Origin of the sequence: Saccharopolyspora shandongensis (assembly GCF_900106995.1) — a bacterium.
Lineage (GTDB): Bacteria > Actinomycetota > Actinomycetes > Mycobacteriales > Pseudonocardiaceae > Saccharopolyspora > Saccharopolyspora shandongensis.
In genome coordinates this window covers 1-55,587 of sequence record NZ_FNOK01000031.1, presented here as the reverse complement: position 1 = coordinate 55,587, position 55,587 = coordinate 1, and the positions used below count along the sequence as shown (strand labels likewise).

The window sequence follows — 55,587 nt, the reverse complement described above, 5'->3', positions numbered from 1 at the left end:
CGACGCGGTCTTGGAGATGCCACGCGGCAACGAGTTGGCGTCGGCGTCCGGCGTGATCCACAGCATCGTGATCGCGGTCTTGCGGGCCTTCTTGGTGACCTTCAACGCCAGTTCTTTGGCTTCCTTGCCGTGCTTGCTGTGTGTGAACAGCTCGTGGACCTCGTCGAAGACGACCACGCGGGGACGCAGACGCTTGTCCCGCTTCGCCAGGTCGCGGGTCACCTTGGCCTCTTCACCGCCGAGGTCCTCCAAGATCCGGCCACGCTCGGAAACCTCGCTGACCAGCGCACGAAGCGTCTCCATCGCGGCCTCGATGTGCTCTTCGTCGTCGCCCTTGACCAGCGTCCGCAAACGCGGCTTCATCGGGTCGTAGTCGACGTTGTAGGCCAGGACGTGGACGTCGATGTCGGCCAGCGGGTCCAGCATCGCGCCTAGCAACAACGCGATGACCAGCGACGACTTGCCCGATCCCATGATTCCGGCGATCAGGTAGTTAGCGGCCATCAACCGGCCGGTGACCAGGTCGCCGCGTGCGTCGACTGCGACCGGGACACCCTTGAAGTAGTCGACCGTGCCGTCTTCCAGCAGCGGCCACGGGTCCACGGGCTTGGTGAGAATGCCCTGGTCAGCCACCCACAGGTCCAGCACCCCGGCCTGGTCCTTCGGTTCGGTCGGCCACACCTCCACCGGCTTGCGCAGCAGGTTGTGCGCCAGCACGTCCTTGCGCTTGGCGATCTCTTCGACCGTGACTTGTTCCGGCAGCATCAACTGGGTGTGGTAGCCCTTGCCGACTCGGGTCGTCGGGGACACCCAGCGCGGAACCCAGTTGTCCTTGACGATGGCCTTGGTCAACGGCGCGAAGCCGAGGTGCTTCAGCGCGTTGAGGATGGCGCCCTCATCAGGCACAACGTCTCGGTCAGACGGTGTCGTGTTCTCCGGCGCGATCCATGCGGGCGCGTCGGCCAGCGTCCGGCGAGTGTTGTAGCCCTTGACCAGCACCCCCAGCGCCACCGCAAGCCCCACCCACGGCGCCCACGACCCAGCCCACACCACGAAGTCGAACCCGGCGGCCAGTGCGTCGAACAGGCCGATCCAGACGTCTTCGAAGGTCATCCCGTCGGGACGGATGAAGGCCACGACCGAGGTGATCAGCGTGATGGCCAGCACCACCCCGGACAGGCCCGCCAGGATCAGCGGCACGCGGATCAGGAACTTCCCCCACACCTGCAGCCGCTCCAGGAACAGCTTGCGGTTCTCGGTGCGCTGCTGCATCAACACCGCAGCCGTTCCGTACTCGCCAGCGGCCTGAGCAGCGGCGATCTGGGCATCGATGTCCCGCCCGGTCCACCGCCCGTAGACGCTGCTCATGGTGTCGAACGCGCCACCGGCCAGGTAGTAGCCGTGGCGGGCGGTGAACTTGACCGCCTGCTTACCGACCGGCAGCGCCTCCCGAGCGGCCTTCTTAGCCTTCCCTGCCAACGCCGGCGGGACCCGCCTAGGACGCTCGGCCAGCTCGGGCGACGGGCTACCGGACTCCTCCGCGGTGACCTCGTCCGGGTCGATGCGTTCAGCGACCGCCCGCACAACCTGGCCGTCGGACTGTTCGGTGTCGGTGGTGGTGCGGTGAGGGAATCGGATCACCTCACCCATGGCGTGTTCCTCGTGCGGCATCATGTCGGTTCACCTCTCGGCGGTGTCGCCAGGCGGAAGAAGGGATAGGTCGGCCCCGCCCCACCGCCGTGGCGCGGCGGGGCCGTTGCGTGTTTCAGGGGTGGGTCAGGCGGGGACGGGGGTTGCGGAGCTGCCGCCGTCCCCTTCGTCACGCAGGGCTCGGATGACGTCCTGCGCGGTCTCGGCGCGGATGCCGAGGAAGGCTTGGACCTTGCGACGGCTTGGCCGTGCGGGCAGCTGCCCGGCGGTGATGGCCTGGCGAACCCGGGTCAGGTGCGGCAGCAGATCCGGGTGAGTCCCGTTGGTTCCCTCCAGGCCGGGCGCATCTGCCGTTTCTGCTGTTCCCGCCGGTTCCTGTGCCTCGTTCAGGAGGGCGCGAAGCTCGGCGTCGAACTCGGTGTCCACGGCGGCCGGGAGGAGTCCGGGGACCGTGGCGGGAACCAGCCGGGACCGCAACCGCCCGCGCATGGTGACCGTGCCGGGAGCGTGGAGCAGACGCACCGTGCCGTCGGCCGCGAGCTCACCGACCGCGCGCCGCACCGCAGCGCGTTGCATCCGGGTCACCCGACGGGCGGCGATGCGCCCGGTGCGGGCCTCGCGACGTTCGGCCGGACTGCGGCGGGTTCGCGTCGGGGTCGCGGTGATCAGCTGGTGGGCCACCACCCCGCCGATGGCCACCACAGCCATCACCAGCCCGTCACCCACGCCACCGTCGCGCATGGTCAAGCCGTGGATGAAGTTCAGGACCGCCGCCACCGCGGCGAACACCCACACCCCGGCCTGCAGCCACCCGGTCGGCCGCGGGGTCTCGCTCTTGCGGGCGGTGTGGGCGGCGAACGCGAACGCCCACATCGCCGCCTCGGAAAACAGCGGCAGGCCCCAGCCGACCGGCCCGAACACCTCGTTACCGAAGCTCGCCATGGCGGTCCAGGCCATCACCGCCGGTACCACCACGACCACGCTCAACGCCAGCTCGACCACGTGCCCGGCCAGCCACGACTGCGCGGCCTTCACGGCCTGCCCGCGCCGCTTGGCCTTCGCGTCGACGGCCTTCCGCTTGTCCTCGCTGGCCTCGCGCGCTTCCTTGCCCTTGGCCGCGATCAGAATGGCCTGCGCTTCGGCGAGCTTCAGCGCCGCCTCGGCCTTCGTGGCCTGGGCCTGCCCGCCCGCCGCCAGCCGCTCGGCCTTGCGGTCGTAGAACGTCGTCATCACGCCACCCCCAGCGGCCGCGGCCGGCGCGGAGCCGGAACAACATGCCCAGCGGCGTCGGCCACCGCGATCGCGACGTAGCCGAGCGCCACCAGCGGGAACACCGCACACAGCACGGCGGTGCGCACCGCACCCGACACCACCGCCGCCACCACCAGACCCACCGCCGGCACCACCGCGGTGAACAGCCCGAAGAAGAGGAACCGGACCCCGAGCACCAGCAACCCCAGCGTGATCAGCAAAGCCTCCACCACGGTCTTCACAGCGCACCTCCTCGCAGCGATCCGGACTCCGCCAGCCAGGCGGCCAGCACCTCGATGCGGCCCCACTCCTCGACCACCAGCCGCCGCGCCTGCATGCGGGCGTCCCGTTTGGACAGGTCGATTCCCTTTCCGACGCGGCGGAATTCCACGTCGTCGCCGTGCGAGACGGTCTTGCCGCGGTGCCCGGAGATGACGCGCCAGTGCATTTCGGCCTCGGGGCCGGCCATGCACGCCACCAAGTAGCCGGGCAGCAGCTCGTTCGGGAGCCAGGACTCGGCGATGTCGGTCTGGCCCCGGACCGCGCCGGTGAACCAGGTCTTCCAGATCCGCACCTTGCGGACCTTCAGGCCCGCGTGCTGGTGGGCGACGGCGTGCCCGATCTCGTGCACCGCCGCAGCAGCCCACTCCGGCTCGATCGCATCGAGCTGGGGTTGTGCCTTTAGCATGGGATTTCTCCTTGGTTCAGGTGGATCGAGGAGCCCGGCCCAGCAGGTGTTCTTGGCGGAATGGGCTGCTGGGCCGGGGCGGGTCTACTTGGTGTCGCCGTTGATCCGGGGGGCCGGGGTGTCCGGGGTCGCGGTGCAGAACGCCGTGATGAAGGTGCGGCGGACCTCCTCCGCCCAGGACCGGGAGATCGTCGGCGTGGGGCGGCCGATGTTGCTGCTGGTCACGCCATCCGACGGGGTGTCATGCATCACCCACACCGAGCGGTAGCCGAGCGGGCCGGTCTTCAGCACGCTCAAGGCGTTCCACACCTGCACGGCGCGCACCCGCACCGCCCGGCGCTGCGGCCAGCCGCTGATCGCCCCCAGGCGCTTCCGGGCGTCGGCGCCACGCTCAGCGACGACCCGCAGGTGCTCCGTCTTCTCCTCGAAGGTCGCCAACGTCGGCTCGTTCACGGCCACGGTCGTCCTCTCGCTCATCACTTCCCCGTCCTCTTCGCGGCCTGGCAGGCCTGGCAGGTCCCGCCGGTGGCGGGCAGGTGCCAGAAATCGGACTCGTGCTCGCCGCTCTCGAAGCGCAGGCCGCACCAGGTGGTAACCGAGCCGTCCCACATCGACTTCTTTCGGCGCAGGTGCCACTCGTTGCCGTTGGTCATGTCGCGTCCTCCTCGTTCAGCTCTCGCCCAGCCGGCCGCGGTCGACCAGCCGCAGCGCTGGTTGAGCTGATCGCGGACGAGGGTGTGGGCGTCGGTGAGGATCTGGTGATGGTCGAAGGCCAAGACCTTCGGCACGCTCAGCGCTTCGTGCAGCGGCACCCAGAACGCGGCACGCGCGTCGTCTCCGGCCGTGGGCTGCGGCATGGTCGACAGGACGGTCGTGAACGCCTCGCTGACCACTGGGCCGCGTGGGTCACGGCCTGGGGCGTCGTAACGGCCGACACGGGTCAACGTCGGCACCTCCAGGCCGGTTTCCTCCCGCAGCTCCCGGTACGCGGCCTGCACCGAGGTTTCGCCGTCGTCAACGAACCCACCAGGCAGCGCCAAGGCACCGGGGTAGGCGTCGGAGTCCCAGGACCGCTGGACCAACAGCACCTGCGCCCGCGCCCTCGGCCACGCCAGCGCCGCGCCGTCGTCGTGGACGGTGAACAGGACGATGTCGGCGGTGTCCGGCTCGCTGGAGTTGGTGTGCATCTGGTTCATGACGGTCTCCTCCACTGTGGTCACAGCTGCGAGAAATAGTTCTGGACGTGCTCGTGCGCGGTACCCATCGGGCCCTGCACGTGGGCGGCGATGTTCTCCCTGGCCAGGGCGTAGGTCGCCAAGGCCTGCTGGATCTCGGGGTTCTCCGAACCGCTGGTGACGCTGGCGATCGTGCCGGTGATGTGGTCCATCTCTTTCTGGATCTCGACGAGCCGGGCGATCAGCTCGCCGCAGTGCTCACCGGTCTGGATCAACTGGTTGCGGACGTAGTTCACGTCGGACATGACTGGAAAACCTCCACAGTGGTCAGATTCAGAGACGCTGGCCGTACTGCTCGATCTCGCTGACGGCACCGGAAACGAGCTGGTGCAGCTCGTCGATGCGCTGCCCGGAGAGCTCCTGGAACGCGCCGATGGCCTGCTGCACCTGCCCGGAGTCGCTCAGCACGGTGCCCAGCTGCCCGGCGATCTCACCGGCCCACTGCTGGACCTGGTTCAGCGCGGCCTGGATCTGCTGGCTCTTGTCGTTGGTGGTCGAGATCGCGGCGCGGATGTCGTCGAGACCGGCCATGGCAGTACCTCCCGTGTTGGTGGTGGTTGTGGTGGCAAGGCTGGGTTTCGGTGCCGGCGTGGATGCCGGTTTCGTGAGGTGCAGTGCGGTGTATTGCGTCTTGGCGGCGGTCATCGCGGAGCGGGTCTGCCCCTCGTTCAGTCGCCCGGACTCGTTCAGCTCTTTGGCGACTCGCTGCATCTGCCGCCAGGTGACGCGGTCGGAGACCATCTCCTTCGCCAGTTCGAGCGAGCCCTCCGGGACTTCACCGAGCCGATCGGCGAGCATGGCCGTGTCCCCATGTGCCCCATAGGAAAGGTCGACCCGGTCCGCGTCGGTGAGAACCCGCCCCTGCTCCTGCATCCACCGCTGTTGAGCAACCGTTCCGGCCAGGGACATGGCCCCGAACTGGTCGGTGTAGATCCGAGCGGAATCGCCGAATCGCCAGTTGACGATGCCGCCGATGTCACCAGACGTGTCGTCGGGAATCTCGGCCTTCTGCATCGGGTAGTCGAACTCAAGGCCGACAACGGCATGTCCGGCCTCGTGTGCGGAGTTCATCGCGCGGGTCTCCGCCGGCGACTGCCCGAAGTTGGTGTTGATGTCGAACGGGCCGCCGTGCTTGACCATCAGGGAATCGACTCGGCCCCCACAGTCGCCGCAGTCGGACCAGTTGTTGGCGCGCATCCGGCGCCAGCGCTGACCCCACGTCCACGGGGACTCCAGGACATCCGTCGTGCAGGTGCCGCACAGGATGTCGGCCCACCGAACCAGACCCGACATCACACGCCGCCCACGGTGGCGGTCACCAGCGCGGCGACGAACAGCCACAACCAGTGCCAGGACTGATCCAGCGCATACGAGCCGGTGCCGAGGCTGGGGTTGTCGTCCTTACCGGTGCGCGGTGCGCCGAGGCTGTAGAACTCGCCGTTGCCCAGCAGCTCCGCCAGCCGGGACAGGGTGAAACGCCGGTCGGCCCAGTAGTGCGTCACCGCCGACACCAGCTGACCGAGCACGAACCCGGCCGGGGAGATCGGCAGGCCCAAGACCGTCCACACCAGACCCACCGCCAACGCGGTGACCAGCGTGTAGGTGGCCACGTGCTTGGCACACGCCCACCGGCCCGACCAGTCCGGGCGCCCCTTGTTCGCCGCCTGGTGGGAGGTCTGCACCCAGTGATCCGCCACGTTGTGCGCCACCAGCAGAGCCGGCAACACCGACGCGAACGTCACCGCAGAAGCAAGCGTCGAGATCATCGCGCCGCACCCCCCGACGTGCGCTCCGCTGCCGCCGCCTCGAACCTGCGCTTCGACTCGGCGAAACCCCGGTAGTCCTCGGCGAAGGACTCCGCATGCATTTGCGCGGCGAGCATCGCCTTCCACACGACCCGTTCATGGGTGTGCGCGGCCAAAATCCGCCAGCACCGCGCCTGCCGTTCGTACAGCGCCGCCATCCCGTCGAGCCGGTCCGCCGACCGCGGTTGTCCCGTACCGATCAGCTCGCACACCTGGTCATCCAGTCGATCCAGCACCCCGGAAACCGCCGGCCCCAGCCAAGTTGGGGAGAACAACGAGCCGCTCATCACGCAGCCACCTCCTCGGCGATGTCGTCGAGGCCGAGGTACTGCAGTTCGGGGCGCAGCACGATCAGCACCGCTTCGGCGCGGTCCGCGTCGCTGTCACCGTTCTCGTCGGCCCACCGCAACACGTCCTCGACGTGCCGACGCAGACCCGGAACCGAAGCCCCAGAGGCGTCCTCGATCGCCGCCAGCGCCCGCTCGGCCGCCCGCGACACCTCGTCCGCGTTGCCCTGCACCACAACCAACTTCCGGCGGCGGACGATCTGCCGACGCTCGCCCTCGGTCGTGCCGCCCCAGATCCCGCGCGCACCGGACCGGATCGCGTTCTCGCGGCAGGCAGCCTTGATCGGGCACCGCCCGCAGATCGCCTTGGCGACCTTGACCAGGTCTCGGCGGCCCGGCTCTGGGGAGAACACGTCCGGGTCGGTCTCCGCGCACTCCGGGTGCCCGCCGAAGTCCTCGCCGCCCAGGCGAGTCAGCAGCCGGTACAGCCCGTCACCACGCTCGATACGGTCCAGGGCGCTCATGCCGCCGCCCCCTCGGCCGAAACCCGGGTCTTCAGCAGGCGCGCGGTGTCGGCCTTGCGGGCCCGCCGCGCCTGCCGCTCCAACTGCAGCTCGTCCAGGCCGGGGCGGTGACGGCCCTCGGTGGCCGCCCACGCCGCGTCGTAACGCAGCTGTGCCCGCTGCCAGGAGTTCCACGCAAGCCGGGTCCGCTCCACCGCAGCCCCGTACGCGGACATCTCCTTATCCCGTGCCCTGCGATAGTCGAGCCGGTTGGGCCGCTCGGCCACCAACTGGTTCAACGAATCAAGCCGCCGCGCCGACGCGGCCATAGCCTTACGAGCCTCCAAATACCCCGCACAGGCGCGCTCTTCCGCGAGCAGAAAAGCTGCCCAAGTAGCGTTGCCACGGGTGGTGTTCTGCTTTATCACAGTTACTCCTATTTCTGCATGAATAGATAGTCAACTTGACAGTTGTTTGTCAGGGAAAAGGTGGGCGCGGCATCTTCCGACACCGCACCCCACCGCCGCACATGGTCCTCGACCAGCCCAAACGCTGGCTCGTGGCGTGCGGTAACGCCTCCCCTCTCATGGGGAGACATGGGGCGAGGGAGCGTGGGAAAACACGAGACCACGCCGCCCCAGCACACGACACGAATCCACTCTCGTGCCGTGTTTATCCTCCGCCGTACACAGTTACCGCTGTCGACTCCAATGCCGAGTTACCACCACGCTCATATCGTCGCGTGGCTGTGCCGTCACTTCGGATCTCATTCTGTTTCGGATGCCGCACCCTATGCTTCGAGTCCCTTTCGGGCTGCCCTGTGCGTTCTCGGCTCTCCGATTATCCGACGAGGGTTTGAACCCTCACTCGGTGCTGCTCGATGTCGCCAACACTAGCGCGATTCGTCGCGCTATGGAAGCGCATTTTTCGAGGATGGTGGTTGCGTCTGGGGGTTCACCTACGAGGCAGGCGGACTGAAGCGCTACTATTTACGCTGATCGGAGCGGCTTCAAGGGAGGGTGTAGTGGCCAAGGACTGGACCGCCGTAGCAACCGCGATTAACACCCGTTTGGCGGAACTGGACATGACGCAACGGACTCTCGCTGAGCGATCCGGCGTCAGTGCTGCGACGCTTCGCCAGCTGCAGTCCCCCGAGACCTACGAACCGAAGAAGCGCAGCCCCCGCCTGCTGGCTGCCATCTCCGAAGGCTTGAACTGGCCCAAGGACCAGCTCGCTCGAATCCTCGAAGGGGAGGCGTCCACTGATGAGCCCAGCTCGATCCGGGGTGACGTCCAGGAACTGCACCGCGAAGTTGCGGCACTTCGGGACCGGGTCGGAATCCTGGAAAGCTGGCTCGCCAAGGAGTGAGCGGGTCACACCATGAGGCCGCCGAGGAAGCTCGCCACACTGTCCACCGCTGACATCGCGATGGACCACGCGTCCTTGGCCCACTGCGCCGACTCGACCGGGCGCTTGACTATCAGGACCACCAGCGCGGCCAAGAACAACAGCCCCAGCACCTTCTTGGCAGCGCCTCCGCCCTTGGGCATCGGGAACGGCATCATCTGGTTCTTCGTCATTTCGACCTCCATTGGTTCGCCCCCGCGCACCCTCGGCTAGGTGCCTGTGTTCCGGGGTTCCGTCTTGCATGGCAACAAGTTCACGCCAGATCAGCGGACGTTCCAACGGGTCTTTCAAGGTCACTTGAAAACGTCTTTCCAGCTCTATATGGTCCCTAGAACGTCCCAAATTCGTCCTAGAAACGTCCCTGGGGGTGGGGGTGGCTAACGAGCGACTACGTGCCGCGATTCGCGCTGCTGGGCTGACACTGGGAGAAGTCGCACAGCACACCGGAGTTGACGAGAAGACAGCAGAGCGCTGGATCACCAGGGAGCGGGTACCGCACCGCCGGACACGCCAGAAGGTCGCGGAACTGGTCAAAACAGCGGAAGTCCAGCTCTGGCCCTCCCTGGCAAACGACCTGTACACACGGCCGAACGAGGAAACCGAGCTGGTACACCTCTACCAGTCCCGCTCGTCCGTTCCGTATGCACTGTGGAACGAGCTGATCGCTGGCGTCCAGGAACGCATGGAGGTGCTGGTATTCAGCGGACAATTCTTGGTCGAGCAGCACGACATCTTGCCGACCATTAAGCGGAAAGCCGAGGAAGGCGCAGTCTTCCGGTTCGCCGTTGGCGATGAGAAGTCCGCGGCCGTCATTCAGCGAGCCGTCGAGGAGGGAACAACTGGCGGACTCGAAGGGCGAATTCAGATGATGCGTCGCTACCTGAGCAAAGTTGCGGGACTGCCGAACGTCGAGGTACGTACGCACGGCACGATCCTTTACAACTCGCTCTATCGGTTCGATGACCAGCTACTGGTCAACGGCCACGCTTTCGGCGCGCTTGCTGGCGAAAACCCGGTCATGCATCTACGTCGAGTCCCAGGCGGCTCGATGTGGGAGCACTACATGCGTTCGTTCGAGCGGGTCTGGCAAGAGGCCACACCCGACACAATCTGATGGAGAGCCAAAGTGGCCCGTATCGACTACTTCAACGATCCCACCGCCCCGGCAGCGAACTCGGTAGTTCCGTCAGTCACGGCCGCGATCCGCAACAGCGCTGGCGAGATCCTGTTGATTCACAAAATTGACAACGATCGTTGGGCTATTCCAGGCGGAGGACACGACGCTGGGGAGTACATCACCGACACGGTCGTGCGCGAGGTCAAAGAAGAAACCGGCTTGGATGTCGAGGTCTTGCGGCTGACCGGCGTTTACACCAACCCGAACCACGTTATGGCCTATGACGATGGCGAAGTGCGACAGCAGTTCTCGCTCTGCTTCGCGTGCCGCTGGGTCGGCGGTGAGCCACGGGAAGACGGCAGCGAAACGAAAGAGGTCCGCTGGGTTTCCCCTGCGGACCTCGATCAACTGAATATCCACCCGTCGATGCGCCTTCGAATCGACCATGCCTTGGACGAATCGCGCACGGAACCCTATCTGGGCTGAGCCTCCGCAAGTCGTTTTTCAGTCCGGGCGACGGATTCAGCGAGCACAGGGCGCGCCTTGACCCAGGTTCGGTGAACAGGATCATCGGGTGCGTAGCGGCTGAGAATCTCGTCGATTCGCTGGTCGTAGCTCAGCCGCTCGCCACCTGGCCCGGTCGTTAGGTCGGCTGTAACGAGCGCGTCCAGCAACACGGAATCCTCGAACGGGAACTCTGAAAGCTCTTGCGCCATACCGCGTTCAGCAGCCTCGAAACGAGCGCCTGAATGGTGCGCGACAAGGTTCACCACCGCCGCCGGCCACTGCTGGCTCTGCAGCCACCGAGCCCCGTCGAGCGGGTGGAAGCGGGTGTACCCGATCTCGGGCGAGTAGCCGATGTCGTGCAGCCACGCGGCCGCGACGAGCACGTCTCGATCCTGGGATGGAACTGCTGGGCTCAGCTCGGCCGCTCGTGCAGCGACAGCCTGAACATGCAGCCACCTCCGGCCGAGCGGTGCAACGAAGTGTTCGGCGGTCTCGGCTGCTCGCTGGGCTAGCTCCATGCGTGCTCACGCTACCTTTCTCGCTGCCGTCCAGTAACCACGGTGAACCTCGGAAAATCGGGGCCCTCAGAGCGCCACAGACAAGATCGATGGTCGCTCCGAGGGTCTTTCCTCTGCATCGGCGGTTGCGCTCGAATCAGAGCCCAACAGAGTCTGCGGCGTGCAGTTCACGTACAAGATGACCAATCAGACGGGACCAACAGGCCATTGACCTGCTAAAACTCCGGAACCTGACACTGCCCTCCGGAGGCAGGTGTCACAGGTTCGAGTCCTGTCGAGGGCGCACCGAAATCGGGTCCTGGCGAGTTTCACTCGCCAGGACCCGATTTCGTTATGCGGCAAGCAATATCGACGCCGCGCTCACCTGGTGGTGTAAGCGCCGCCGTTCACGTGCAGGGTCTGTCCGGTGATGTGGCCCGCGCCTTCGGACGCCAGGAAGTGCACCGTTTCGGCGATGTCGCCCGGACGCCCCGCACGGCCGTTGTGGGTGGCGCCGATCAGGGCGGTTCGCTTCTGCTCGCCGAGTTGTCCGTGGAAGAACTCGGTTTCCTCGATGTAGCCGGGCGCGATCAGATTTGCCGTCAGCCCCTTCGGTCCCACCTGCGCGGACAGGCCCGCGTTCCAGGCCGCCAGCGCCGCCTTCGCCGCGCCGTATGACGTCGAGGCGTATTCCGCGCCGATGGAACCGATGTTGACGATGGTGCCGCCTGGCCGGAGCTTGTCGAGCACGGCCGTCGTGGTGGCGACGGCGCTGAGCAGGTTGGCGTCCAGGTTCTCCCGCCACGCGGCCATCACCTCCTCGAGGCTTTCCGGTTCCCCGGGCCGCTGCAGGTCGGTGTTGCCGCCGGCCATGTTGACCAGCACGTCGAGATGCTCCCCGAGCTCGGCGGCCAGGTCGGCCACCTGCCCGGGATCGGTCGCGTCGCAGGCGATCGACCGGACGTCGATCTCGGCTGCGGTGGCGGCCAGCCGCTCCGCGTTGCGGCCGGTGATGATCACGGTGTCGCCGTCGGCGCGGAATCTGGCCGCAACCGCCTTGCCGATCCCGGTACTACCTCCGGTTACGAGCACGATGCGCTTCACTGAGAGCTCCTCAACTGCTACGTTTAGCGCTAAACGTAGCTCGGGAGGCGGCAGATGTCCAACACCCCAGGAGCCGGGGACTATCCGCTCGACCAGGCCGCCACGTGGCCCACGGCGGACATCGCAGCGGCATGGCAACGCGAACTTCCCGGCGTGGACACCGATTCCATCGGGGTCATCACGCCGATCTGGCGAATCGCCAAGGTCCTCGCCGACGAACGGCGGCGCACCCTGAGCAGGCTCGGGATCGACCCGTCCACACTCGACCTGCTCAGCGTGATCCGCCGCGCGGGCCCGCCGTACGAGCTCACGACCCGCGAGATCACCCGCCGGACGCTGGTCACCCCGGGCGCGGTCTCCCAGCGAATCGCCCGGGCCGAACAAGCCGGATTGGTCTCGCGATCACCGTCCACGGCCTCGCGCCGAGCGGTCGCCGTCCAGCTGACCGACGCGGGCCACCGCCTCATCGAAACCACCGTGCGCGAGCTGCTCGAACACGAATCGCAGTTGATCAGCGCGCTCACCGCTGCCGAACGCTCATCCCTGACCGGCTTTCTCGCCAAGCTGGAACATTCGCTCGTCGAACCACCTCAGGACGAGAAGGCCGGATGAACCCGTCCACTTCGGATTGCTCCAGCGGCAGACGAGACCATCCAGGTGCCGTGGTTGACAGGAAGGTTCCCATACTCCAACCCAAACAAGACATTTCAGGCCAGCTGGTGACAGGAAGGTTCCCATGCTCCAACACCTCCGACGCCCCTCCAGACGGCGAACCGCTCCCCAAGATCTCCGAGGCCGAACTGCTCCTGGTGACGATGAACGCCGATGCTCTGCTGCTGCGGCAAGTGACGCCGAAGTTCACGGATTGAGGGCTCTTCAACAAGTTCGAGCCGACGGTCGGCGACCGGGCTAGGCGCCGCCGCCAGTGAACGATCCGGTCTCGTAGAAGTCGTTGATGTGGTCGCGAACGAGCTCAACTGCCCGCGGCGCGTCGTGCTCCTCGACGGCCCGCAGGATGTTCCGGTGCTCGGCGCGCACCGACTTCGCAGTCACTCGCCAATCCGCCAACTGCTCGTAGGCGTCGATCATCTGGCGCTGAATTGCGGTGCGCAGCGAACTCATCAGGTATGAAGCCAGCGCGTTGCCGGTGGATTCGGCGATCCGCACGTGGAACTCGGTGTCCAAGCGGTTGAAGTCGCGCGCGGTCAGATCCGCCGCGTCCATCTGGTCCAGGATGCTCCGCAGCGCCTCGTGGTCCTCGCCGGTAGCGTTGCGCGCCGCGTCGGCGACCGCCCACTCCTCCAGCATCAGCCGAGTGCGGAGCACATCGGTGCCGCTGAAGTGCCCGAGCGCCAACTGCATCTTCAGCAGGATGGCGAACCCTTCACCGGGGTGACCGACGAATACCGTCCCGCCTTCGGGGCCGCGACCGGGCCGAACTTCGACGATGCCGAGCGCCTCAAGCACGCGCAGCGCTTCGCGCAGCGACGGGCGGCTGACGCCGAGGAGCTGCGAAAGTTCGCGTTCGCTGGGCAGCCTGTCGCCGGGAGCGAGCAGCCCGTCCAGCATGCGCTGCTCGATCTGCGCCATGACCTGCTCGTAGGTGCGCACCTTGCGCACCGGTTCCCACGAGCTCTGGCTTGCGGAACTCACGCTTCTCCTCGTTTTTCCTGCGGCGCTCCCGGAGTCCGCCCCACTCTACGGGCGCAGCTCGCCCCTGCCCGCCGTCAGCCGCGCATCGTTCGTTCCAGCTCGCGCCGCAACTGCACCGCCAGCACCGAGTCGTCCACTTCGACGTCATCCCAGCCGACGACGCCGCCCTGGGGAATGTCGTTGCGCAGCTTGACGCCGCTGGCCAACCCCATCGGCAACGCACCGAGCTTCAGCGACGTCTCCGCTGGGGCGAGCTTGCCGTGAACCATGTAGCCGCCCTCGCCGTCGAGGACTTCCCCGGCCTTCAGCGCGCGTTTTGCAACGGAGATGACGTCTCCGCGGAACCCTGTCGGGCACCCGGTCGCTTCTCCACGCACGGCGACCGAAGCGATGCTGATGCCCAATTCCAGTCCGATCATGTGGTAAGGCCGGTAGAGCGAGCCGTAGCGCCCGGTCTCATCCGTGCGCACGCCGTATTCGGCGAAGCACTGGACCGCATAGTCGGTGCGCGCTTCGAAGGTGACGTAGACGCCCCAGCGCAGGTCGCGCGCGACGTCGATGCCGTCGCGGTGGAGGCTGGAGGCGATCTCGACGGTGCCCCGGCGGGTCAGCCGGCCCCCGATCTCGGCGGGCCGGAACACCGTTGACAGGTCGTCGACTCCGCAGGGTGGGAAGAGCAGGCCCTCGTCCTGGGGCACCAATCCGGTGCCGTTGGCGACGGCCGCCATCTCGATGGCCGATTTCGTCCCGTCCAGGAACGAGTTGAACATCTTCGGGTTGAAATCTCCGCGATCCAACTGCTCCTGAGTGAAACCGTAGTGCTCCCACACCGTGTCCGGAGTGGACCCGTGGTACTCGGGCAGGTACTTCGTGCCCTTGCCCGCGGCCACCACGTCGAAGCCCGCTGTGCGAGCCCAATCGACGAGCTCGCAGATCAGGGCCGGCTGGTCGCCGTAGGCCATCGAGTAGACCACCCCGGCTGCGCGAGCCCGCTTCGCGAGCAGCGGTCCCACCATGCAGTCGGCCTCGACGTTGACCATCACGACGTGCCGACCGGCGTCGATCGCGCGAACCGCGTGGCGCACACCTGCCACGGGGTCGCCGGTGATCTCCAGGACCACCTCCAGCCCCGGAGCATCGATCAACGCATCGGCATCGTCGGTGACATGCGTGCTGCCGCCGCAGAATGCCTCGCCGAAGCTCGCGGCCGCATAACGCTCGGCGGGCCAGCCGGTGCGCTGCAGCGCGGCCCGAGCTCGCTCCGGTGCGAGGTCTGCGACGCCGACGACGTGCATGGCTTCGGTGCTCAACGCCTGGGTGAGAAACATCGAGGCGAACTTCCCCGCCCCGATCACGCCGACCCGGACCGGCCCGCGATCCCGCGCCCGCTCGCCCAGCAACGCGTGGAGATTCATCAAGCCCCTCACTGGACATACGGTCTGACCACAACAGCCGCCAACGTAATCCCGCCCCCACCCACCGTCAACCCGCCGCGGAGGGCGACAGCATGGGAACTTTCCTGTCAATCACCCCGACGCCCCAGCTCAAACGGGGGTTGCCACCTGCAGTCGGATTGAAAATGATTATCATTGCTTCACTGGAGCGGCCTCGGTGACCCGGATCCGAAGCAAGGGAACCTTCCTGCCGCCCAGGAACGAACGCGCATCAACGATCACTCAGAGAGGACGCGATGCAGCACAACATCGAACACCGCATCGGCGAGTACACCGTCCGCGCCGCCAGGCCATCCGACGTTGATGGCGCGCGAAAGGTCATGCTCGACACCTTCTACAACGAGTTCGGGCACGGTTACGACTCGAAGTGGCACTCGGACGTCGTCGACATCGAGCCCACGTATCTGCAAAATCCTCGGCACGCCCTGTTCGTCGCGGTCCGCGACGGCGAGGTCGCGGCGACAACGGCGGTGCGAGCCAACGGCCCCAGCAGTCCGCCGCATCCACAGTGGATCGCCGATCGCTACCCGAGCGGCGAGACCGCTCAGCTGTTCAGGGTGTACGTCGCCAGGGCGCACCGCCGGCACGGTCTTGCACGCGCTTTGGTCGCGATGGCTAGCGACTTCGTCGCCGACACGACTGGTTACTCCGCGATCTACCTGCACACCAACCCGGCGATCGAAGGCGCCGAGCCTTTCTGGCACGCGGTGGCGAAGGAGATCTACGACGCGCGTGGCGACGAGCAGTACAGCCAGTCCGTCCACTTCGAAATCCCGATACCGCGCTGAAGAGACCCGGAGCCGGTCGCGTCAGTGACAGGAAGGTTCCCATGCTCCCAGCTCGTAGACGCCGCCATCAGCCCCGGCTAAGCCCGACGGCAATCATCTCGTCCACACGAGCTAGCAGGCCGCTGCATGGGAACCATGCTCCACGTCAGGACGAGCCGATGCCGGTAAGGGCTCGGACTTCCATCTCCGCGGTTCGCTTCTCGCTCACCTGGCCTCCTCCGAGCAGCGTGCCGATGTAGCCGCACAGGAACGAGATCGGGATCGACACGATCCCGGGGTTGCTCAGTGGGAACCACGCGAAGTCCACGCCCGGCAGGATCGAGTCCGGCGATCCCGAGACCACCGGCGAGAAGATGACCAGCACCAGGCACGAGATCAGCCCGCCGTAGATCCCCCACAGCGTGCCGCGGGTGTTGAACCGCCGCCAGAACAGCGAGAATAGCAACGTCGACAGGTTCGCCGAAGCCGCGAACGCGAACGCGAGCGCCACCAGGAACGCGATGTTCTGCCCGTTGACGAGGATGCCGCCGAGGATCGACGCGGCGCCGATGACGAGCGCCGTCATGCGGGCGACCCGCACCTCCGAGTCCGGGCCTGCCTTGCCACGCTTCATGATGTTGGCGTAGACGTCGTGGGCGAAGGACGCGGACGCGGTCAGCGTCAGCCCGGCGACGACGGCGAGGATGGTCGCGAAGGCGACCGCTGCGACGACGCCCAGCAAGACCGTGCCTCCGACGCGGTATGCCAGCAGCGGCGCGGCCGAGTTCTCGCCGCCGGGAGCCGCGAGGATCGCCTCGGTGCCGTTGACCGCCCCCGCCCCGTAGCCGATCACGAGCGTGCACAGGTAGAACAACGCCATCGTGCAGGTCGCCCAGACCACGGAACGCCGCGCCTGCAGCGCGTTGGGCACGGTGTAAAAACGCATCAGCACGTGCGGCAGCCCAGCGACGCCCAGCACCAAGGCCAGCGACAGCGACACGAAGTCCAGCTTGGTCACTTCGCTCTGACCGTATTTCGCGCCGGGTGAGAAGATCCGGTCTCCCAACGGGTTCTGCTCCGCCGCGTGCTGCAGCAGCGAGGTCAGGCTGAAGCCGAACTTGCCCATCAGGAACAGGGTCATCATGGCCGCGCACAGCATGAGCATGGCCGCCTTGATGATCTGCACCCAGGTGGTTCCCTTCATGCCGCCGACCAGCACGTACACGATCATCACCAGGCCCACGCCGCCGATCACCAGCGCCTGACCGCCCGAGCTGTGCACGTCGAGCAGCAGCGCAACCAGGCTGCCCGCGCCGGCCATCTGGGCGATCATGTAGACGAAGGAGATCACCAATGTGGACACTGCCGCGGCCGCGCGGACCGGGCGCTGCCGCATCCGGAAACTCAGCACGTCGCCCATCGTGAAGCGGCCGGTGTTGCGCAGGAGCTCGGCGACCAGCAGCAGGTTGACCAGCCAGCCCACTAGGAAGCCGATCGAGTAGAGGAATCCGTCGTAGCCGTGCACCGCGATCGCTCCGGCGATCCCGAGGAACGACGCCGCCGACAGGAAGTCCCCGGAGAGCGCGATGCCGTTCTGCGAACCGGTGAACCGGCCGCCTGCGGCGAAGTAGTCGGTGGCCGTGCCGGAGCTGCTCACGCGGTAGACCATGTACAGGGTGAGCAGCACGAACACCCCGAAGATGCTCATGTTGAGCACCGGATTGGCGTTGATCATCGCGGCTCCTCCCCGGTCGCTTCCCGGTACAGCGCCACGACGCGCGGATCGATCTGGCGAGCCGCGTACTTGAGGTAGAGGGCGGTGATCAGGATCGTGGTCGCGAACTGGCCGATGCCCATGACCAGGCCGACGTTGACCTCGCCGAAGAGCCGGATGCTCATGAACTCCGGCTGGTAGGCGGCGAGGACGACGTATCCGAGGTACCAGAGGAGGAACACCGCGGTCATCGGGAAGACGAAGCGGCGCAGCCGGGCCCGGAGGTCGAGGAATTCGGGGCTTCGCGCGATGGCGGTGTAGTCCGGTGCCGGCCGGTTGGCGCGGGGTGCCGGTTTGTCGATCTGGCCGAAGGTTGCCACCGGCGCGGGCCCGCCTCCGGGCGTTCGCGGCGGCGGTGGCTGGGTTCCGTTGGGCATGCGTCCTTCCAAGCAGTCGAACTGCATCGACGTGGATTCGGTCGATGCTTCGGAGCTCCCCAGTGCTCCTTGGCCGAGCACCCTGGCTCGCAGTCGATCCGGCTTTATCGAGAGTTCGCGGATCCAGGGCGTCGGCGAACCGCGCTGCCCGCGCCGCCAACCGGTTCGAAAGTCTAGCCAGCGAACGCCGCAGCGCCGACACGCGCAGCGACACAGCACACACATTGATGAATTCGCCGATCACGGTGTGTGGCCGTTTTGCTGTGCTGATCCCACGCATGGACACCACTGAAACCGCCCTCCGCAAACCGAAAGCCCTGATTTGCGAAAGGTTTCAGCAGGTCAACAAGGCACTCGCCGAGCACGACAAGCAACCGGGTGGAATCTCAGCAGGACTCCGCACCGAGAAATTCATTCGTAGCCCCAACATCTACCTATCAGGCGACAAAAGCACTTCTCAAGATCGGCCAGGCGAACACGATCAGTGTTCGCGATTGCCAAGATCCGGAACGGCTCCGGCGAGAATGATCTCCATCAACACCGAATCAGCAGGTCAGCCAACCGAATTCGAGAACAGAGAAAGATCATTTCATTGCGGTAGTGTTCTCGAAACCGACACCCGGCGAAGACAAATCCGGTGCGGCCGCGATCACCCCGACATCGCAGGCTCCGGACGCCGGTATCGACGACAACACCGGCCACCGGCGAAAACCGGCCGCACGCAGCGCCGCCAGCCCTGCAAGAACCTGCCGCGCACACCACAGACGGGCTCAGGCTGCCCACCACACGAACGCGCCATCGATGAACACCTCGACCGCGCGGGAAAGGACTGCGTCGTGAGCAGCGGACTCGAAAATCCGGCCGCGAACGCGACCCGGGCGTCCAGGTGGTCCCGCACCACGCCGAAGGTCGCCGAGCGGATCACCAGCTGGCGCCACTGGAAACTACCCACCAAGATCGCCGCCGTAGTACTCGTTCCGGTGATCTTCGCCCTGGCGCTCGGCGTGCTGCAGATCCGCAGCCAGATCAGCCAGGCCGACGAATACGCCAAGATGGACCGGCTCGTCGCGACCGGCAGCGCGGTGCGCGCGGCCACCGACGGCTTGCAGCAGGAACGCAGCAAGGCCGCCGAGTTCCTGGTGCACGGGCCGGTTTCTGCGCCAGAAGTGCAGGAACGATTCACCGCCACGGACCGGGCCCTGGACGACATGCACCAGCGGCTGCGGGCCACCCCGGACAGCGAAGCGGTCCGGTTCGCCCGGCAAGAAACCGACCGACGCTTCACCGGGCTCGCGCCGATCCGCCAGCAGGTGCTGGGCGGTCACGCCGATCCTGGAGTGACGATCAACACCTACACCGAGCTCCTCGGTGTGCTCATGGCGCTCGACCGCACGCTGATCAGCCAGATCTCGTCGTCACAACTCGTGTCCACGGCCACCACCGCGCACGAGCTGGGGCAGATCAGCGAAGAAATGCAGCTCCAGCAGGCCCTGGTGCTCACCGGGCTGACCCGCGGCGGTTTCAGCTCCGACAACCTGGCCCGGCTCGCGGCCAGCGAATCCCGCCGCACCTCCGCGGTCAAGGAGTTCCGCGCGGCCGCCACGCCGCAGCAGCGGATGCGCTACGACCAGCTGTACGCGAAGCCCGAGGTCCCGGCGCGGGAAACCTCGGTGCAGCTGGCGATGGCCGAGCGCGACAGCACGAAGTCGCGTCTTTCCACGGCACTGGTGTCGGCCGCGGTGTGGAAGGACCAGTCCCGGACGGCGCATGACGAGCTCGACGCGCTTCAAGACCACCTGGACCGGCAGCTGCACGACACCGCGTTCTCACTGCAGGACAACGCGAGCAACATGGCAGGTCTGGAGTCGGTGATCCTGCTGTCGGCTCTGCTGGTCGCCGGCGCGGTCGTCGTCGTGGTCGCCCGCCACCTGCTCGGGTCGCTCGACGTCCTGCGGCGAAGTGCGCTGGACACCGCGAACTACCAACTGCCGCAGGCGGTCGCCGACATTCGCGCCGGTCACGCCACCCGCCCCCGCGTCGAGCAGGTGCCGGTGGAGACCTACGACGAGATCGGCGATGTGGCGCGGGCGTTCGACGACGTGCACACCCAGGCCGTCAACCTCGCCACCGAGCAGGCCGAACTCCGCCGCAGCTACAGCGACTCGTTCATCAACGTGTCGCGGCGCAGCCAGGGCCTGCTGGAGCGGCAGCTGCGGCTGTTCGAGCAGCTCGAACGCGACGAGGAAGACCCCGATCAGCTGGCCACCCTGTTCCAGCTGGACCACCTGGCGACCCGGATGCGCCGCAACAACGAGAACCTCATGGTGCTCTCGGGTGCTGACCCCGCCCGGCGGTTCACGCAGCCGACGTCGCCCGCGGACCTGATCCGGGCCGCGGTGTCGGAGATCGAGCACTACCCGCGGGTGATCGTGCAGCCGTTTCCGGAGGTCAAGATCGTCGGATACGCCGCGAGCGACCTGGTACGGCTGCTGGCCGAACTCCTCGACAACGCGGCGAACTTCTCGGCGCCGGAAACCCAGGTCGTCGTCTCCGGGCAGCGGCGCGGCGACGGGTCGCTGGGCATCGACATCATCGACCGCGGCATCGGCATGTCGCAGGACGAGCTCGCGGCCGTGAACCAGCGGCTGGCCGGCGACGAGGAGATCAAGCTGTCGACGTCCCGGCGCATGGGCCTGTTCGTGGTCGGCCGGCTCGCCGCCCGCCACGGCATCTGGGTGGAACTGTGCCCCGGCCCGGACGCGACCGGACTGTGCGTTGCGGTCGATCTCGGGCCGGAACTGCTGGTGGACGCAGCGCCCTCGGCACCAGTCCAGCGGGCCAACGGCATCGTGCCCAGCGCCCGCACCGCCGACACGCTGGTGGAGGAGTTCGACTGGGAAGCAGCCGAACAGGACGCGGCCGGCCAGCGCCAACTGGTGCGCAACGGCTTCCGCCTGTTCCGCTCCCCGGCCAACGGCGCGCCGCAGGTGCCGCCCGCCGACGCCTTCAACACCGAAGAGATCACCCGGGAGCCCGTGCCGGCCGTCGAGCAACGCAATGGCGTGACGGCACCGACGCCGATCTTCGACGATCTCGCGTCCGCTTGGTTCCGGGCGACTCCGCACGCCGCCACCCGCCCCGCCATCCAATGGCCCGCCCCCTCGGCGGAGGGTGACAGCATGGGAACTTTCCTGTCACCGGCGACAGGAAAGTTCCCTTCCTCTCAGCCTGCCAGGACCAACGGTCATGGGGGCCAGAGCTCGTGGACCTTCTCGAATGACCAGGCCTGGCAGCGGGCTGAGGAAGTCGCGGCGGCGGAACCCGCCGACTACACCTCAGCGGGTCTTCCGCTTCGAGTTCCGCAGGCGAACCTGGTGGCCGGCAGCGCCGACACGGAGCCGGGTGGACGCGCGCGCCCACCCCGCGACCCGCACGCAGCCCGCGGCCGGCTGGCGAGCTTCCAAGCCGGTGTTCGGCGGGGCCGCCACCGCCAGCAGCTGACCTCGAGCAACGGCACCGCGCCGACGGGAGTATCCCCGCAGCCGGACCCGTATCCGCACACCGACAACGGCACCAACGGCGCCCTGGAACCCGAGCCGCTGCTCGACCAGGAAACCGCTGACTACACGCCTGCCGGGCTGCCCCGGCGAACCCCGAGAGCCCAACTGGTCCCGGGATCGGCCACCGAGCCGGACGTCAAGCCGCGTCGCGATGCGGACGTGATGCGTGGTCGGCTGGCCAGCTTCCAGCGCGGTGTCCGCGAAGGCAAGCACAGCCTCCGCGACTCGCCCGCGGCCGACTAGCGCCCGTGACAACCCGAATCAGTGCAGAGGACAGGAGGGCCGATGAACGCCCACAATTCCCAGCCGAACCAGTTCGGCTGGCTGGTCACGGACTTCACCGAACGAGTTCCGGGCGTGGCGCACGCCGTGGTCGTCTCAGCCGACGGGCTGCTGCTGACCGCGTCCGCGAAGCTGCCCACCGACCGGGCCGACCAACTCGCAGCGGTCGCATCGGGGCTGCTCAGCCTTACCCAGGGCGCGGCGCGCTGCTTCGAAGCCGGGACCGTGAACGAGACCGTTGTTGAAATGGAACGCGGCCTCATGCTGCAGATGGCGATCAGCGACGGCTCGTGCCTGACGGTCCTGGCCGCGCCGCATTGCGACATGGGTCTGATCGCCTATGAGATGGCCTTGCTGGTGGAACGAGTCGGCCAGATCCTGACCCCGGAACTGCGATCCCAGTTGCAGGGAACGAATCGTGTGATGACCGGCCAGTCGGTGTGAGGACGGCATGAGCACAGGTCCGGACGCGTCCGGGCGGCACCGCTGGGACGACCGCGAGTCGCCCGAAGCTGACGCCATGGCCGAGGTCTTCAACCGGTTCACCCTCGACAGTGGCCGTCGCGGGCGACGCCGCAAGCGCGCACGAGAGGAACCGGAACCGCAGGGCCCTCCGCAGCCTGCGGCGGATCCGACTTGGCCGTCAGCCGAACCTGCTGAGGCGCCGGCCATGTCTGCCCCCGAGGAAGCCGGCCCTCAGGAGCCCGAAGCCGCAGCAACCTACATCCGGCCGTATGCCTGGACCGGCGGTCGCACGCGAACGAATCACCGCCTGGAACTGGAAACCTTGGTGTCCACCAGCGAGTCATGCCACCCGGCGCGGCTGCAGCGGCTCGAACACCATTCCATCGCCGAACTGTGCCGACACCCACGTTCGGTCGCCGAAGTTGCTGCCTTGCTCGACGTTCCGCTCGGCGTGGCGAAGGTCCTGCTCGGCGACATGGCCGACATCGGTCTCATAACCGTGCACCAGACGGTGAACGAAAACGGCAGCACGTCGCACTTGTTGTTGATGGAGAGGGTTCTGAGTGGGCTTCGTCGGCTCTGAACTTCCGCAGCGCGGGTCTCGTGGAGCAGCGCGCAAACCGCAAGACGCCAGCTTGACTCGATAACTGAGGTGGGCAGACATGACTCCTGAAACGCGACCCCGACCTGTGCACACCGGTCGGTCCACGACCGCGACCTCGGCGAAAATCGTCGTCGCGGGTGGCTTCGGGGTCGGCAAAACGACATTCGTGGGTTCGGTGTCGGAGATCGTGCCGTTGACCACCGAAGCCGTGATGACCGAGGCCAGCAAGGGCATCGACGACCTGCACGCGACACCGAACAAGAACACCACGACGGTCGCCATGGACTTCGGCCGGCTGTCGCTGGATTCGGATCTGATCCTCTACCTGTTCGGCACCCCCGGCCAGCAACGCTTCTGGTTCATGTGGGACGACCTGGTCCGGGGCGCGATCGGCGCCGTCGTGCTCGTCGACACCCGGCGCCTCGCGGACTGCTTCTCGGCCATCGACTTCTTCGAAGACCGGCAGCTGCCCTACATCGTCGGGCTCAACTGCTTCGACGGGACCTTGCTCCACCGGGTCGAGGAGGTGCGGGAGGCCATCGCGATTCCGGCCGACGTCCCGATCGTGACCTGCGACGCGCGAAACCGCGAATCCACCAAGCAGGCGCTGATCAGATTGGTCGAGTACGCCATGCAGTGGTGGATTCGCCGCACCGCTTAGCCGTTGCAGCATGGGAACCTTCCTGTCACCTCCGACCAGAAAGTCCCCTTCGGCACGGCTACCTTTCGCCCTGCATCCCACCGTCCGGCGAGGTGTAGGGGTTCTGCTGCTGGAACAACGAATCGTCGGGTGTTTCGGCGGCCTTGTCCTGTTCACTGCCCAAGGTCACCTCGACCTGCCGCTGGTTGCCACCGGCGGAGTCCGCCACCGTGAGGTTGATCTTCGAGGCGGGCACGTTGGAGCTGATCTGGGCTACCAAGTCCGAGAAGCTGCTGACGGCCCGGTTTCCGACCTTGACGATCGTCTCCCCCGCTTTGAGTCCCGCCTTGTCCGCGGCAGAACCGGGAACGACGGAACTGATGGTCGCCGCACCCGACTGGCCGTTGGTGCCGGTGACACCGAGTTGGGGCTTCGTCGCCACCCCACCGTTGATGAGCTCGTTCGCAACGCGGCTGGCCGTGTCGATCGGGATCGCGAATCCCAGTCCGATGTTTCCCGACGCCTTGCTGTTGGACACGATGCTCGTGTTGATGCCGATCACCTGGCCGTCCAGGTTCACCAGCGGCCCGCCCGAGTTGCCGGAGTTGATCGAAGCATCGGTCTGAATACCGTTGTAGATGACGGGTTGCCCGTTCTCCCCCTGCACATCGACAGTTCGGTTCAAGGCGCTGACGATGCCTGAAGTCACCGTTCCTTCGAGCCCCAGCGGGGAGCCGATGGCGACGACGGACTGCCCGACCGCCAGAGTCGAGGATTTGCCGAGCTCCGCAGGCGTGAGCCCGCTGGCCCCGTTGAGTTTGATCACCGCCAGGTCGTAGGAGGGCGAAGTGCCCACTACGCTCGCGGTCCGCGTTGTCCCATCGGGCAGGGTGACCGTGATCTCGCCGCCTGAGCCGATCACGTGGTTGTTGGTCAACACATAGCCGTCCGGGGAGAGCACCACGCCGGTCCCTTCCGAACCGCTTCTGGCGCCGCGAACGGTGATGTCCACTGTGCTCGATGACGCCTTGCCTGCCGCGAACTGCACGGTGCCGACCTGTGCGTTGACCTGGGTGCCGGTGACAGGATCGTGCTGAGTGATCCCGGAGTTGGTGCCTCCGCCTTCGGCAATGAGCATCCCGCCTCCGACTCCCACACCTCCTCCGACCACTCCAGCGATCAGCGCAGCCGCGACCACGCCTTTCCAACGTCGTGGCTCACCTGTTCGAGGGTTGGCCGGATAGGTGTTCGCTACGCCCGGCGGCGGTCCGGGCGCAGGGCCGAATGATGCAGTGGGAGCGGTTTCCGGCCCCGGCGTGCGCTGCGTGCCATCTCCGTACTCCGGCGATCCGCCGGAACCAGCTGCTGTCATGCCGTCAACCGTGCCGCGCGAAGCTGAGAACTACCTTGGCGCGAGCTGTTGACTTCGTCGGAACTGACCCCCACTGACCGAGCCGCGGAATGGGAAGCATGGGAACTTTCCTTTCACCAGATGACAGGAAAGTTCCCATGCTCGAGGCGTGGAAGCGTGCGGTGGAATGGTCGAGCCCGACACGGGGCCGAAGGTGGACAAAATCAAATGCCCTGGCCTCGGCGTCCTGGATAGTGCTCCGCATGCGTACAACGATCACCACGAACGCAGTCATGCCGTCCACCGGTCGGCGGGTTTTTCGCGTCGTCGAACTGGAGAAACTCGGAATCTCGCAGTCGACATCCTATCGTCGAGCCCGCCCCGGCGGCCCTTGGATGCGGCTCGCTCCCGGCGTTCTACTCATCGTGCCGGGGCCGCCGACGGTCAAAGATCGCATCAACGCGGCGCTGCTGCGTGCCGGGCCCGGCGCTGTGATCACCGGGCTTCAGGCCGCTCGCCTCCTCGGTCTGGAAACTCCTCCGGAGGATGCGGACATTCACGTCCTGATCCCGCACAGCCGGAAGATCCAGAGCTATCCCGGAACGAACTTCGAGCGCACCACCCGTCTACCAGAACCCGTTTTCGTCGACGGCATTCCGGTCGCACCACCGGTGCGGGCCGTCATGGACGGCGCCCGCACCTGGCAGACCTGGGCCGTGACCGAAGACCTATTGGCCGAGGCGATGCAGCGCAAGAACCGCTGCAGGCTGGAAGACCTCATCGTCGAGATGGAGCTCGGCAGCAGGCGAGGAACAGCGGTGCCACGTGCGATTCTTCGCGCATTCAGGAGCACGACGACGCCGTTCCCGGGGTTTCCGTCGCGTGATGCGCCACCAGCGGGCCATCACGATCGGGAGGCTGCCTGAAGATCCACGGCGTTGGCCTCGGGGCTGGTGCTCGACGGGTTTCCGAGGCAGCATGCCAGGCATCGACCGCTGTCGTGGGAGGTGCTGTGGCAGGCGCTGGACAACCGCCGCTTCTGGTCACTGCCCGCCGGATCGTCACCATGGCCGACGAGCCGTATGCGAACACGGCTCGGCCTGCTCTGGCGATCCAGGGCGAGTGGGTCGTCGATGTCGGCGACCTCGGTGACCTGCGCCGCCGCATGCCCGGAGCCGACGTCGTCGACTTCGGGGATGCAACGATCGTTCCTGGCTTCAACGACGCCCACCAGCATCCGACCATGACGGCCGCGAACCAGCGGGGCGTCGATGTGTCCACAGCCAGTTCTCGAGCAGATCTTCTTGAGATGCTCAGGACCCGCGCCCGCGACACACCCCCTGGACAGTGGCTGCTCGGGACGCGCTACGACCACGGGCGGTCGACCGGCGGCACGCCCCTGACCCGGTCGGATCTCGACGAGGTCACCGATGCCCACCCGGTGATCTTGATCAACATCGGTGCGCACTGGGGTGTGCTGAACTCGGCTGGTCTCGCCGCAGCGGGACTGTCCGACGACAGCGTTCCGCCACCCGGCGGCGAGCTCGCCAAGGACGCTGCAGGCCACCTCACCGGGGTGGTGCACGAACAGGCGCTGTTCGACCTGGCGTACCCGTCGCTGTCACGAGGGCGTCCGGTGCTGCCCGATCAGAACCCCGAAGCGGCGTTGGCGCAGTTGAAAAGCACTCTCCGGGCGCTGAACGCCGCAGGAATCACGAGCGTCGGCGACGCGATGGCCGGCCCGACCGAGCTGTCGCTGCTGCAGGAGGCTCATCAACGAGGCGAGCTCACGACGAGGGTCAACGCGCTACTCACCTACCGGCATGTCGACACGTTCCACGCTGCCGGGCTGCGCACTGGATTCGGCGACAACTGGCTCCGGATCGGTGGCGTCAAGGCGTTCGCGGACGGTGCTGTCGCCGGTGGCACCTGCCTGGTCGAGGAGCCTTTCGAAGGCACCGATGATCACGGTATCCAAACGCTCGATACCGATGAGCTCAACAAGCTGGCGTTCCGCGTGCACGCAGCAGGTTCACGACTTGCCATCCACGCCAACGGCGACCGGGCGATCAAGCTCGTTCTCAACGCCCTCGAACAGGCACGAGCGGCACGCCCGGCGATCAAGACCGCGCACCGCATCGAACACTGCAGCATGGTGGATGCCGAAATCCTGGCTCGGATGAAAGCTCTGGATGCCATCGCGGTTCCGTTCGGCAGCTACGTGGCGTTCCACGGCGACAAGCTCCTCGACTACTACGGCGCGGACCGGCTGGAGCGGATGTTCGCGCACCGCAGCATGTTGGATGCGGGTGTTGCTGTGGCCGGCTCGAGCGACTTCCCATGCGGCCCCTTCGAGCCCTTGCTCGGGCTTGCCAGCTGCGTCACACGGCTCTCCACGGCCGGGCGTTCTGCGGGGCGAGCCCTTGGAGCGTCGCAGCGGATCAGCGCGCGGGAAGCCCTCGCGATCTACACCACTGGTTCGGCTCATGCCGCTGGTGAAGCCGCGTTCAAAGGGCGACTGGAGGTCGGCAACCTGGCGGACTTCGTCGTGCTGTCCGACGATCCCCTCGAAGTGGATCCGAAGCACCTGCCAGATATCCACATCCACGAAACGTGGGTCGGCGGCCAGGCGGTCTGGCGCGACGGAGAGGATCCACCATGACTTTCGAAGCGACGGCCTGGGCTGCGACCACCACCGGACGCGATGCCGTAGCCGGGCCCAGCACCATGTCCTGATTGGAGAGAGCATGGGAACCTTCCTGCCACCCATCGTCGAAGGTTCCCTCGGGGAGTCGGATTCAACGGCCGGAGGGATACGTGCTCAAGAATCGAAAATCACTGTGGTGGCTGTTGGGTCCCGTCGTGCTCTACTTGCTGGCGCTTCCGCTTTACAACCGGATCGAACCGGTTGTTCTGGGGCTGCCGTTCTTCATGTTCTGGACGCTGATTGCGACTTTGCTGACACCGGCGTGCATCTGGCTTGCCGCCCGCAAGGATCCGCTGTGGCGAAGCGACCGGCAGCGTACGCGAGGTGATGACGAATGAGCACCAATGCTGCGGTGTCGGTGGGCATCTTCGCCTTGTTCATGCTCGCCGCAGTCGCTCTGGGCCTGCTTTCGCTGCGTGGCCGCGATCGCACGAACCTCGCCGAGTGGTCGATTGGTGGCCGAAGCCTCGGTGTCGTACTGATCTTCGTGCTCATGGCGGGCGAAACGTACACGAGCTTCAGCTACCTCGGCGCCGCCGGCTGGTCCTACAACTACGGGATGCCGGTGTTCTACCTGCTGGCATATCTCGCGATCGGCTTCGCCGTCGGATACGTCGTCGGGCCGATCCTGTGGAACTACGCCCACCGCAACAAGCTCCACAACATCACCGACATCACCGCGTACCGCTTCAACTCGCCGTGGTTCGGAGCCGCGGTGGCGATCCTCACCACGCTGTTCCTGTTGCCGTACATCCAGCTCCAGATCACAGGAATGGGTGTCGTCGTTTCGACGATCAGCTACGGCACGATCGGCCTGGGAGCCGGATACTTCATCGCGTTCGTGGTGACCGAAGCGTTCATCATCTTCTCCGGCCTGCGCGGTAGCGCCTGGGTGTCCATCCTCAAGGACAGCCTCGTGATCATCACGCTGCTGGTCGTTTTCATCTACGTGCCGGTGCACTACTTCGGTGGCCTCGGCCCGATGCTTGATCGACTCGTTTCAGAGCGCCCCGAATGGCTCGTGCTGCCGGGCCACGGCAAGGAGTCCTTGGGCATGCTGTGGTTCGCCACAACGGGACTGCTCAACGGTGTCGTCTACACGATCTTTCCGACCACTGTGGCCGGTTACCTGGGCGCCAAGATCCGGGCGTTCTCCGCCGCAACGCGATCATCATGCCCTTCTACCAGGTGTTGCTGTTCGTCCCGATCCTCCTGGGCTTGGCCGCAGTCTTCGTCGTTCCGGGGCTCGACGATTCCAACCTGGCGATGTTCAAGCTCGTCGTCGACTCGATGCCGGCTTGGCTCGTCGGGCTGGTCGGGGTCGCCGGCGCGTTGTCGTCGATCGTTCCTATGGCCGTCTTCATGCTCGTGATCGGCACGATGTGGGGGCGGTCCGTCCTGGGTGTGCATCCCCGGACAGCGCCGCACCAGAAGCAGCTGTCTCAGCTGGTCACGTTCGCCGTCGGGTTGGTGGCGCTGCTGTTCACGTTCATTTCACCGAGCACCCTGGTGCAGTTGTCGGTCCTCTCGTATCAGGGGCTCGCACAACTCCTGCCGGTGGTGCTCATCAGCTTGCTTTGGAAGCGCATGTCGACCGCGGCGGCCGCCTCCGGGCTCGCTGCAGGGGTGGTCGTCGTCGCCGTGCTTGTCATCACTGGCAACGACCCGTGGCTCGGCATCAACGCCGGCCTGCTCGGACTCGCCGCGAACATCCTGGTCAACGTCGCGGTGACGCTCGCTCGCCCCGCGACTACACCGCCGGAGCGGCTCGCAGTGGACGAGACGCCCGAAGAAGCCGCGGTTCGGGCCTGACCAACGAAAGCATGGGAACTTTCCTGCCACGGTGACAGGAAAGTTCCCATGCTTTCAGCGTTTGGTCAGTTGATGTTGGGCGCGGATTCGGAGACTCCGAACCGGCCGCTTGTGATCGGGTTGCCGCCGATGTCGACGGGGCCGGACGGCACCGGCTTTGCCGTCCGGCACCACTTCTTGGCAATCTCCCATGAGGCGTTGATCAGGGCCTCGGCGTGCGCGAAGGAATACGGCGAGAGACCGACCACCGACGGGGCGGGCACAACGTAGAGCTCACAGCGCGTCGCGTTCAACTGCAGGTCGAGCCGTGCCGCGGACACCATCGCTGCGCCGAGCGCCGCACCGTTCACGCCGCCGACGGATCGCGGTGGTGTCTTCGGCGGTGGCCAGGTCGCGATCGAACCGATCCCGCGCCTGCGCTGGCTGAACTCGAAGGGCTCGGTGCCTCCGCACGGGAGTACGTAAACCCGCTCCGCGCCGCGCTCGACAGCGCGACTGATCGGCATGAACGCCGCTGGGCCACCATCCACCAGCCAGCGATCCCCGACCTTCACAGGTGGGAACATGCCGGGAATCGAGCACGAAGCCACCAGCGGAGGAAGTGCTGGACCGCTCTCGAAGTACACCGGATCACCGGTGTCCAGATCCGTTGTAGTCACGGTCACCGGGATCTGCGCATCTTCCAACCGGCGGAACGGCAGGTTGTTGTACAGCCAGCGCGCCAACCCGTGGTTTCCCATGACGTGGTTCGACAACCCGATCTTCCCTGCGAGAATTCGGCTGGGCTGGATCGGGAAGACGTCTGTGCGCCGCATCGACATCCACAGCTCGCGGAGCTTCGCCGCCCCGCGCGGTGTTGGGTCGCCGGCGAGCCATGCCGCGTTCAGCGAGCCTGCAGAGGTCCCGACGAGCAGGTCGGGTTCGATACCGGCTTCGAACAATGCCGTAACCAGGCCAGCCTGGATCGCCCCAAAGGTGGAGCCACCCGGCAAGACCCATGCCGTGCGCATCAGCAATGTCCCTTCTGCGTTCGTCCTCCTCCGAGGCTAGCTGCGCACACTCGCAGCACACGTCAGGCGTCGCCGGGATCACCTCGACGACGCTGCCGTTTCACCTCCGCACGCCGCTTCTTACCAGCGAGACGACGTTGCTGCGACCCCTTGGTCGGTTTGGTGGGCCGGCGCTTCGGGGCAGGCGGGGAAACTGCCTCGGCGAGCAGCCTGGCCATCCGTTCCCGAGCGGCCTGGCGGTTGGAGAGCTGCGCACGATGCTCGGAGGCTGCGATCGTGAGCACGCCATCGACGAGGCGGTGGGCGAGGCGTTCCATCGCACGTTCCCGCAGGGGTTCCGGAATCGACGTCGAGCGGGCGAGGCCGAAGGACAGTTCGACCCGCGAGTCCGTTGTGTTGACGCCCTGCCCGCCAGGACCGGAGGACCGCGAGAAGCGCTCGGCGAGCTCGAGCGCAGGGATCGTCCAGCGGCTGGTGACGGGCAAGTCTGCTTGCATACCAGTCAGCATGCCTCACGCTGTTTTGGCCGGTCCTGCGGCTGCACCTCGCTCGTCGGAACGCCCCGGCTCCCGTTCGAGCTGGCAGATCGAAGGTTGAAGCATGGGAACCTTCCTGTCACCGCTCTGACAGGAAGGTTCCCATGCTTTGAAAGCCAGCCGCGGGTTACTGGGCTGGGCGCCAGCCGGCGACGCCGCCGGGCACCGGGGCGTCGGGGGCGTATGGCGTGCGGGTGAAGATGAACGTGTTCAGGTCGAGGTGGGTGGGCACACCGTCGTCGTTTCGCCCCACGCGCAGGATCTCGCCCGAGTAGTAGCCGTCCAGCCCGGTCCAGGTGCCATCGGGGTTGGCGCGGAATCGGGATGCCCGCCCACGCCCCTGCCACGGCGAGAGGTCGAGCAGACCGTCGCGGAGCACCCGCAGCACGTAGGGCGTCGGTCCCCAGTACCACTGGCCGGTGAGCTCCAGGAGCCGGAGGTCCGCGTCACTACGGGGTTCCCATGGGGCGGGGATTCGGGGCTCGTGCTTCGCGAGCAGGTCCAGCAGGTCGGTCGCGAACAGCCCCGTGACTCCCGCCGTCGTGTTGGCCATGAAGATCACGCCGGTCTTCTCAGCTGGGTCTGCCCAGACGGTCGCCAGGAATCCGGGCATCGATCCGGTATGGCCGGCGAGCCGACGTCCGCCGTATCGCAGCAGTTGCAGCCCGAGTCCGTAGCCGCCTCGCCATTCGGCCCCGTCGTCGACCGACGCCGGCGATCGCATCTCGGCAACGGTGTCCGGGTGCAGCACCTCGCCGCTGTCGCCGATCACGAAGCGCGCCCACCGGGCCATGTCGTCGAAGGTCGACCACAGCTGGCCGGCAGGGGCCATTGCTCCCGCGTCCTCGGCGGGCTCGGGAAGCACGACGTCCGCCCACGGGTGCACCGCGAATCCCTCTGCGTGCGGCGCGACCGGGCTGAGCGTGGTGCGCTTCATCTCGAGCGGCTCGAGGATTTCGCGCTGCAGCACCTCGCTCCAGGGAGCTCCGCGCAGCCGGGACACCAGCTCGCCCAGCACGCCGAAACCGACATTGGAGTAGTGGAAGCCGTGGCGCGGCGTCGGGCGCAGCGCGGTTTCGTCGATGCTGGCCACGAGTTCGTCGGCGCTGCCACCTGGGGTTCGCTCCCACCACTGCCCGGCGGGCTCCGCGGTCAAGCCGCTTGATTGCGAAACGATTTCACCGATGCTCCGCTTGCCGATCGAGGTGCCCGGGATGTAGTCGTCGAGCTTGTCGGCGAGGTCGAGGCGGCCTTCGTCGCGCAAGCGCATCACGAGCACGGCGACGAAGGTCTTCGTGATCGAACCGACCCGGTACTGGGTGTCCGTTGTGGAGGGCCGGCCGCCGACCTGCCCACGGCTGTCCACCCAGATCGTCTCGCCGTCGCGGATCAGCCCCGCGATCAGCGAGGGAACACGGTTTTCACTCTGCTCCACGGCCAGGCGACGGAGGAGGGCTCGCTGGGTGGAGGGCAGCAGACTCGTCATGCCCCCATGCTTCCACCCTTTGTGAAAAGCGTTGTTGAAGCATTCGGAGTCCCGCGACCGGCCTGCGGTTCAGGTGCGGGTGGCAGGAAGGTTCCCATGCTCGCACCGAAACCCGTCAGCGGCGGGTGCGGCGGGTGACTCCTCGGGAGATCCCGCTCGTCTCCGCCGGGAACCGCACCGGGAGCTTCCCGAGCATGACGAGCACCAGGATGAGCAGAGCGAGCACGATCCACCCGCTCCATCCCAGGAGCCCCGTCGACGCGTTGTCGACCGGGTGCCCGGCCATGCTGAAGACCGTGCCCAAACCGGCCGCCGCGTTGAGGAATCCATGCGCGATGACTGCGGGCCAGACGCTGCGCGACGTGAGCCTGAGCCAGCCCAGCAGCGTTCCCACCAGGGTGCAGAAGCACACCATCATGATGAACGCCACCACGATCGGCAGCGTCGGGTAGTTGTAGCCGAGGATCAGGACCGGTGCGTGCCACAGGCCCCACAGCACACCGGTCGTCAGGAACGCGCCGGGCTGCCCGAGGGGCAGCAGCGCCTGGGTGAGGTAGCCCCGCCAGCCCAGTTCTTCACCGAGCGCTGGGATGACCTGCAGCCAGCCCAGCCCGAAGACCGCAGCGATCTGCGTGAGCGCGAGCATCCCGGGCGACGTCTCGGGCTCCGCGCCCACCACGGTGGCCCCGAACTGCTCGGCCAGTCCGGAGAAACCCGTCCAGTCGGCCTGGTACACCCCGAGCAGGTAGCCCACCATCAGCGCGAGGGTCGCCACCAGCGGCGGCCCCAGCCAGGCGATCAGCGCGTAGGGCCACCACTTCTTGATGCCGCCGGGGTTGGTGATTCCCAGCCCTCGAAGCACCTTCGGCTGCGGGCTGATCCACTTGGTGACCACCAATGCCGCCACCGCCGGCATGAACATCATGAGGAAGAGGACGAGGGGCGCCCAACTCCACGACAGCCCTTCACCGGTCAACCAGAGCGGCAGGGTCAGCAGCCACGCCGGCAAATAGGCGATTGCGACGAAACTGACAACGCCGCGGACGTCCACTCGGTCCTGGTCAATGCTCACTTCGCCAGTTTGCCAAACCTCGCCGAGAGCCGGGCCCTGCAGACAAGGGGGCTCTCGCCGCACGAAACGACGGGAGCCCCTTGCGAACATTGCGGGTGACGGATCACACGCGCCAGCCCATCGACCTCACTCCTTTCGGACGATCGCCCGCAGGATGCGGATCGCGCTGACGACCGAACCGGGCCCCAGAGCGATGCCGAGGAACACGTAGGATGACCAGTCTCGATCGCCCCACACGCCCCAGACGAAAAGCGCGATCGACACTGCTAAGTGGATGGCGAGGAACACGACCCTCGTGACCACGCGCTTCAACGGAGCCACCGCGACTCCCACTGAAAGCGCCCCCACACCTATGACGAGTACGAGAGCCGGAATGATCACGGTTCACCGACCATGTGCGGGATTTGGATGGAACATCCCGTCCGCGCAGAAAGCCATGAAACTATGGTCCTTCAGGCCTGATTATAGATCAAGATTGATTCCCGACGCATTCGCCAAGGCATTCGCATTACTGCAATCACGACATGAACGAACCCCTATGGCGGTATCTCGACCGCCGTTTTACTTTCTCATGAAAAAGCCCGTGCTCATGGCGTGAGCACGGGCTTCAGGTTTGAGCGGCGTCAGGGCCAGCTGGGCAGCGCTGCCGGTGGCAGACCTTCGTGAACCTTCGTCATCGCGGCGAACCAGGTCCGGGCCGGCACCTTGCCACCGTAGATGTTGCCGCCGTTCTTCCCGCACAAGTACGGGGGCGCGTCACCGCCGCCGTCGCAGATTCCCTGGGGGCTGCTGCCGTCTGCGTAGGTCAGGACCGCACCGGCCATCTGGGGAGTCGCAGCGAGGAACGCCGCCGACTGGTGCGCCTGGGTCGTTCCGGTCTTGCCGATCATGGGCCGATTCCAGCCGACGCCCTGCGCTGCCTGGCGTGATGTGCCGTCGGTGTCGTCCTTGCTCATGCCCTGCGCCAAGGCCGCCGCCACCTGCGGGGACACCGCCTGCTCGCATGCGGCCTCGTTGAGCTGCAGCGGGTTGCCGTGCCGGTCCTTGATCTCCTCGATCGGAGTCGGCGGGCAGTAGACGCCGCCGCTCATGATCGTCGCCCCGACGTTGGACAGCTCCAGCACGCTCGTCGGGGTGTAACCGAGGGTGAAAGCGCCCCGGTTGCCCTTTTTGATCACGTCGGCCTGGGACGGGCCGTTCGAGCCATCGGTCTTCAGGGGAAGGCCGCTGGAGTTGACCCCGTTCATGCCGACCCGCAACCCGAGGCGCGAGGCCATGTCCACAACGTTGTTGAGGCCTGCCCTTTCCGACAGTGCCACGAACGCCGTGTTCGGCGACGTGGCCAACGCCATCTGCAGCGTCCTCGGCCCCGGCTGCACGCCGTCGGCGTTGGAGACGGTGTACGGCGCGGTGCCGTTCTTGTACACGCGGGAGGTGTAGGACGGTGGCACGTCGATCGTCTCGTAGACGCTCATGCCCTGCTCGATGGCGGAGGCCGCGGTGAACACCTTGTAGACCGAGCCTGCGCCGAAGGGCTGCACCCGGCTGACGATGTCGTACGCCGTCTGGCCCTTGCTCGCGTCGTTGCCGTAGTCGCGGTTGGCGACCAGCGCCCGCACCTTGTGCTTGTCCTTGCCTGGCTCGACCATCGCCATCGCGTTGGCGATGCCCGCGGTCTGGGTCGGCACCTGGGCTTCGGCGGCGGCCTTGGCCGCGTCGGTGGCCTTGCGGTCGAGCGTCGTGCGGATGGTGTAGCCGCCGGTCTTCAGCTTGTCCTTGTCGATGCCGAGCCGGTTCAGGTAGTCCGTGACGTAGGTGCAGAAGAAGCCGTCGGTGGCACCGTCACCGACGCCGGCGCAGCCGTTCGGCGGCCGGCCGAGCGGCGACATCACGCCGAGCGGTTCCTGCTTGGCCCGCTCCGCGTCTTCCTTGGTGATGCGGATGTTGTTGTTCGGGTCCGCCATCAGGTCGATCACGAGGTTGCGGCGCTGCATCGCGTCTTGCGGGTTGCTGTTGGGGTTCAGCGAACCGGGCTGGTTGACGATCGCGGCGAGCAGCGCGGCCTGAGCGATGGTCAGCTTGTCGGAGGTGGTGCCGAAGTAGGTCTGGGCGGCCGCGCCGACGCCGAAGGTCTGGTTTCCGAACGGCACCACGTTGAGGTATCCGGTGAGGATCTCCTCCTTGGTCATGGTGTGTTCGAGTTCGACGGCGATCTTCGCCTCGCGCAGCTTCCGCGCGATCGTCGACTCCTTGGCCTTCTCGGCCTCCACCTCGGAGTCCGCCGCGACGTGCACGAGGTAGTTCTTCACGTACTGCTGGGTGATCGTGGACGCACCCTGCGCTGCCTCACCGCTGCTGACGTTGGTCGCCAGCGCGCGCATGGTGCCGTGCCAGTCCACGCCGCCGTGGTCCCAGAAGCGCTTGTCCTCGACCGCGGTGATCGCGGCCTTCATGGTGTCCGAGACCTGCTCCGGCGGCGTTTCGATGCGGTACTGGTCGAAGAAGTACGCGATCGGCACGCCGTCCTTGTCCATGACGGTGGACACCTGCGGCATGTCGCGCCTCGCCAGGGAACCCGACATCTTCGACATGGCGTCGGTCGTCTGATTGACCATCGCCCCGGTCCCGGTCGCCATCGGCAGCAACAACGCCGCCACAAGCACACCGGCCAGGACGCATAGCCCGAACATCTTCAACAGCACGCCGCCGCGCACGCCAGCCCCAATCACCAAATGTCCACCCGACTCGACCGCCGATCGCAGGGCCCACCTGGGGCCCTCCCCCGCTCGTCCAACGACCGGCCCGAGAGCGTCCCGTCGGCATCGGCCGACGCCCGCGTTCTCCCTAGCTGTCAGTCGATTCGTTGATATCACATCCGCCGATCCGCGCGGCGTTGCACCGAACGGCCGAGTCCTCGCCGACAGCCCCACGTTCCCGGCCTGGATCACTACACTTGGTGACCACCGGAGTCGATCACCGCGGAGGAGAAATGACCGACCCGTTCCTGGATTCGCTGGCCACCGCGCTCGCCGGGCAGGCCGCTACCGCGCTCGGCGCCGCCGGAAAGCAGGCATTGGAAAAGGTCCGCGACCTCCTGCGCCGGAGATCTCAGAACGATTCGGCAACGAAGGCCGCGCTCGAAGCCGCGGAACAGGATTCGGCGGGCCAGCCGCAGGTGAAGGCCCTGGCCGAACGGCTGGACCAGGTTTGCGCGGAGGACGCCGAGTTCGCCGAGGAGCTGCGCGCCGAGGGCGCCGAGGTGCACAAGGAGATCTCGGCCACCGGCAACGCTGTGGTCAACATCAACACCGGCAACGCCAAGAACGTGATTCAGGCGCGCAACATCCAGGGCGGCATCACGCTCAACTAGCGTGGCGATCCGACTTGTTCAGGTCCGCCAGGTACTGGTTGTAGGCGGCGAGCTCCGGATCGTCCTCGGTACCGACCGGCGGCGCCGGCGGCGGCACCAGCGGCCGCTTCCGGCGCGCGGCCGGCTGGGCCTCGACCTGCGGCGCGCCTTCTTCCCGGAGCGCGGTCTCCGCGGCTTCCGGCTCTGCCTCGTCCTGATCCCGGTGCGCTTCCATGCGCATCAGCCGGACCCACAGGAAGATCGTGAACACGCCGAACAGCGGCCACTGCAACGCGTAGCCGAGGTTCTGGAAGCTTCCCCCTGCTTCGTGCGCGCGATCCCACTGCCACACGGCCAGGAAGCCGGTGGCGACCGCGGCCACGACGAAAAGCGCGTGCAGGAGCAGCCAACGCGGGGTCAACAGGCTGCGGAACACACCTCGAATTCTAGGCGGTCCCGAGCTGCGGGGTGGCCCGGTGTCGTCACGGGCTGTTCACTCCGATCGTCAGGTGCCGGATTCGCCGATCCGCTGAAGCGCGATTCGGCCGGCTGAAATCCCACGACATGTGTCCAACCACACACCGACGGTCTTACGCGTGGTGACAGGAAGGGAACCTTTCTGTCACCACGACCGGCCCGGCTCGTGAGGCGAGTGACAGGAAGGTTCCCATGCTGCGGCCCTTCCGACCGGTGGGCGGCAGAGGCGTTGGGTGACAGGAAGGTTCCCTTGCTCTCAACCCCGCCGGCGGTGGGAGGCGGCCAGGGGCGTGCCGACGGCAATGAGGATCGCCGCAACGGCGAAGGTCACCGGATAGCCGGACAGCGTGACCAGGGCGCCGAAGCCGATCGAGCCGAGGCCCTGGCCGGCGTCGTAGGCGATGTTCCAGGCTGTGCTGGCCACCCCGGACGCCGTGCGCTCGAACATCACGATCAGGGTGATGTTCTGCACCGCGCCGAACCCGGCGCCGAAGGCAGCCGCGCCGACCAGGGAAACCGGGGCCGCACCCCACGCCGCGACCGCGAGCAGACCCGTGCCCAGCGCGGCCAGCAGCACGGCCGGCACCAGAACCCGGCTGTGCCCGAGCCGGTCACCGAGCTGTCCGGCGGCCCACCGGCCGAGCATCGTGGCGGCGCCGAAGGCCAGCAACGCCGCCGGGGCCACCGATCCTGCGACGGCCAATGGCAGGAACGCCGTGAGCCCGCCGGCCGCGATCGCCGCCGTGGTCATGACGGTCCACGACGGCAGCAGAGCCAGCGGGAACGCCGAGGTGCCGGACCGCTCCACGGTCTTGGCCCGCACTCGCGACATGCCCAGCGCCGCCGCGGTAGCAGCCACCGGCAGCGCCCCGGCGATCCAGAACAGCGGGCCGAAGCCGATCGTCTGCGTCAGCCACACGCCGGCGGGCAGGAAGAGGACGTTCGGCAGCCCGATCGACAACCCGTAGAGCCCAGCCGCCCGGCCGCGTTGCGCAGCGGGCACCAGCTCGGCCACCAGGGCGGCGCCGGTCACGGTGAGAAGGCCGAAGCCGACTCCGCGCAAGCAGGAAACACCGAGCAGCAGCCACAGCTCGCTGGACAGCGCGTACAACGGGGTGGGCAGTCCGATCAGCACCGTGCCCAGCGCGAAAGCGATTCGATGGTCGATGCGCTTGAGCAGCCACGGCATGCCCAGCTGGGTCAGCACGGTCACGAGCATGAAGACGGCGTTGGTCGCCCCGGCCGCGACCTCGCCCGCGCCGCCCGCGACCGCCCATAGCGGGAGGACCGGCATCAGCAGCACATATCCGGCGAAACCGCTGACGGTCGCTACCAGGAGAAGCCGAAAAGACCGGTGCTGCAACGCCGTCCTGTCCTTGGTGGGGGATTCAACCGAGACTTGCACGAGTTCTTGATAGGCCCCGCGACCCCGCTTTGTCCATCCGGTCCAAGAAGTCCGAGATGCGCACTCATGGCCGATTGTGGCTTTCGCCTAGATCGGTTTGGCTTGGGCCGTCACTGCGACGGCGAGGAGTTTCTGCATGAATCGGATGCGAGCACTGGCGCTGGCGGCCGTGGTCGCGGGATCGGCGTTCGTTCCCGCGGCGGCCACCGCACCGCTGACGATGGCGGCCCCGCCGCCGTGCAGCGAGGAGCCCCGGGAGAACCCGATCAGTGAGTTCACCAGCTACGACGAGCTCCTGGTCGAGCTCGACCGGATCGAGCGGGTGAGCGCGGGGCGCGTCGCGGTGGAAACCGTCGGCGAATCCAACCGGGGCCGCGACATGCTCCTCGCGCGCGTCGGTACCGGCCCGAAGGTCGCGCTCGTCACCGCCGAGATCCACGGCAACGAGAAGACCGGGCCGGATGCGGTGCTGGATCTGCTCGACTTCCTGGGCACCTCGGATTCCAGCCGGGCCAAGCAGATCCGCGAGCAGCTGACCGTGGTCGCGATGCCGAAGATCAATCCGGACGGAGCGGCGCTCGATCGCCGCGGCAACGACATGACGTGGCAGGAGGTGCAGGCGCGCTTCCCGCAGCTGGCGACCACGCCACCGTCCTGGAACTACTACACGGAGCCCCGGCAGGGCGACGACTACTCGCAGCGGCCCGGTTTCGACGTCAACCGGGACTACAACCCCGACCTCGACTACCAGCCGCAGCCGCAGGACTTCCCCGGCAGCAGCGACCGGCCGGGCTGGTTCATCAGCCCGGAGACGCAGGCGGTGCGCGACGTCTACCGCTCGCTGCAGGCCGAGTTCGGCGCGGTCGACACCTACATCGACCTGCACCACCAGGGCGCCTGCTACACGGTTCCGGGTACCGACCGGTTCGTGACCTTGAGCCTGTCCGGCAAGTTCGTCGCCGACCCCGCCAGCCCAGAGGGCGCCGCGTACGCCGAATTCGCCGGCACCTTCCGGCCGGAGTACTCCAAGCAGCTCAACGTGGCCGCGTACAACGCGTTGCAGGCCGCGGCCAACCGCAATCCTGAATTCGGCAACATCACCCTCTACCCCCAGGACACCAACCTGCCGGGCACGGGCCTCGGCACGTTCCAGCTCAACGGCAGCGGCGCGGTGCTGTTCGAGGTCCGCGGCCAGACCCAGACGCTGGGCGAGGAGCACCGCGCGATGCTGACCCGAGCCGTCTACATCGGACTCGACGGGATCCTCTCGTCGGTCGCCAGCGGCCAGGTCGAGCACCTCGACCCCGCCGCCTACGACCGCATCCCGCCCACCGACCGCGGCAAGCAGACCATGACCGCCACCACCGACATCGAGTGACGAAACCCGGCACACGACTGGCGGCGCTCGTCGGCTGCGTCCTCACGCGGCGGCGAGCGCCGTTCGTCGATACCGGATGCCTCTGGAAATCACCTGGTCACAGCGCCTGCTCGACCGGTGGGTGACAGGAAGGTTCCCATGCTCTCATCAGGCATCCGGTGGTTGTCGGGGTTTGGTGGTTCGGATCGCGAGCTGGGCACATGCCGCCGCGGCCAGGGCCGCCGCCGCTAGCGCGAAGACGACTGTGCTGAAGGCGGTCACCGCTTCCGGCCCACTCGTTGGCGCCAGGTCCAGGTAGATCGCGCCGAAGACGGCGACGCCCACGGCACCGCCGATCTGCAACGTCGTGTTGAACAGTCCGCTCACGTCCGGTGCGTGGCGCGTTTCGACGACGCTCGTCAGGTGGTCGAGCGTGGCGCTGAACGCCGCTCCGTACCCCAGCCCGCCGAGCCCGAGCAGGACGATCAGCAGGGGCCCGCTGGAAGCGGCGTCCCACCACCGGCCCGAGCCGATCCCGGCGAAGGCGGCGGCGAGCAGCAGATTCCCGGCCGGTGCGGCCGATCTCCTCAAGCGCGCGGGCATCCGGCCGAGCAATGGACCCGAGACACCGAAGGCCGCCACCCAGGACACCAGGACCAGCCCGGAATAGGTGGCGCTCTCCCCCAGCCCTTGCTGGAGGTGGAGCGCCAGCACGAACAGCAGCGCGAAGTACGTGGCCCGCACTGTTGTCTGCGCGACCATCGCCCACACCACCGGCGCCCGCCGCAGCAGGCCCAGCTCGACCAGTGGCCGTGCGGCGCGGCGCTCGACCACGACGAACAGCGCGAACGCGAGTGGGCTGGCCGCCAGGCACAGCCGCATCCACGTCGGCCAGCCCATCTCCCGCCCCAGGATCATCGGGGCGATGAGCAATGCGAGCGCCGCGGCCAGGACCGCCGCTCCTGGCAGATCCAGTCGCTCCGTGCTGCGTACCCGGTCCGCGGGCAGGAAGAACCAGGCGGTCACGAACAGGGCCGCGCCGATGGGCACATTGATCAGGAAGACCGGACGCCACCCGGCGCCGAACAGGTCCGCGGAGACCAGCAGGCCGCCGAGCACCTGCCCGATCACCGCGCTGCCCGCGAGGGTCACCGCGTAGAGGCCCAGCGCCCGGGTGCGTTCGTCGTCCCGGAAGTTGAGCTGGATTCCGGTCAGCACCTGCGAGGTCATCAACGCCGCCCCGGCCCCCTGCACGATCCGCGCGCACACCAGCAGAAAGGGTGTTGGTGCGAGCCCGCAGCCCAGCGACGCGAGTGTGAAGACCGCCAGGCCGAGCAGGAAAATCCGCCGGTAGCCGCGCATCTCGCCCAGCCGCGCGCTGGTGATCAGCAGCACCGCGAAGCTGAGCGCGTAGCCGGAGACGATCAGCTCCAGCTCGGCACCAGTGGCGGCCAGGTCATCGCGAACCGACGGCGCGGCGACGTTGACGATGGCCACGTCCACGTTGCCGAGGAACATCCCGCCCAGCAGCGCGGTGAGCTGCCCGCTAGCGCCACGCCGCCGTGACAACGTTTCGGTCATCGAGCTCCTCTTCACCATGTCCCGGCCTGATGCCTGGCATGAGTGAATCGGAGCGCGACGACAGATGCTGGCGAACTTCGGACGTGGAAATCCGGCTCAGCGCAGTGGACTCAGTTCCCGAGTTCGTCGAGCGCCGCCTGCGCCACGGCGAGCTCCGCGCGAAGTTGCTCGACGCGCTGGCGCTGCTGCTCGCGAGCGGCGTCGATCAGCGGTTCCACCGCTGCCGCGACGTCGTCGTGCAGCGCCTTCGCCGCTTGCGCAACCGCGTTCGCGGCGACGGGCGTCGGGCGCACCACGCGCTTCTTGCCGGCGCTGACCTCGACGCTCCACTGGCCGTCCTGGTCCGCCGTCAGGGTCACCGTCGCCCCGCCGATCGGCTTCGCCTGCCGTGGTTTGCGGCGTGCCGCCGACTCCGCGGCCGGCGTCGTCGACGCAGCGGCCGGAGCTGCGGCGGGCTTGGGCTTCGCCGGGGCGGCAGGCTTCGCCGGTGTGGCGGGCTTCTCCTGCGCCGCCGGTGGCTTCGCCGCAGCCGGTGCCGGTGCCGGTGTGGCAGGGCGTGGCTTCGCGGCGGGTTTCGCCGGCGGCTCGGGTGGTGCCGCTTTCTTGCGGGGTGGTTTGACCTTCGTGACCTCCGCGGCGGAGAAGGACAGCACGTCCTTCGAACCGGCCGGGCGGACCTGGATGAAGTCGCCCTCGGCCGGTTCGCCGAGCGCGACGACCTTGCCGGAGCGGCCTTCCTGGACGCCCACGGCCGAGCCGGTGAACCACACCGTCGGTGTGGTTCCGGCGTTCAGCTCTTCGCGGATCCCGCGCAGCTCATCGGACGACAGCGGTGACATCGCCACCCCTTGCTCAAGGGTGAGCCCCTTCGGGGCTGTTAGACAGTGACGGCACCACTATATCGAACGCCCGTGCGAAGCTTCAACGGGATTGGCCTGCGGTCGTCTCGTAGTCCGCCATGTCGGCCTTCCGGGTGCGCTGCCAGTACTTCCAGGTGAATCCGGGCCAGATCGTGCGGTTGACGCCGTTCTCGTCGAGGTACCAGCTCCGGCACCCTCCGGCCGACCACACCTCGTCGGCCAGTTCGGACTGGATCTCGGCGTTGAAGGCGTCCTGCACCGACTTCCGCACGTCGATCTGCCCGACCTCGTCGCGGCAGATCGGCCGCAGGCAGCTGAGCACGTAGTTGATCTGCGATTCGATCATGAACACCACGGAGTTGTGCCCGAGCCCGGTGTTGGGCCCCAGCAGGAAGAACAGGTTCGGGAAGCCGGAGACGGTCATGCCGAGGTAGGCCTCCATCCCGTTGCGCCAGGCGTCCTGCAGCTTGCGCCCGTCGCGGCCGACGATGCTCAGGTGGTCGAACGCGTCGGTGACGTGGAAGCCGGTGCCGTAGATGATCGCGTCGACCTCGTGCTCCTCGCCGTCGCCGGTGACCACGGATCGCGACCGGACCTCGGCCACCCCGCTGGTCACGAGGTCCACATTGGACCTGTTGAGCGCCGGGTAGTAGTCGCTGGAGAGCAGGATCCGCTTGCAGCCCATGGCGTAGTCCGGGGTCACCGCGGCGCGCACCTTCGGGTCCTTGACGGCCTTGCGGATGTACCGCTTGGACAGCTGCTCGGCAAGCTTGCCGAGGCGGCGGTTGAACACCGCGAAGTAGCGCGCTTCGAGGGTCCAGTACAGCGCCGCGCGGGCGGCCCGCTGGAGCAGCGGGACGTTGCGGAACAGGCGCTGCACCGACTCCGGGATGGGCCGGTCGGGCTTGGGCTGGATCCACGGCGGGGTGCGCTGAAACAGGTGCAGTCGAGCCACTTCCTTGGCGATGCGCGGCACGAACTGGATGGCGCTCGCCCCGGTGCCGATCACCGCGACCCGCTTGCCCGCCAGGCCGAAGTCGTGGTTCCACTCCGCGGAGTGGAACACCTCGCCCTCGAAACCTTCCACGCCGGGCAGTTCCGGGTAGCTCGGGATGTGTAATGCGCCGACGCCGGACACCAGCGCGCGGCCCACGTACTCGGTTCCGTCCGCAGTGGACACGGTCCAGGTGTTGGCGTCCTCGTCGTACTCGGCGCCGGTGAATTCGACGCCGTAGTGGATGTGGTCGCGGACCCGGTACTTGTCCGCGCAGTGCTGCAGGTAGTCGGAGATCTCGCCCTGCCTGGCGAACATCCGGGACCAGGACGAGTTCTGCTCGAAGGAGAACGAGTACATCAGGGACGGCACGTCGCAGGCGCAGCCCGGGTAGGTGTTGTCCCGCCAGGTGCCGCCGAGGTCGGCAGCCTTCTCCAGCACGATGAAGTCGCTGATCCCGGCCCACTTGAGCCGGATCGCCATTCCGAGCCCGGAGAAACCGGTCCCGACGATGATCACCGAAGTCCGGTATTTGCGCTGGTCCCGCGTTTGCCGTTGCACCATCAGGCCCTCCTCGGACACCGGAACGACTGACTACCCAGCAGTAGCTTACTACGAGTAGGTTACTTGCGGTAGGGTGCTTTCCGTGGAGACGCAGCAGGCACCGACCACCGGACGCAAGCGGATGCCCCGAGCCGAGCGGGAACGCCAGATCCTCGCCGTCGCCGAGCAGGTGTTCGCGGCGGACGGCTACCAGGGCACGTCCATGGACGACATCGCGGCACGGGTCGGACTGTCCAAGCCGATGCTCTACGAGTACTTCGGCTCCAAGGAAGGACTGCTGCTCGCCTGCCTGCAACGAGCCAAGCGCGAACTGCTGGAAGCGACCACGGTCGCGGCGGCCGGCGCGGCCACCCCCGAGCAACTGCTGCACGACTGCCTGCTGGCCTTCTTCAAGTTCAGCGACGACCACGCCCAGGCCTGGGCGCTGCTGCGCAACGAGTCCGCGGTGCCGAGCTCATCGGTGAGCAGCGAGCTGGAATCGATCCGCATGCAGCAGATGGAATTCACCTCGGGGCTGATGAGCGCCGCGCGCCCCGACCTCGATCCGGTGCAGCTGGAGGCGTTCGCGGAGGCGATCATCGGCGCCTGCGAACGCCTCGCCCTGTGGCGGGACCGCCGCCCGGAGATCACCGCCGAACAAGCCACCGGGCACCTGATGGCCCTGTTCGCTCCGAGCCTCACCCCGGCCCCCTGACTCCACCCGCCCGCGAGGCGCCCCAGCCACCGACAGGCCTCGGGGCGCTGGTTGCAGCATGGGAACCTTCCTGTCACTCCACGCCTGTCGCAGGGCTGCGCCTTTGGAGCATGGGAACCTTCCTGTCATCCGTCCCCAAGCCGGAGCACCGCGCGCGGTGTTGTCGGCGCGAGATCGCGAGTGCCGGACAACAGGGGCCGAGGCGCTGACCTGAGCAGCGGGCCGCGCCTCCCGAATTTCACTCGTTCGGGCGATGATCGGGAGTTGGGAGTCAAGATCGACCGGACGTTCTCCGATACCGAGTCAGCCGTGCCAACACGCCCGACCCAAGGAGAACAAATCTTGCGCCCCTGGACCACGCGCACAGTAAAGGCAGCCGTTGTGGCCGCGGGGTTCGCCGCAGTCGGAACCGGTGCCGCCGCTGCTGCGGAGAGCATCGACCTCCCGAAGCCGGACCTGTCGTCCTTTCCGGACAACATCGGGGTCCGCGCCCCGTTGAACACCTGCCAGTTGCAGAACGGCCCCGGGTACAGCCCGACGAAGGCGCCGTGCGCGGACACTCAGGTGTACGCGAACACCCCGAACATGGTGAAGAAGGTGGGCGCGGACATCACCACCACCGCCCGCGGGATCGGCGGGGAGCTGCGGGACGGCCGCCCGGTGCTCGCGCCCGGCAAGCCGAACCAGGTGCTCGGCCACGTCTTCGCCGAGACCACCCGCGTCGCGCAGATGACGAAGACCCGCCCGACCATCGGCGGTTCGGTGGCCCCGGACCACCTCGGCGTGGCCTCCGAACGCATTCCGGGAGCCACGTTGCTGGACACCGAGGTGGGGCCGCGCGAGCCCGGACACCAGGGCATGTCCACGCTGGACACCGCGGTCGACCTGACCGCGGCCCAGGGCTACGCGACGGAACCGCTGGCCAACCCGGTCGGCGCAGCCGCCTCCGCTCTGCAGCGCAATCTGCTGCAGAACTCCGGCGAGCAGGTCGCCCTGCCACAGCCCGAGAAGCTGGTGCCCGCGATCGAGAAGACCCAGGTTGCGTCGGAGCTCGACGGCGGCGCGACGGACGTCGCGCAGCAGGTCACCGGCAGCCTCCCGAAGGCTCCGGTGCACCGGATCACCGGCCAGCTCCCGTCGGTCGGCGACGTGGCCCGCGCGCTGCGCTGATTGCGATCGGATCAAGTGGTCCCGGACATCGTTCCGGGGCCACTTTTTCGTTTCCGGACAACGGACCAGTAACGCTCCACAGTGGATCGCTCACTCCATCGTGGGAAATTGCCGGAACACGCCCGGAGCGGTTCGACTTCGCCTGCGGGCATGGGCAAACTCTGCCGCGCGGTCGCCGTTGCACGGGGCATGATCCCGCGTTTTCCCGGTCGCCGCAAGGGATGAACCCGAAATGTTCAGTCACCTAAGGAGAAGCACAGTGCGTACCGGTGCTCGTATTGCTGGTGTTGCCGCAGCCGCCGCTGCGATGATGGCCATCGCCTCCCCGGCCTTCGCCGACAGCGCGAACAACAACGGCATCAACCTGCTGGACGACAACAACGTCAGCGCCGTTCCGGTGCAGTTGTGCGGCAACAACGTTGCCGTCGCCGCCCTCGTGGTCCCGATCCTGTCGCCGCAGATCAACAACTGCGTCAACGCGCCGATCGTCGACCACCCCAAGCGCTGATCACGACCAGCGGAAGAGGCGCCGGGCCCGCGTTGGCCCGGCGCCTCTTGCATCCGCGAGTTCGGCGGCTACGAAGCCTCGCGCGTCACGCCGCCGTGGCGGCGACGATGCCCCCATCGGGTTCGCCGAGGTCGAACGGCTCCCCCGCCTCAGCGCGGCGGACCAGCGAGCCCGGCGGCTCGAACCGCTCGCCGTAGCGTTCCGCCAGCTCCCGGCAGCGGGCGACGAATCCGGCCAGCCCGCCCGGGTAGCCGTTCATGTACTGCACGACTCCACCGGTCCAGGCGGGGAACCCGATGCCGAAGATCGAGCCGATGTTGGCGTCCGGCACCGACCGCAGCACGCCCTCGTCGAGGCATTTGACGGTTTCCAGCGCCTCCACGAACAGCATCCGCTCCTTGAGGTCGGTCAGGCTCACCTCGGACGGATCCCGCTCGGCCGCACCGAAGTGCTCGGCCAGTCCCGGCCACAGCCCGACCCGCTTGCCGTCGACGTAGTCGTAGAAGCCGGCGCCGCTGGAGCGGCCCTTGCGGTCGAACTCGTCGACCATGCGGTCCAGCACCAGTTCGGCCGGGTGCGGCGTCCACGTCCCGCCGGCGGCCTCGACGGCGCGCCTGGTCTCGTCGCGGATCTTGCGCGGCAGCGTCAAGGTCAGCTCGTCGAACAGCTGCAGGACGGGCGCCGGGAATCCGGCCTGCGCGGAGGCCTGCTCGATGGACGCCGGGTGCACGCCTTCGGCGAGCATCGAGACGCCCTCGTTGACGAACGTGCCGATGACGCGGCTGGTGAAGAAGCCGCGGCTGTCGTTGACCACGATCGGCGTCTTGTTGATCTGCTGCACCACGTCGAACGCGCGCGCCAGGGCCCGGTCGCTGGTGTGCTCGCCGCAGATGATCTCGACCAGGGGCATCTTGTCGACCGGGGAGAAGAAGTGCAGGCCGATGAAGTCCTCGCGGCGGCGCACGCCCTCGGCGAGGTCGGTGATCGGCAGCGTGGAGGTGTTGGAGGCGATCAGGGCGTCGCCGTCGATGACGTCCTGCACCTCCGAGTACACCTGGTGCTTGATCTTCGGGTCCTCGAAGACGGCCTCGATGACCAGGTCGCAGCCGGTCAGCGGGTCGACCTGGTCGGTGGGCGTGATCCGGGCCAGCAGCTCGTCCGCCTTGGCCTGCGTCGAGCGGCCCTTGGCGATGGCCTTCTCCAGCAGCTTCGCCGAGTAGTCCTTGCCCTTCTCGGCCGCCGCGAGCGAGATGTCCTTGAGCACGACCTGCATGCCCGCCTTGGCGCACACGTAGGCGATGCCCGCGCCCATCATGCCGCCGCCGAGCACCGCGACCTTCTTCGCGTGCCATTCGGGTTCACCGGCCGGGCGGCTGCCGCCGGAGTTGATGTGCTGGAGGTCGAAGAAGAACGCCTTGCTCATGTTCTTGGCGGTCTGGCCGCAGACCAGCTCCACGAAGTAGCGGCCCTCGACGGCGAGCGCGGTGTCGAAGTCGACCTGCGCGCCTTCCACCGCGGCGGCGAGGATGTTGCGCGGGGCGGGCAGCGGCGCGCCCTTGAGCTGCTTGCGGAGGTTGGCGGGGAACGCCGGGAGGTTGGCGGCGAACTTCGGGTTCGACGGCGTGCCACCGGGAATCTTGTGCCCCGGCCGGTCCCAGGGCTGGGCCGCCTCGGGGTTGGCCTTGATCCAGTCCTTGGCGGCCGCGATCAGCTGCTCCGGCGTGTCGACGAGCTCGTCGACGATGCCGATCTCCGCGGCCTTCTCCGGGCGCAGCCGCTGGCCCTGCAGCAGCACGTTCAGCAGGGCGTCGGCGATGCCCAGCAGGCGGACCGTGCGGACCACGCCGCCGGCGCCGGGCAGCAGGCCGAGGGTGACCTCGGGGAAACCGAAGCGGGCCTTGGGGTCCTTCAGCGCGATGCGGTGGTGGCAGGCCAGCGCGATCTCCAGGCCGCCGCCGAGGGCGGTGCCGTTGAGCGCGGCGACCACCGGCACGCCGAGGGTTTCGAGGCGGCGGAGCTGACGCTTGACGCCGGTGGTGGTTTCGGCGACCCGTTCGGCGTCGCCGGGGCGGGCCTGGACCAGCTCGCGCAGGTCACCGCCGGCGAAGAAGGTGCTCTTCGCGGAGGTGATGACGACACCGGTGATGTTGTCGCGTTCGGCTTCCAGACGCTGCAGGGTTTCGTCCATGGAGCGCTGGTAGCGCTCGTTCATGGTGTTGGCCTGCTGCTGCGGGTCGTCCAGGGTCAGCACGACGATGCCGTCGGCGTCGGACTCCCAGCGGATGGTGTTCTGCTCGCTCATGTGTGATGTGTCCTTCAGCCGATCCGTTCGACGACAGTCGCGATCCCCATGCCGCCGCCGATGCACAGCGTGGCCAGGCCGTAGCGCTGGTTGCGGCGTTCCAGCTCATCGATGAGGGTGCCCAGGATCATCGCCCCGGTGGCGCCCAGCGGGTGGCCCATCGCGATGGCCCCGCCGTTGACGTTGACCTTGTCGTGGGCGACGCCGAATTCCTTCATGAACTTCAGCGGGACCGCGGCGAAGGCCTCGTTGATCTCGATCAGGTCGATCTGGTCGATGCTCAGGTCGGCCTTGGCCAGCGCCTTGCGGACCGCCGGGCCGGGGCCGGTCAGCATGATCGTCGGGTCGGCGCCGCTGAGCGCCGCGGCGACGATGCGGGCGCGGGGGCGCAGCCCGGTGCGCTCGCCGAGGGATTCGCTGCCGATCAGCGCCAGCGCGGCGCCGTCGACGATGCCGGAGGAGTTGCCGGCTGTGTGGACGTGGTCGATGCGCTCCACCCAGTGGTACTTCTGCAGCGCGACGGCGTCGAAGCCGCCGAGTTCGCCGATGTCGGCGAAGGACGACTTCAGGCCGCCGAGGCCGTCGACCGTGGTGTTGGCGCGGATGTGTTCGTCACGGTCGAGGACGGTGACGCCGTTGCGGTCGGTCACCGGAACCACGGAGCGGGCGAAGCGGCCGTCGGCCCAGGCCTTGGCTGCGCGGGTCTGCGACTCGGCGGCATAGGCGTCCACAGTGGACCTGTCGAAGCCTTCGATGGTGGCGATCAGGTCGGCGCCGATGCCCTGCGGCACGAAGGAGGTGGCGAAGTTCGTTTCGGGGTCCATCGCCCAGGCTCCGCCGTCGGAGCCCATCGATACCCGGGACATGGATTCGACGCCGCCGGCGAGCACGGCGTCCTCCCAGCCGGACCGCACCTTCTGGGCGGCGATGTTGACGGCCTCCAGGCCGGACGCGCAGAAGCGGTTGAGCTGCACACCGCTGACGGTGTCGGGCAGGCCCGCGGCCAGCGCGGCGGTCTTGGCGATGTCGCCGCCCTGGTCGGCGACGGGCGAGACCACGCCGAGCACGACGTCGTCGATCAGCGCGGGATCCAGGTCCGGGTGGCGGCGCTGCAGCTCCTGGATCAGGCCCACCACCAGGCTGATCGGCTTCACCCCGTGTAGCGACCCGGTTTTCTTGCCGCGACCGCGTGGTGTGCGGATCGCGTCGTAGACGAACGCCTCGGACATGTGTGGCGTGCCTCCTCGTTGCGGCAGGTGCTCCACCTAGAGTGTGACACCAGCACTGTCACAGTCAAGATGCTCTTAACCTGCCCGTTTGCCCTCTCCTATGGGGCAGATATGGGGCAAGCATGCTTCACGAGCACCTGAGCAGGCCTCCAGGCGCTTGCTTCCAGTCCTACCACCTTGAGTCAGGCGAGGTGATCCGATGACGCGCGAGTAAGGATCATGGTCGGCAGCCCGGAAGAGGCCGTGGCGATCCAGGCCGCGTTGGCGACCGTGCTGGACGTGGTCGGCGGAGACCGCGACTACCCGATGCGGAACGGGTTCGGGGTCCGTCGTTATCTCGAAGTCCGGTTGCCGCAAGAGCGGACCGTCCGGGCGACGTCTACCTGAGCCGATCGGCCAGAGCTCGCACGCTGACCGAGCAGTGTTCGGAATGGGACAGCCCCCGGCAGCAGGAATGCCGGGGCTGTTCGCGGTGTCGTGGTTCAGGCGTTGAACTTGTCCACCTTCACCGCGGCGAGGAAGTCTGACCAGCGCTCACTGGCGAAGCTGAGCAGACCGCCGTCACGGTCCTTGGTGTCGCGCACCGCGGCGTTGTGGCCAAGGCGACCGACCTCGATGCAGTTGTGGGTTCCGCTGTGGCTGGACTTGCGCCACCCGTCGATGGTCACGGCGGTCATCCTTCGGTCTGGTGTCGGTACTCGGCGGCGAGCTGGTGCAGGATGGCGCGGGCTTCGTCGCCCTCGCACGCCACCAGCCATAGGCGGTCCATGAGCCGGTGGTAGATGGCGACCTGTTCGGGGTCGTCGATGGTGAGTTCGGCGGAGACGTGCTCGACCTGGACCAGGTCGTCGAACATGGTGAAGCCGTTCATTGTGATGTTGGGCAGTCGCCGGAACGCGGGTAGCACACCGAACCGCAGGCCGGGGATGTCGACGGCGGACACGAGCCGGTCGAGCTGCCCAAGCATGGCATCGGGCGGCGCTACCGGGTGTTGTAGAGCGTGCTGGGACACGATGAGCTCGATTTCTTTGCCCTGGTAGAGCACTTGTTGCCGCTGTAGACGGACTCGCACCGACGCCTCGATGTCCGAGTCCGGCGCCTGGAGGAGTTCGGCTTGGATGCGGAACACGGCGCGTGCGTAGTCCGCAGCCTGGAGCAGGCCAGGCACGACGCCGAATTCGACGTTGCGGATGCGGGTCGCGGCGTGTTCGTTGTCGAAGCTCTGTTGCTGCCGTGCGCGGTGGCCGGCGCGGAGCTGCGCCCGCCACGCGGCTTTGCTGATACGCAGCTCGGACAGTTCGTCGAGCGGGGCGCGTTGGTTCAGGCGGCGCGGTGCCGCCCCTCGGGTTCGTTCGCCGTGTCCGGCGGAAGTCCGGTGGGCCCGCGCCCACCGGACGCCCCCGCGTGCTCAGTTCTTCGGGAAGTCCACCACCGCGCCGGTGTCGCGGTGCCATTCGACGAAGCCGTGCTCGAACTCGCTCGCCCGACCCTGCGGGATGTCGTGCTCGCCGGTCATCGGGTAGCCCAGGTAGGAACGCTCCCAGCCCAGCTGCGACCAGCGAACCCGGATTCCGCCGTACACCTCGTGTGCCCCGGTCTGCGACGTCCAGTAGATCGACGCCCCACCGGTGCCGGTGAAGTGGTTGTACCGGCCTCGCCCGTCCGGCGTGCCCAGCTCGTCCGTGGTCGGGTAGCCGAGGATGCCGGTGGGGCCGCCCAGTTCGACGTAGCGCTGCGCGATCACGCCCTGCAGCGAGTGCGCCCCGTTCTGCGGGCTCCACACGATCCCGGCGAGCAGCTGCCCGTCACCCGAGAACTCGTTGTACTTGCCGACGCCGTCCCCGGCGTCCAGTTCGTCGCTGATCGGGTAGCCCAACGGGCCGCGCTCCCAGCCGGTTGCGGCCCACTTGTCCCGGATCGCGCCCTTGACCGAGGCGATCCCGAATTCGCTCCAGTAGATCGAGGCGCCGTGGCCCTGCGGCGTGACGAAGTGGTTGTAGGCGGCGCGCTCGTCCGGTGTCGGGTAGCTGTCCGTGGCGACGTATCCGAAGCGGTCCTCGCCGAGCGCGCGGTAGTGATCGCGCAGGGCCTCCACGACCAGGTGCGCCCCGGTCCGGGTGGACCAGTAGATCGTGGAGGGGTATTCGCCGGTCGCGTCCCGGAAGACGAAGTCGCTATAGCGGCTGGTGCCGCCGGCGGAGCTCAGCTCGTCGGTGACCGGCACGCCGAGGCCTTCGTGCGCGCCGAAGTCCAGGTACCGCTGGAAGATCTGGCCCTGGACGATGGTCACCCCGGTGTCGGGCGTCCAGTAGAAGCGGGCGTTGGTGAAGTCCTGCCAGCGAAGGGCATCGCCCGCTACGACCTCGGCGCCCACCGGGTTGCCAACCTCGGTGCGCATGGCCGGGGTGAGCGAGTCGTAGCGCCGCTGGATCTCGCCGTCACCGGGTGCTGCCGCTGCGGTGGTCGGTTCCGCCGAAGACGTGGCCGGTTCCGCGGCAGTGGTGCCGGGGGTGGGCTCCGCCGGGGTGGTGGCGGGTTCCGATGTCGCCGTTTCCTCCGCGGTGGTGGCCCTTTCGGCCGCTCCCGAGGCGTCGGAGGGCGCCTCTTCGCTGGTGGCCGGTGCTTCCGGCGCGGTCGTGGTGGCTGCGGTGGTCGGTTCCTCGGGCTGTGCGATCGCCGGGGCGGTCGCGGCCAAGCCGAGTACGGCTGTCGTGGCGGCCACTGCCGCAACGAGACGTTTGACGTTCACTCGTAACCCTTTCAGTCAGGTCACCTGGTGATCGCCGGTGAGAAGGGAAACGTTGCCGGGTGTTACCGATTCGAGTCCTTCGCGCTTTTTGTCCGACAGGTCTGAACCTTCGGCCGCTGCGCATGCGAGCACTCCGCGGGGCTTCCGGCGATTCCGGCAGAGAGACGCCCGGCTCGATTCCGGAGATGTTTTGCGCATCGAGTCGTGTCGGGGATGGTGCCCCGGCGGCGAGGTCTGGAGTGGGTGTAGGTCGGCGGGCGGGCCGAGCCGGGCAGCACCCGCGCAATTGGGGCAGGCAGCTGCGGCTCAACGCAGCGCAGCAGCGTGGACCGGTGCTGCGTCTGCTTTCAGAACAATGCGGGAATCATCGCGAAACGGCTGCACTGGCCGAAGTGGTGCTGGCACGGTGGATGTCCTGATCGATCGTCGTCCTCGGGGTGCGTCGCGTCAGCGTGTGGTCAAGTTGGGGCTACGCCATCCTGCGGGCACCAAAACCCGCCGTAGGCCACGTTCATCCCCGGCTGGTAAAGCCCAGCCACGGCGCCGACTCGACCTGACCCAGATCCTGACGCTGGGCGCGGTGCTGGCCACGCTGGCGTTGGCCATACCGCAGTACATCGCTTCTCAAAGCGCATTGGAATCGACTCGCAGCCAAAGCGTCAACCTCCAGCAACAGCAGATCACCGAGCGGTTCAGCAAAGCCGTCGAGCAACTGGGCACCCCCGACAACCTCGAAGTCCGCATCGGCGGCATCTACTCCTTGGAACGCATCGCCCGCGACTCAGAACCCGATCACCCCACCGCGGTCAACGTGTTGACCACCTTTGTCCGGGAAAACACCAAAGCTCTCCGAGATCCACAAGGTAGCTGCCCAAATCAAGCAGTGTCTGCTGATGCGCAGACGGCACTGACCGTTCTGATCCGGCGCAATTCTGCCTGGGACGACCCGGGAAGTCGTATCGATTTCACTGATGCCTGCCTTCAGCAGGCTGTGCTCACCGAGCTTGTGGCATTCGTCGCTGACCTCCGCGGCGCCGACCTCCGCCGCGCCAACCTCCGCGACGCCTCCCTCATGGACACCGACCTCCGCGACGTCAACCTCGGCGGCGCCCGCCTTACCAACATCAGACTCCGAGGCGTCAACCTCGGCCGCGCCGACCTCAGCGACGCCGACCTCCGCGACGTCGACCTCGGCAGGGCTTACATAGGGCCAATTGGTTACAGTCGCCCCTGACAGTGCCGATGTTAGAGGCATTCCTCCAGAGCGGTTGTCGAGGTGAAACTGCCGCGAGGGATGCCGAAATACCGGTCTGCGAGCGCACGCGCCTGATCGGCGGTGAACCCCATCTGCATCGCCTCGGCGATGAACTGCCCGCGGCGCTGCTCCGAGGCGGACACCGCCGCTGCGGCGGCCTGCTGCTGCGACTGCCCCTGGCGCAATGCCGTGTCGTAGGCGGTCTGCGCCAACGTCCGGTACTGGTCGCCCTGCTGCACAAGGTTGTCGTGCAGCTCCCGACCTTCCTCGGTGGTCAGATTGATCTGTCCGTCGGCGGCGAACAGTGCCGCCTGCCAGCCGGCTGTGCCACCGCGGACGCTGTCGAGGGATTCCCGCAGGTTGTCAAGGCCCTCTTCGAACCGGGCGGTGGCCTCGTCCATCGAGATTTGCACGCCGAACAGTTGTTGCCAGGCGGCGTTGAGCGCGTCGACGCGGTCGGCGGTGTCCGCAGTCGAGTTCTTCAGCGTGTTGATCGCCTCGCGTAGCGAGTCCGCGCCGGGAACCGCTCGGCTCATCGCCGAGTCCGCGCCGTACACCGCATCGGTGTACTGCCGCTGATCGTCGATCGCGCCCACGATGGTGCCGCGCAGTCCGTCGGTGGCCAGCAGCAAATCCGTTGACGCGTCGGACTGCTCCCGCAAGGACCCGGACACCCCGGTGAAACTGCCCTGTGCCTCGTAGGCCGCTTGCACCTGCCCTTGCAGCTTGGCACGCACACCATCGAGCGCGGGGCCGCCGCTGATCAGAGCGTCGATGTACTCCTGGTGGGACAGCCCGGCCGCCTCGACCGATCCGGCAATGGACTGGTACTGCTCGGACTGCATGATGGCCGAGCGGGCATTGGAGTCGAACGCCCCGGCGGAATCCCGCAGCGCCGACGACAACGACCGCTGGTCGCCCTCCGCGCTCTGGCTGGCCGACCCGAACAGGGCGAGCCCGATCGTTGCGGCGGCCAGCGCGACGCCGAACGGGCCGCCCAGCACGCCGAGCATGCCGCGGCCGGCGGTCTGCATCAGACTGCCACTGCCGGCGGCGCGACGTGTGTTGTCGCTGAACTGAATCATCGACGTGGCGGCCCCCGCGACGACTTCCCGCACGGCGCGGATCCCGCGCATCGCGGTCGCCAGCGACAGCCACATGCCGATCAGCGGCCCCAGCGCGCCCGACAGCGGCTCGATGACGTTGAGCACGCCCGAGAGCACGTCGAGCGCGACACCCACGGCCGAGGACATCACCGGCAGCGCACCGCCGGACATGTCGCCTATGACGCCGATGATCCGGGTAACGACGTCGGCGACCTCATCGCCGTGCTCGGCCCACACCCCGGTGAGACCGACCAGCACGCCGCCGACTTCCGGCAGCACGCCGGCGACGAGCTGGCCGAGGTGCTCGACGCCGAGCCCGGCGTCTTCCGAGCCGCCAGCCACGATCTCGAAAAAGTCGCCGACGCCGACACCTGCGTCGGCCATC

At 67.4% G+C, this 55,587-nt stretch carries 58 protein-coding genes and 1 tRNA gene (1 of these 59 only partly in view); 22 read left to right on the top strand and 37 right to left on the bottom strand.

The annotated features are described in order from the left end of the window. The 12 genes from BLW84_RS27755 to BLW84_RS27700 all read right to left on the bottom strand — a co-directional run. Window positions 1–1,650, bottom strand: the 5' portion of a protein-coding gene (locus BLW84_RS27755) for an FtsK/SpoIIIE domain-containing protein (protein WP_093271156.1). The gene continues 540 nt to the left of window position 1, outside the view; 1,650 of the gene's 2,190 nt are visible here — the first part of the coding sequence; it begins with the start codon at window positions 1,648–1,650; the stop codon falls past the left edge of the window. Window positions 1,651–1,776: 126 nt separating this feature from the next. Continuing rightward, on the bottom strand, window positions 1,777–2,880 hold the full coding sequence (locus BLW84_RS27750; RefSeq protein WP_093271021.1) for a hypothetical protein: 1,104 nt from the start codon (window positions 2,878–2,880) through the stop codon (window positions 1,777–1,779). After that, the gene (locus tag BLW84_RS27745) at window positions 2,880–3,143 is read right to left on the bottom strand and encodes a hypothetical protein (protein ID WP_093271019.1); all 264 of its coding nucleotides are present in this window, start codon (window positions 3,141–3,143) and stop codon (window positions 2,880–2,882) included. The genes BLW84_RS27750 and BLW84_RS27745 overlap by 1 nt, the downstream gene beginning before the upstream one ends. Continuing rightward, a complete protein-coding gene (locus tag BLW84_RS27740) occupies window positions 3,140–3,589 on the bottom strand; it encodes a hypothetical protein (RefSeq protein ID WP_093271016.1) in 450 nt (149 codons plus the stop codon). Before BLW84_RS27740 ends, BLW84_RS27745 begins: the two co-directional genes overlap by 4 nt. Before the next feature lie 84 nt (window positions 3,590–3,673). Continuing rightward, window positions 3,674–4,066 (bottom strand): hypothetical protein, encoded by a 393-nt coding sequence (locus tag BLW84_RS27735; RefSeq protein ID WP_093271013.1) that lies wholly within the window; start codon window positions 4,064–4,066, stop codon window positions 3,674–3,676. Beyond that, window positions 4,066–4,785 carry an NUDIX domain-containing protein gene (locus BLW84_RS27730; RefSeq protein ID WP_245761429.1) on the bottom strand — a complete coding sequence of 240 codons (720 nt, stop codon included), beginning with the start codon at window positions 4,783–4,785 and terminating at the stop codon, window positions 4,066–4,068. The genes BLW84_RS27735 and BLW84_RS27730 overlap by 1 nt, the downstream gene beginning before the upstream one ends. A gap of 20 nt (window positions 4,786–4,805) precedes the next feature. Further along, window positions 4,806–5,069, bottom strand: a complete 264-nt coding sequence (locus BLW84_RS27725) for a hypothetical protein (protein ID WP_093271010.1) — start codon at window positions 5,067–5,069, stop codon at window positions 4,806–4,808. Between the two features lie 28 nt (window positions 5,070–5,097). Further along, window positions 5,098–6,117, bottom strand: a complete 1,020-nt coding sequence (locus BLW84_RS27720) for a hypothetical protein (RefSeq protein ID WP_143061125.1) — start codon at window positions 6,115–6,117, stop codon at window positions 5,098–5,100. Beyond that, complete coding sequence (locus BLW84_RS27715) at window positions 6,117–6,590, bottom strand: DUF3307 domain-containing protein (protein ID WP_093271005.1); 474 nt, start codon at window positions 6,588–6,590, stop codon at window positions 6,117–6,119. Before BLW84_RS27715 ends, BLW84_RS27720 begins: the two co-directional genes overlap by 1 nt. Continuing rightward, window positions 6,587–6,916: a hypothetical protein gene (locus BLW84_RS27710; RefSeq protein WP_093271002.1), complete on the bottom strand. Its 330-nt coding sequence runs from the start codon at window positions 6,914–6,916 to the stop codon at window positions 6,587–6,589. The genes BLW84_RS27715 and BLW84_RS27710 overlap by 4 nt, the downstream gene beginning before the upstream one ends. After that, window positions 6,916–7,440: a WhiB family transcriptional regulator gene (locus tag BLW84_RS27705; RefSeq protein ID WP_093270999.1), complete on the bottom strand. Its 525-nt coding sequence runs from the start codon at window positions 7,438–7,440 to the stop codon at window positions 6,916–6,918. The genes BLW84_RS27710 and BLW84_RS27705 overlap by 1 nt, the downstream gene beginning before the upstream one ends. Next, entirely contained in the window at window positions 7,437–7,655 is a 219-nt protein-coding gene (locus BLW84_RS27700; protein ID WP_143061124.1) for a hypothetical protein, read from the bottom strand. Before BLW84_RS27700 ends, BLW84_RS27705 begins: the two co-directional genes overlap by 4 nt. Window positions 7,656–8,443: 788 nt before the next feature. On the opposite strand from BLW84_RS27700, the gene BLW84_RS27695 reads away from it, so the two are divergent. Next, the gene (locus BLW84_RS27695) at window positions 8,444–8,788 is read left to right on the top strand and encodes a helix-turn-helix domain-containing protein (protein WP_342743179.1); all 345 of its coding nucleotides are present in this window, start codon (window positions 8,444–8,446) and stop codon (window positions 8,786–8,788) included. A 5-nt stretch (window positions 8,789–8,793) separates the two neighbouring features. On the opposite strand, the gene BLW84_RS27690 is transcribed toward BLW84_RS27695, so the two are convergent. Continuing rightward, entirely contained in the window at window positions 8,794–9,000 is a 207-nt protein-coding gene (locus BLW84_RS27690; protein ID WP_143061123.1) for a hypothetical protein, read from the bottom strand. Between the two features lie 200 nt (window positions 9,001–9,200). Here BLW84_RS27690 and BLW84_RS27685 point away from each other — a divergent pair, with 200 nt between their 5' ends. Together BLW84_RS27685 and BLW84_RS27680 are read left to right on the top strand one after the other, a co-directional pair. After that, window positions 9,201–9,941 (top strand): helix-turn-helix domain-containing protein, encoded by a 741-nt coding sequence (locus tag BLW84_RS27685; RefSeq protein WP_177226723.1) that lies wholly within the window; start codon window positions 9,201–9,203, stop codon window positions 9,939–9,941. A 12-nt stretch (window positions 9,942–9,953) separates the two neighbouring features. Continuing rightward, window positions 9,954–10,430 (top strand): NUDIX domain-containing protein, encoded by a 477-nt coding sequence (locus tag BLW84_RS27680; RefSeq protein WP_093270985.1) that lies wholly within the window; start codon window positions 9,954–9,956, stop codon window positions 10,428–10,430. Here BLW84_RS27680 and BLW84_RS27675 read toward each other — a convergent pair. Further along, window positions 10,418–10,969, bottom strand: coding sequence for an HD domain-containing protein (locus BLW84_RS27675; protein WP_093270982.1), 552 nt, complete (start codon window positions 10,967–10,969; stop codon window positions 10,418–10,420). The genes BLW84_RS27680 and BLW84_RS27675 overlap by 13 nt on opposite strands. Before the next feature lie 203 nt (window positions 10,970–11,172). Between BLW84_RS27675 and BLW84_RS47745 the strand changes: the two genes are divergently transcribed. Then, a tRNA-Ser gene (locus tag BLW84_RS47745) sits at window positions 11,173–11,252 on the top strand. Window positions 11,253–11,329: 77 nt separating this feature from the next. Here the strand turns inward: BLW84_RS47745 and BLW84_RS27670 are convergent. After that, window positions 11,330–12,052: an SDR family NAD(P)-dependent oxidoreductase gene (locus tag BLW84_RS27670; protein WP_093270979.1), complete on the bottom strand. Its 723-nt coding sequence runs from the start codon at window positions 12,050–12,052 to the stop codon at window positions 11,330–11,332. Between the two features lie 54 nt (window positions 12,053–12,106). Here BLW84_RS27670 and BLW84_RS27665 point away from each other — a divergent pair, with 54 nt between their 5' ends. After that, window positions 12,107–12,664 (top strand): MarR family winged helix-turn-helix transcriptional regulator, encoded by a 558-nt coding sequence (locus BLW84_RS27665; protein ID WP_093270977.1) that lies wholly within the window; start codon window positions 12,107–12,109, stop codon window positions 12,662–12,664. 297 nt (window positions 12,665–12,961) lie between these two features. Here the strand turns inward: BLW84_RS27665 and BLW84_RS27660 are convergent, their stop codons facing one another. Then, the gene (locus BLW84_RS27660; protein WP_093270974.1) at window positions 12,962–13,705 is read right to left on the bottom strand and encodes a FadR/GntR family transcriptional regulator; all 744 of its coding nucleotides are present in this window, start codon (window positions 13,703–13,705) and stop codon (window positions 12,962–12,964) included. Window positions 13,706–13,779: 74 nt separating this feature from the next. Then, the gene (locus BLW84_RS27655) at window positions 13,780–15,120 is read right to left on the bottom strand and encodes an NAD(P)H-dependent oxidoreductase (protein WP_093270972.1); all 1,341 of its coding nucleotides are present in this window, start codon (window positions 15,118–15,120) and stop codon (window positions 13,780–13,782) included. A 275-nt stretch (window positions 15,121–15,395) separates the two neighbouring features. Here BLW84_RS27655 and BLW84_RS27650 point away from each other — a divergent pair, with 275 nt between their 5' ends. After that, window positions 15,396–15,947 carry a GNAT family N-acetyltransferase gene (locus BLW84_RS27650; RefSeq protein WP_093270969.1) on the top strand — a complete coding sequence of 184 codons (552 nt, stop codon included), beginning with the start codon at window positions 15,396–15,398 and terminating at the stop codon, window positions 15,945–15,947. 145 nt (window positions 15,948–16,092) lie between these two features. On the opposite strand, the gene BLW84_RS27645 is transcribed toward BLW84_RS27650, so the two are convergent. Beyond that, entirely contained in the window at window positions 16,093–17,661 is a 1,569-nt protein-coding gene (locus tag BLW84_RS27645) for a solute symporter family protein (RefSeq protein ID WP_093270967.1), read from the bottom strand. Then, window positions 17,658–18,077, bottom strand: a complete 420-nt coding sequence (locus tag BLW84_RS27640; RefSeq protein ID WP_245761428.1) for a DUF485 domain-containing protein — start codon at window positions 18,075–18,077, stop codon at window positions 17,658–17,660. Before BLW84_RS27640 ends, BLW84_RS27645 begins: the two co-directional genes overlap by 4 nt. A gap of 836 nt (window positions 18,078–18,913) precedes the next feature. On the opposite strand from BLW84_RS27640, the gene BLW84_RS27635 reads away from it, so the two are divergent. The 4 genes from BLW84_RS27635 (at window position 18,914) to BLW84_RS27620 (ending at window position 23,649) form a co-directional block, all read left to right on the top strand. Continuing rightward, entirely contained in the window at window positions 18,914–21,880 is a 2,967-nt protein-coding gene (locus BLW84_RS27635; RefSeq protein WP_093270961.1) for a sensor histidine kinase, read from the top strand. 42 nt (window positions 21,881–21,922) lie between these two features. Next, complete coding sequence (locus BLW84_RS27630; RefSeq protein ID WP_093270958.1) at window positions 21,923–22,363, top strand: roadblock/LC7 domain-containing protein; 441 nt, start codon at window positions 21,923–21,925, stop codon at window positions 22,361–22,363. Between the two features lie 76 nt (window positions 22,364–22,439). Further along, entirely contained in the window at window positions 22,440–22,967 is a 528-nt protein-coding gene (locus BLW84_RS27625) for a DUF742 domain-containing protein (RefSeq protein WP_245761427.1), read from the top strand. A gap of 79 nt (window positions 22,968–23,046) precedes the next feature. Next, window positions 23,047–23,649: a GTP-binding protein gene (locus tag BLW84_RS27620; RefSeq protein ID WP_093270953.1), complete on the top strand. Its 603-nt coding sequence runs from the start codon at window positions 23,047–23,049 to the stop codon at window positions 23,647–23,649. A gap of 58 nt (window positions 23,650–23,707) precedes the next feature. Here the strand turns inward: BLW84_RS27620 and BLW84_RS27615 are convergent, their stop codons facing one another. Next, window positions 23,708–24,766, bottom strand: coding sequence for a S1C family serine protease (locus BLW84_RS27615; RefSeq protein ID WP_177226722.1), 1,059 nt, complete (start codon window positions 24,764–24,766; stop codon window positions 23,708–23,710). 476 nt (window positions 24,767–25,242) lie between these two features. Here BLW84_RS27615 and BLW84_RS27610 point away from each other — a divergent pair, with 476 nt between their 5' ends. From BLW84_RS27610 to BLW84_RS49340, 5 genes are all read left to right on the top strand, one after another. Then, a complete protein-coding gene (locus BLW84_RS27610) occupies window positions 25,243–25,905 on the top strand; it encodes a hypothetical protein (RefSeq protein ID WP_143061122.1) in 663 nt (220 codons plus the stop codon). A 140-nt stretch (window positions 25,906–26,045) separates the two neighbouring features. Beyond that, a complete protein-coding gene (locus BLW84_RS27605) occupies window positions 26,046–27,641 on the top strand; it encodes an amidohydrolase (protein WP_093270946.1) in 1,596 nt (531 codons plus the stop codon). Window positions 27,642–27,796: 155 nt separating this feature from the next. Further along, entirely contained in the window at window positions 27,797–28,024 is a 228-nt protein-coding gene (locus BLW84_RS27600; RefSeq protein ID WP_093270944.1) for a DUF3311 domain-containing protein, read from the top strand. Next, window positions 28,021–29,058, top strand: a complete 1,038-nt coding sequence (locus BLW84_RS27595) for a sodium:solute symporter family transporter (RefSeq protein WP_245761426.1) — start codon at window positions 28,021–28,023, stop codon at window positions 29,056–29,058. Before BLW84_RS27600 ends, BLW84_RS27595 begins: the two co-directional genes overlap by 4 nt. After that, window positions 29,037–29,498, top strand: a complete 462-nt coding sequence (locus tag BLW84_RS49340; RefSeq protein WP_245761425.1) for an SLC5/6 family protein — start codon at window positions 29,037–29,039, stop codon at window positions 29,496–29,498. Before BLW84_RS27595 ends, BLW84_RS49340 begins: the two co-directional genes overlap by 22 nt. Window positions 29,499–29,563: 65 nt before the next feature. Here the strand turns inward: BLW84_RS49340 and BLW84_RS27590 are convergent, their stop codons facing one another. From BLW84_RS27590 to BLW84_RS27565, 6 genes are all read right to left on the bottom strand, one after another. Next, window positions 29,564–30,508, bottom strand: a complete 945-nt coding sequence (locus BLW84_RS27590) for a patatin-like phospholipase family protein (RefSeq protein ID WP_093270941.1) — start codon at window positions 30,506–30,508, stop codon at window positions 29,564–29,566. A gap of 62 nt (window positions 30,509–30,570) precedes the next feature. Further along, window positions 30,571–31,005 carry an alternative ribosome rescue aminoacyl-tRNA hydrolase ArfB gene (gene arfB, locus BLW84_RS27585; RefSeq protein WP_093270938.1) on the bottom strand — a complete coding sequence of 145 codons (435 nt, stop codon included), beginning with the start codon at window positions 31,003–31,005 and terminating at the stop codon, window positions 30,571–30,573. 166 nt (window positions 31,006–31,171) lie between these two features. Further along, entirely contained in the window at window positions 31,172–32,530 is a 1,359-nt protein-coding gene (locus BLW84_RS27580) for a serine hydrolase domain-containing protein (protein WP_093270936.1), read from the bottom strand. 115 nt (window positions 32,531–32,645) lie between these two features. Then, window positions 32,646–33,602 carry a CPBP family intramembrane glutamic endopeptidase gene (locus BLW84_RS27575; protein ID WP_177226721.1) on the bottom strand — a complete coding sequence of 319 codons (957 nt, stop codon included), beginning with the start codon at window positions 33,600–33,602 and terminating at the stop codon, window positions 32,646–32,648. Between the two features lie 126 nt (window positions 33,603–33,728). Further along, on the bottom strand, window positions 33,729–33,914 hold the full coding sequence (locus BLW84_RS27570; protein WP_143061121.1) for a hypothetical protein: 186 nt from the start codon (window positions 33,912–33,914) through the stop codon (window positions 33,729–33,731). 311 nt (window positions 33,915–34,225) lie between these two features. Then, complete coding sequence (locus BLW84_RS27565; RefSeq protein WP_245761433.1) at window positions 34,226–36,292, bottom strand: transglycosylase domain-containing protein; 2,067 nt, start codon at window positions 36,290–36,292, stop codon at window positions 34,226–34,228. 299 nt (window positions 36,293–36,591) lie between these two features. On the opposite strand from BLW84_RS27565, the gene BLW84_RS27560 reads away from it, so the two are divergent. Continuing rightward, on the top strand, window positions 36,592–36,972 hold the full coding sequence (locus BLW84_RS27560) for a hypothetical protein (RefSeq protein WP_093270925.1): 381 nt from the start codon (window positions 36,592–36,594) through the stop codon (window positions 36,970–36,972). Here BLW84_RS27560 and BLW84_RS27555 read toward each other — a convergent pair. Both BLW84_RS27555 and BLW84_RS27550 read right to left on the bottom strand, forming a co-directional pair. Then, entirely contained in the window at window positions 36,965–37,387 is a 423-nt protein-coding gene (locus BLW84_RS27555; protein ID WP_093270922.1) for a hypothetical protein, read from the bottom strand. The two genes, BLW84_RS27560 and BLW84_RS27555, sit on opposite strands and share 8 nt — an antisense overlap. Window positions 37,388–37,684: 297 nt before the next feature. Next, window positions 37,685–38,833 (bottom strand): MFS transporter, encoded by a 1,149-nt coding sequence (locus tag BLW84_RS27550; protein ID WP_245761424.1) that lies wholly within the window; start codon window positions 38,831–38,833, stop codon window positions 37,685–37,687. Window positions 38,834–38,969: 136 nt separating this feature from the next. Here BLW84_RS27550 and BLW84_RS27545 point away from each other — a divergent pair, with 136 nt between their 5' ends. Continuing rightward, entirely contained in the window at window positions 38,970–40,211 is a 1,242-nt protein-coding gene (locus BLW84_RS27545; RefSeq protein ID WP_093270919.1) for a M14 family zinc carboxypeptidase, read from the top strand. 147 nt (window positions 40,212–40,358) lie between these two features. On the opposite strand, the gene BLW84_RS27540 is transcribed toward BLW84_RS27545, so the two are convergent. The 3 genes from BLW84_RS27540 to BLW84_RS27530 form a co-directional block, all read right to left on the bottom strand. Next, window positions 40,359–41,771 (bottom strand): MFS transporter, encoded by a 1,413-nt coding sequence (locus tag BLW84_RS27540; protein WP_245761423.1) that lies wholly within the window; start codon window positions 41,769–41,771, stop codon window positions 40,359–40,361. A 110-nt stretch (window positions 41,772–41,881) separates the two neighbouring features. Then, complete coding sequence (locus BLW84_RS27535) at window positions 41,882–42,610, bottom strand: DUF6319 family protein (protein WP_093271146.1); 729 nt, start codon at window positions 42,608–42,610, stop codon at window positions 41,882–41,884. An 82-nt stretch (window positions 42,611–42,692) separates the two neighbouring features. Beyond that, complete coding sequence (locus BLW84_RS27530) at window positions 42,693–44,189, bottom strand: flavin-containing monooxygenase (protein WP_093270917.1); 1,497 nt, start codon at window positions 44,187–44,189, stop codon at window positions 42,693–42,695. Window positions 44,190–44,271: 82 nt separating this feature from the next. On the opposite strand from BLW84_RS27530, the gene BLW84_RS27525 reads away from it, so the two are divergent. The 3 genes from BLW84_RS27525 to BLW84_RS27515 all read left to right on the top strand — a co-directional run bounded on the left by BLW84_RS27525 (window position 44,272) and on the right by BLW84_RS27515 (window position 46,561). After that, window positions 44,272–44,883, top strand: a complete 612-nt coding sequence (locus BLW84_RS27525; RefSeq protein WP_245761422.1) for a TetR/AcrR family transcriptional regulator — start codon at window positions 44,272–44,274, stop codon at window positions 44,881–44,883. 381 nt (window positions 44,884–45,264) lie between these two features. Further along, window positions 45,265–46,053 (top strand): hypothetical protein, encoded by a 789-nt coding sequence (locus BLW84_RS27520; protein WP_093270914.1) that lies wholly within the window; start codon window positions 45,265–45,267, stop codon window positions 46,051–46,053. A 259-nt stretch (window positions 46,054–46,312) separates the two neighbouring features. After that, on the top strand, window positions 46,313–46,561 hold the full coding sequence (locus BLW84_RS27515) for a hypothetical protein (protein WP_245761421.1): 249 nt from the start codon (window positions 46,313–46,315) through the stop codon (window positions 46,559–46,561). A gap of 85 nt (window positions 46,562–46,646) precedes the next feature. Here the strand turns inward: BLW84_RS27515 and BLW84_RS27510 are convergent, their stop codons facing one another. Beyond that, window positions 46,647–48,863: a 3-hydroxyacyl-CoA dehydrogenase NAD-binding domain-containing protein gene (locus tag BLW84_RS27510; RefSeq protein ID WP_093270909.1), complete on the bottom strand. Its 2,217-nt coding sequence runs from the start codon at window positions 48,861–48,863 to the stop codon at window positions 46,647–46,649. Window positions 48,864–48,877: 14 nt separating this feature from the next. Next, the gene (locus tag BLW84_RS27505) at window positions 48,878–50,092 is read right to left on the bottom strand and encodes an acetyl-CoA C-acetyltransferase (RefSeq protein WP_093270906.1); all 1,215 of its coding nucleotides are present in this window, start codon (window positions 50,090–50,092) and stop codon (window positions 48,878–48,880) included. 219 nt (window positions 50,093–50,311) lie between these two features. Here BLW84_RS27505 and BLW84_RS47740 point away from each other — a divergent pair, with 219 nt between their 5' ends. After that, window positions 50,312–50,479: a hypothetical protein gene (locus BLW84_RS47740; RefSeq protein WP_177226720.1), complete on the top strand. Its 168-nt coding sequence runs from the start codon at window positions 50,312–50,314 to the stop codon at window positions 50,477–50,479. A gap of 95 nt (window positions 50,480–50,574) precedes the next feature. Here the strand turns inward: BLW84_RS47740 and BLW84_RS27500 are convergent, their stop codons facing one another. The 3 genes from BLW84_RS27500 to BLW84_RS27490 all read right to left on the bottom strand — a co-directional run bounded on the left by BLW84_RS27500 (window position 50,575) and on the right by BLW84_RS27490 (window position 52,814). Next, on the bottom strand, window positions 50,575–50,769 hold the full coding sequence (locus tag BLW84_RS27500) for a DUF397 domain-containing protein (protein ID WP_093270903.1): 195 nt from the start codon (window positions 50,767–50,769) through the stop codon (window positions 50,575–50,577). After that, window positions 50,766–51,374 carry a DUF5753 domain-containing protein gene (locus tag BLW84_RS27495; RefSeq protein ID WP_281247456.1) on the bottom strand — a complete coding sequence of 203 codons (609 nt, stop codon included), beginning with the start codon at window positions 51,372–51,374 and terminating at the stop codon, window positions 50,766–50,768. The genes BLW84_RS27500 and BLW84_RS27495 overlap by 4 nt, the downstream gene beginning before the upstream one ends. Window positions 51,375–51,500: 126 nt before the next feature. Then, entirely contained in the window at window positions 51,501–52,814 is a 1,314-nt protein-coding gene (locus tag BLW84_RS27490; RefSeq protein ID WP_245761420.1) for a hypothetical protein, read from the bottom strand. Between the two features lie 433 nt (window positions 52,815–53,247). Between BLW84_RS27490 and BLW84_RS27485 the strand changes: the two genes are divergently transcribed. Then, window positions 53,248–54,075 (top strand): pentapeptide repeat-containing protein, encoded by an 828-nt coding sequence (locus tag BLW84_RS27485; protein WP_177226719.1) that lies wholly within the window; start codon window positions 53,248–53,250, stop codon window positions 54,073–54,075. 11 nt (window positions 54,076–54,086) lie between these two features. Here BLW84_RS27485 and BLW84_RS47735 read toward each other — a convergent pair. After that, window positions 54,087–55,587: hypothetical protein (locus BLW84_RS47735; protein WP_093270895.1), on the bottom strand; the 1,501-nt coding region annotated here is incomplete at its 5' end.

Excerpts from the sequence above, each read along its gene's own strand:
- BLW84_RS27700 (WP_143061124.1), bottom strand. The coding sequence starts at position 7,655 with ATGTCCGCGTACGGGGCTGCGGTGGAGCGGACCCGGCTTGCGTGGAAC.
- BLW84_RS27705 (WP_093270999.1), bottom strand. The coding sequence starts at position 7,440 with ATGAGCGCCCTGGACCGTATCGAGCGTGGTGACGGGCTGTACCGGCTG.
- BLW84_RS27735 (WP_093271013.1), bottom strand. The coding sequence starts at position 4,066 with ATGAGCGAGAGGACGACCGTGGCCGTGAACGAGCCGACGTTGGCGACC.
- BLW84_RS27625 (WP_245761427.1), top strand. The coding sequence starts at position 22,440 with ATGGCCGAGGTCTTCAACCGGTTCACCCTCGACAGTGGCCGTCGCGGG.
- BLW84_RS27665 (WP_093270977.1), top strand. The coding sequence starts at position 12,107 with ATGTCCAACACCCCAGGAGCCGGGGACTATCCGCTCGACCAGGCCGCC.
- BLW84_RS49340 (WP_245761425.1), top strand. The coding sequence starts at position 29,037 with ATGGCCGTCTTCATGCTCGTGATCGGCACGATGTGGGGGCGGTCCGTC.
- BLW84_RS27720 (WP_143061125.1), bottom strand. The coding sequence starts at position 6,117 with ATGTCGGGTCTGGTTCGGTGGGCCGACATCCTGTGCGGCACCTGCACG.
- BLW84_RS27615 (WP_177226722.1), bottom strand. The coding sequence starts at position 24,766 with ATGCTCATTGCCGAAGGCGGAGGCACCAACTCCGGGATCACTCAGCAC.
- BLW84_RS27730 (WP_245761429.1), bottom strand. The coding sequence starts at position 4,785 with ATGAACCAGATGCACACCAACTCCAGCGAGCCGGACACCGCCGACATC.
- BLW84_RS27510 (WP_093270909.1), bottom strand. The coding sequence starts at position 48,863 with ATGAGCGAGCAGAACACCATCCGCTGGGAGTCCGACGCCGACGGCATC.
- BLW84_RS27710 (WP_093271002.1), bottom strand. The coding sequence starts at position 6,916 with ATGAGCGGCTCGTTGTTCTCCCCAACTTGGCTGGGGCCGGCGGTTTCC.
- BLW84_RS27630 (WP_093270958.1), top strand. The coding sequence starts at position 21,923 with ATGAACGCCCACAATTCCCAGCCGAACCAGTTCGGCTGGCTGGTCACG.
- BLW84_RS27535 (WP_093271146.1), bottom strand. The coding sequence starts at position 42,610 with ATGTCACCGCTGTCGTCCGATGAGCTGCGCGGGATCCGCGAAGAGCTG.
- BLW84_RS27610 (WP_143061122.1), top strand. The coding sequence starts at position 25,243 with ATGCGTACAACGATCACCACGAACGCAGTCATGCCGTCCACCGGTCGG.
- BLW84_RS27500 (WP_093270903.1), bottom strand. The coding sequence starts at position 50,769 with ATGACCGCCGTGACCATCGACGGGTGGCGCAAGTCCAGCCACAGCGGA.
- BLW84_RS27595 (WP_245761426.1), top strand. The coding sequence starts at position 28,021 with ATGAGCACCAATGCTGCGGTGTCGGTGGGCATCTTCGCCTTGTTCATG.
- BLW84_RS27620 (WP_093270953.1), top strand. The coding sequence starts at position 23,047 with ATGACTCCTGAAACGCGACCCCGACCTGTGCACACCGGTCGGTCCACG.
- BLW84_RS27715 (WP_093271005.1), bottom strand. The coding sequence starts at position 6,590 with ATGATCTCGACGCTTGCTTCTGCGGTGACGTTCGCGTCGGTGTTGCCG.
- BLW84_RS27565 (WP_245761433.1), bottom strand. The coding sequence starts at position 36,292 with ATGTTCGGGCTATGCGTCCTGGCCGGTGTGCTTGTGGCGGCGTTGTTG.
- BLW84_RS27640 (WP_245761428.1), bottom strand. The coding sequence starts at position 18,077 with ATGCCCAACGGAACCCAGCCACCGCCGCCGCGAACGCCCGGAGGCGGG.
- BLW84_RS27605 (WP_093270946.1), top strand. The coding sequence starts at position 26,046 with ATGGCCGACGAGCCGTATGCGAACACGGCTCGGCCTGCTCTGGCGATC.
- BLW84_RS27725 (WP_093271010.1), bottom strand. The coding sequence starts at position 5,069 with ATGTCCGACGTGAACTACGTCCGCAACCAGTTGATCCAGACCGGTGAG.
- BLW84_RS27655 (WP_093270972.1), bottom strand. The coding sequence starts at position 15,120 with ATGAATCTCCACGCGTTGCTGGGCGAGCGGGCGCGGGATCGCGGGCCG.
- BLW84_RS27505 (WP_093270906.1), bottom strand. The coding sequence starts at position 50,092 with ATGTCCGAGGCGTTCGTCTACGACGCGATCCGCACACCACGCGGTCGC.
- BLW84_RS27740 (WP_093271016.1), bottom strand. The coding sequence starts at position 3,589 with ATGCTAAAGGCACAACCCCAGCTCGATGCGATCGAGCCGGAGTGGGCT.
- arfB (WP_093270938.1), bottom strand. The coding sequence starts at position 31,005 with ATGCAAGCAGACTTGCCCGTCACCAGCCGCTGGACGATCCCTGCGCTC.
- BLW84_RS27590 (WP_093270941.1), bottom strand. The coding sequence starts at position 30,508 with ATGCGCACGGCATGGGTCTTGCCGGGTGGCTCCACCTTTGGGGCGATC.
- BLW84_RS27545 (WP_093270919.1), top strand. The coding sequence starts at position 38,970 with ATGAATCGGATGCGAGCACTGGCGCTGGCGGCCGTGGTCGCGGGATCG.
- BLW84_RS27650 (WP_093270969.1), top strand. The coding sequence starts at position 15,396 with ATGCAGCACAACATCGAACACCGCATCGGCGAGTACACCGTCCGCGCC.
- BLW84_RS27540 (WP_245761423.1), bottom strand. The coding sequence starts at position 41,771 with ATGACCGAAACGTTGTCACGGCGGCGTGGCGCTAGCGGGCAGCTCACC.
- BLW84_RS27530 (WP_093270917.1), bottom strand. The coding sequence starts at position 44,189 with ATGGTGCAACGGCAAACGCGGGACCAGCGCAAATACCGGACTTCGGTG.
- BLW84_RS27580 (WP_093270936.1), bottom strand. The coding sequence starts at position 32,530 with ATGACGAGTCTGCTGCCCTCCACCCAGCGAGCCCTCCTCCGTCGCCTG.
- BLW84_RS27645 (WP_093270967.1), bottom strand. The coding sequence starts at position 17,661 with ATGATCAACGCCAATCCGGTGCTCAACATGAGCATCTTCGGGGTGTTC.
- BLW84_RS27560 (WP_093270925.1), top strand. The coding sequence starts at position 36,592 with ATGACCGACCCGTTCCTGGATTCGCTGGCCACCGCGCTCGCCGGGCAG.
- BLW84_RS27690 (WP_143061123.1), bottom strand. The coding sequence starts at position 9,000 with ATGACGAAGAACCAGATGATGCCGTTCCCGATGCCCAAGGGCGGAGGC.
- BLW84_RS27750 (WP_093271021.1), bottom strand. The coding sequence starts at position 2,880 with ATGACGACGTTCTACGACCGCAAGGCCGAGCGGCTGGCGGCGGGCGGG.
- BLW84_RS27675 (WP_093270982.1), bottom strand. The coding sequence starts at position 10,969 with ATGGAGCTAGCCCAGCGAGCAGCCGAGACCGCCGAACACTTCGTTGCA.
- BLW84_RS47740 (WP_177226720.1), top strand. The coding sequence starts at position 50,312 with ATGGTCGGCAGCCCGGAAGAGGCCGTGGCGATCCAGGCCGCGTTGGCG.